This window comes from Halomonas sp. LC1, from assembly GCF_030247125.1.
GTDB lineage: Bacteria > Pseudomonadota > Gammaproteobacteria > Pseudomonadales > Halomonadaceae > Vreelandella.
In genome coordinates, this window is record NZ_JASSPG010000009.1 from 115,344 (window position 1) to 173,014 (window position 57,671).

Sequence of the window (57,671 nt, forward strand, 5' to 3'; positions counted from 1 at the left end):
ATCCAGAAATCCCCCCAGCACTACCGCTTGGATGGTTCCGACACCTTACGATTTGAATTTCCAATGGAATCGGTCGAACAGCGTTTCGAAAAGATTGAAGCGCTGTTGACGACCCTCAATCAAAAAGTAGCGGCGGCGTGAACCTTGGGGCAAACTTATACCTAAGCAGCACACATCGGCAACGCATCGCTGCCCATTACCATGCGTACCAGCAGTGCATACATTGATTAGGATCGACCATGAACATTCGTAACAACATTACCCGTTGGGGCCCCACTAGCCTGGCAGTATTGCTAGCAGCGAGCCTTGTGGGCCCCGTCTATGCACAGCCATCGGCCGAACAGGCCGAGACTGCGGTGGCGATCACCGATGATGCCGCCGCTAGTGCCGAGCAGGTTGCCAATGCCCAGGAACAGCTGCCCCGCGGCCACTTCCGTCTACCCGAACAGGGCGACATTATCGGCGAGAACTACACTGTCACTGTCGAAAATCCAGAAGACACGCTGATCGACATTGCCCGTCGCCATAACATCGGCTACGAAGAGATTCGCATGGCGAATCCAGACGTCAGCCTGTGGGTACCGGGTGAAGGCACCGAGGTGGTGATTCCTGCGCACTACATTCTGCCCCCCGCCCCCCGCGAGGGCGTGGTGGTCAATCTCTCCGAGCTGCGTCTTTACTACTACCCGGCCGATAAACCCGGCATCGTCGAAACCTATCCGGTGAGCGTTGGGCGGGAAGAGTTCGCCACGCCCGTGGGCATCACGCGGACCACGGTCAAGGTCAAAGATCCCGCCTGGGCACCGCCCGCCTCGATGCGTCGTGAAGCTGCCGAGCGCGGCGAGCCCGCCCCCTCTATCGTTCCACCGGGGCCCGACAACCCGCTTGGCCGCCATGCCATCCTGCTGGCCATGCCGAGCTACTTGATTCACGGCACCAACCGTCCTGATGGCGTGGGTATGCGCGTCAGCCGCGGCTGCATTCGTATGTATCCTGAAGATATCGAATCACTCTACGAGCGCCTGCCTAGCGGCACTCAGGTCAACCTGATGGATGCGCCGTTCAAAGCGGGCTGGGCGGCTGACGGCACACTGTTCGTGCAGTCGTATCCGCAACTCGAAGAGAACGTCGGTGATTTCGAGCCATTGCTCAATGCCATCGAGCGCGTTAGCGAGCTTGCCGACGAACAAGCAGAGATCGACTACGAGCAGGTCAAGCGTGCGGTAGAAGCGCCGGATGGTCGTTTCGTAGCGCTGTACGGACCCCAGGCGCCTGCTCCCGAGCCGGAACCAGAACCGCAACCCACGCAACAGCTGGAAGGCATTTTGAAGGGCGTTGAGCTTTCCACTACCGTCCGCGTGGAAGGCGATGCCTGACAAGGCAAACGCCAGCCAACAAAAAACCCCGCCGAGGCGGGGTTTTTCACATCTACAGCAACCACCGAACATGTATCATGTTCGGTGGTCCAAGCAGAATTACTTCTGCATGGAACGCTGGAACATGCGGTTCATTTCTTCACGGTTCTGCTCAGACATCTGCAGAGCAGCTTGCGCGTCGCGCTGAGCTTGGTTTGCAGTGTTCAGAGCCTGTGAAGCCATGCTGCGAGCTTCTGCAGCGTCAGCTTGTGCAGATTCAGCAGTCATGCGAACTTCTTCCAGAGCGCTGGTAGAAGCACAGCCAGCCAGGATTGCCAGAGAAGCGGCAGCGGCAGTCATCTTCAGAGCAGTCTTCAGAGTCATAGTGTTCTCCTTGAGTCTTCCTTGGGTACTACGTTAAGGGTATGACAAAAAATAAGGCTAAAAGGTTAGCTTAAATTTGTCTACCTGCGGTGCAGGTTCGTTACAGCGACTTGTACCAGGGTTACGTACCAGGGCACGCAAGTCAAACGCTGTTTTATAATAGACCACAGCGGTTGTCTATAGCCACGTGTTCAAAACCTAGAACTTCCTTCAACAACACAAGCCTAGCGGATCACCACGCGAGTGCCAACATCAACTAGCTCGGCCACTCGCTCGATCTCTTCATTGGTCACTGCCACGCACCCTTGGGTCCAGTGGAAGTTGCCATGAATCTCCGGATCACCGCCGCCGATCCCGTGAATGCCAATGGCCCCGCCCAGCGCCGTATTTTGCGGGGGCGAGCCATAACGCCGATAGTGATCGAAGTAGGCCTCATAGTCCGCTTGGGAGTAGATACCGGCTTCAAGCGCCATACGCGCGTGAGGTGGCGTAGGATAATCGATACCGATGAAGATATGCCACTGGCTTTCGTAATTAAATCGGTTAATCCTGAATTCTCCCAGCGGCGTGACGTTATCTCCCCGTACGCGCTGGGTTTTGGCACCGCCACGCCCGAGTGAAATGGGGGCAAATCGCTCGACGAGAGCATTGCCTCGGAAGATGCTCAGCGTTGCCTCTTTGTCGTCGATCAGCACCCACAGCTCGTTGCTGTGGCGTGGCACCGGCGCCCGTGCGAGCAACGTGGCCACCAAGTCGGGTGGCGCGTAATCGTTCACAGCGCTGGTGGTCGCGGCGCTGGCCGCAACAGGCCAGCCCAGGGCCATCGCTAAAAATCGGCGGCGGTTCACAGGCATCATTATGGCTCTCAAAAAAACGGGCCAGCGGTGCTGACCGACAATGCGTTAATGACGGCTGTTATACCCCATAGACGCCGCCATTGTCAGCGTCTTAGTGAGCAATCTGCGTTGAGAACCGCCGCTATCTCTTCACGAAAGTCTAACGAAGAGACTGGCTCGCACGCCTCTATGCCGCCTAAAGATCGTCGAACTCTTGCATACTGGCGACGAGCTTGCGGGCTTCGGCGTTATGGCCCTGCGCTAGCGCGTTGAAAAACGTCTCCTCGGGCTCGATTTTGGCCCGCGACGCTCGATGTTCATAAAGGCTCTGCAGCTTACGGTGAGCCTCCACTGCCGTTTCGGTCAACTCATCGATGGAACCCGCCACGCTCTGCTCGGCAAGCGCATCCAGTTCGGGGGGCTGGGGAAAGTCGCCGGAATCATCGAACCAGGTATCCAACACTTCCCGGTGGTCGGTGCCGTCATGAAACAGCGCTTCTAGCCCCGTTTTCATTTTCAGCTCGCTATCCGCAAGATAGTTCAGCGCCATCGCTAGCCGCTCGTGTTCCGCTTGACTGGCGGCATCGCTGTACTGACGGGCCATGCGGGCGTGATAGCCTGCGGCCCACTCGATGAGATCCTTCACTTGGTTGTAGCGCATCCGTGTCTCCTCTGTCGTTGTCTTAACAACGTGGTGGCGAATCGGCACATTTCAACGTCTGGCATGACTATCCACGACGCGGCGCACGTCCACCCGCGACGGCTACCGTCTGGCTACCACTCCTCGCTCGTCTCACGCAGAGAGGCGATTTCTCGCTTGGCGGCGGCCAGGTTATCCATCAGCTGCTCCGCCAACGAACGCTGGCTGCCTACGGCAATCATGGCGGGGTTTTGCACGTTACGGCGTGCAGCACCTTCGTTGCTGTGCAGCTTGTCTAGCTGCCCCACCAGCCAATGAAGCCAGCTTTCGGGCTGGTGCATCGCATCCCGAAGACGCTGAAGCTCGGCCACGTCAGGGCCGTCACTGGCGAGCAACGCTCGCCAGTCATGGTTCGTCAACCGGGCGTGCTCGGTCACCTCTTTGAGCAGTGAACCCAGGGCCAGTTCGAACAGAGACAGCGCGCTCTCCTCGATGGCCATCTGCCGAGCGGGACTATGCTCGTCATCGCCCACCGGCAGGCCGACCAGCAGTTCGGCCTGATACAGTAATTGATTAGTACGGGAACGAGGGGTCACTTACGCTTATCCTCCACGTGCCATTTGCCACCTTCGAAGGTCGCTTTCCAGCCGGTTGCTTTACCCTCTTCATCGGTCATCACGTACTGCTCTTTGTTTTTACGCGAATAGCGAATTTGCGCTGGACGACCATCCGGATCTTCGCTCGGCGCTTTAAGAATAAAGTGATACTTCTCTGGTAGCTCATCGGCATGTGCCTTGAGCTCCTTGACCAACGGCGGACGCGTCTCACGATTTTTGGGGAACTTGCTCGCCGCTAGAAACAGACCGCTTGCCCCATCGCGCAGCACGTAGTGATCTTCCACCTTTTGGCAGGCCAGTTCAGGCATCGGGATCGGGTCCATCTTCGGCGGCGCGACCTCACCACTGCGCAACAGTTTGCGCGTATTTTTACACTCGCTGTTGGTACAGCCAAAGTACTTGCCGAAGCGACCCGATTTAAGCTGCATGTCGGCGCCGCACTTATCACACTCGATGAGCGGACCGTCGTAGCCTTTGATCTTGAACTTACCGCTTTCGATCTCATAGCCATCGCAATCTGGGCTGTTACCACAGATGTGCAGCTTACGGGTTTCATCGATCAGGTAGTTATCCATGGCCGTGCCGCATTTCGGGCAGCGACGCTTAGCGCGTAGCGCATCGGTTTCGGCCTCTTCGCCCGCGTCTTCCGCGACGGCTTCCTCACCAGGAATCAGGTCGATAGTGGTCTTGCAGCGCTCTTTGGGCGGCAAATTGTAGCCGCTGCACCCTAGGAAGACGCCGGTCGAGGCGGTACGGATCTGCATTTTTCGCCCACAGCTCGGGCAGTCGATATCCGTAGGCACCGGCTGGTTGGGGCGCATGCCCTCCTCGCTCTCGGCCTTCATCAACTCCATGCGGAACTCGTCGTAGAACGCATCGAGCAGCGCCTGCCAGTTACGTTCGCCTTCGGCCACTTCATCGAGGCTGTCTTCCATCCGCGCGGTAAAGGAGTAATCCATCAGGTCAGGGAAAGACTCTTTCAGCCGCTCGGTAACGATGTCACCGAGTTTCTCGGCGTAGAAGCGGCGGCTCTCCAGCTTTACATAGCCACGGTCTTGAATGGTCGAGATGATCGACGCGTACGTGGAAGGACGCCCAATGCCCTGCTTCTCTAGCTCTTTGACCAGGCTGGCTTCGGTATACCGCGCCGGCGGCTTGGTGAAGTGCTGTTGTGGGTCGAGGGCTTCAAGACGCATGCTCGTGCCGGTCGGCAGATCGGGCAGGCTCTGATCTTCGTTTTTGCCGGTGGGCTTCATCACCCGTGTATAACCGTCGAACTTCAGCACGCGGCCTTTGGCGCGCAGCTCGTAGCCATCCACTTCCACGCTGAGCGTGCTGGACAGGTATTCGGCAGGCGTCATCTGGCACGCAACGAATTGTCGCCAAATAAGCTCGTAAAGGCGTTCTGCGTCGCGCTCCATCCCAGAGAGGTCAGACGCTTTGCGTTCGACGCTTGAGGGGCGGATGGCCTCGTGGGCCTCCTGGGCACTCTCTTTGCTGCTGTAACGGTTGGGCGACTCGGGCAGATAGCGCGCCCCATACTCATCACCAATAAACGAACGAACGCTCTCCACCGCATCTTTCGAGAGGTTGGTGGAGTCGGTACGCATATAGGTGATGTAGCCCGCTTCGTAGAGACGCTGGGCCATGGTCATGGTTTTCTTCACCGAAAACCCTAACCGACCACTGGCCGCCTGCTGAAGCGTCGAGGTGATGAACGGCGCGGTGGGCTTGGAACTGGTCGGTTTGTCCTCTCGCGAGGTGATCGACAGCTTGGCTTTGCGCAGCTGCGCGATGCGCTCCATGGTCTCTTTTTCGGAGGTCGGGCGGAACGGCTTGCCATCCTGCCTTGCCAGAGCAAACCGCACTAGCTCACCGTCAGGAGAGACGAGATCCGCGTGGACATCCCAGAACTCTTCGGGAATGAACGCACGAATCTCGCGCTCGCGCTCGACGATCAGGCGAACTGCCACCGACTGTACGCGCCCGGCGGACAGCCCACGAGCGATTTTTGCCCACAATAAGGGGGAGAGCATGAAGCCCACGACGCGGTCGAGAAAGCGGCGTGCTTGCTGGGCCTCTACGCGGGGCAGGTTCAGCGCACCTGGGGCTTTGAAGGCGTCCTGAATGGCATTTTTGGTGATCTCATTGAATACCACGCGCTTGTAGCGGCTGTCGTCGCCCCCAATGGTCTCGCGAAGGTGCCACGCAATGGCTTCCCCTTCGCGGTCCAAATCCGTCGCAAGGTAGACGGCATCGGCTTTTTCGGCGAGCTTTTTGAGCTCGGCGACGACTTTCTCTTTACCGGGCAGCACCTCGTAGTGGGCTTCCCAGCCATTATCGGGGTCGATACCCATGCGCCGAATCAACTGGTCGTGGGCCTTGCGCTTTTTATATTCTGCCTTCTCTTCCGCCGACATCTTACGCGTTGCCGCGGCTTGGCGAGCGCGCTCCTTAGGGTCGGAGGCTGCCTTACCTGAGCCGCTGGTCGGCAGGTCACGGATGTGACCTACGCTCGACTTGACGATGAAATCGTTGCCGAGATACTTATTGATCGTCTTCGCTTTCGCAGGCGATTCGACGATGACCAGTGACTTGCCCATAGTGCTCCACTTTCCTATTGCCCAGGCGCTATCGCCCATGCTTTGAATACGTTACTGCCACCACGGTGACGTGGCGACCATGAGAAAAATGCGCCTACCCTACCCCAGCCCTTGATGAAGCGCCAGTAGCAACCTGATCAAGAGAAGCATGGCTTATGCTGCGCGACGTCAGTGAATGACACTCGCCAGGTGGGGTGCCTGTTTTTACCAAGGGGTAGCTAGACACTAGACTGCCGCTTGCCACTCGGCAACCCAAATAGCCGCCTCCTATAAAAAAACACCCCCACTCGGTGGTGGGGGCGTGGTTCTTTCAGGCAAACCCTTTATCGCTTGCGCGGGGTGCCTCGGCGCTGGCCTGCCGCGCGACGGGCGGGCGTTTTAGCGGCCGTGTCGCTGGCCTGGTTCGGCGCAGTGGCTGCGGGCGTCGCATCGCTGACGTCGGCGCTGCCCGCCGAAGCGTTCCCCGCCTTGGCTGCGGGGGCAGCCACGGCTTTGGGGCGCGCCTTGTCGAATAACGACGTTACCTGTGCGAACCGCTCGGCGGCATGCTCCGATAGCTCGCCACTGGCAGCAAACACGTGCTCGAGGTGCTTCAGATAGCCGTCGATACGCTCACTGCTTTGGCCTTTCAGCAGCGTCGGCAGCGAGGCCAGCGCCTGTTCACGGTCCAGTTTCAAAATGAAGAACTGCTCGCGCACAAGACGCTTGAATTCACTGAGAGACGTGCTCGGTTCAAGCTCCGCACGAGACGCGCGTAGCCGCTTGAAGTTACGCTCGTCAGTGGCCGGAGCGCCACCTAAGACATATATGACGGAGCGCATAACCGCTTCAGCCGGGCCACCTTGAGCAATCTTGTGACGCAGCTCGTTTTGTCGATTTTCGATAAAACGGCGATGCTCTGGCTCTGCGCCCGGGCGGCGGCGATGCACATGGGCATCGCCATACAAGCCGACAGCGGCTTGCAACAGCGGCTGGCCGTAAATATCCATGAACAGGCGTTCTGTCGTACTGTCGCGTAGGTCCCGCCACGCGTCCAGGCTCGCGACGATCTGATCCGACGCCATGGTCTCCAGCGCCTTGAACATATTGTGCTGTTCGACCGGCTGACGGTGGCGGCGAACGTAATCTGCCATGACGGGCAGCGGCACCGTGAGCGGGTTGCGATCGGACAGCAGCTTGTAGCCCAGGCGGATGGGGTGCATACGCCGGATCCAGCGGGCGGCCTCAGGGGTCATCACGGCTTGCAACCAGGGCTGCAGATACAGACGGTAGAGGCCCAGGTTGATTTCAGAGATCCGAGCCACCGTGGCAAAGCGGCGATCGTCCTCCGGCTTGTGCATAACCTCCTGGTCCAACTCTGCGAAATTGCGCGGTGAGAACTCCAACAGGTAGTCCCGCTCAATCAGCTCGGCATCCGTGCGCTCGCTGGCATGGGAGATGGTCGTTTCGTACAGCCCCGGTGGCATCACGTCGATGTAATCCATATTTGCCGTGAACTCGGAGTGCTCTTTGCGCGATACGCTGCCAGAGACGAAAATACCCAGGTGGCCGGTGGTATCGTGCAGGCAGTAGATGATTGTCTGCTCGTTGGCGACGATATCCTCCTCGCCTTCGTAGAGATCACGGATCCAGCCCAGGGCCTGAGGCGGCGGGGTAATGTCGTCACCACGGGAGCAGAACACCACCACTGGCGAGCGCACGTTGCGCAGATCGATGCGACGTCCATCCCGGGTGACCAGCTGCGCCGTCGAGAGGCGGTTGCCGACAAACAGATTATCGACAATGTACTGAATCTCTTCGCCGCCCAATACCACATGGCCGCCCCACCAGCGCTCGAACTCCAGGTAGCGCTTGGTTTCGGTATCCACGTTGGCATACAGATGGTACTGCTTTTTCCAATAGGTATTGGCGGGGTTAAGACGCTCGAAGTTCTGTACCAGCCAGGCACCATCGAACAGGCCGTTGCCGATATCACTGGTCAGCGCCGTGACCCAGCTACCGCCTGTCATACCACCGGTATAGCGCATAGGCGCTTTACCATGCTCGCCAGCCCAGTAAGAGAGCGGCGCACCGGCAATCAGAATCGGACCGAACACATCCGGTTCTAGCGCGGCGGCCATCATGATCTGCCAACCCGCCTGACAGTTACCAACCACCATGGGCTTCTCGGTGGTTTCTGGATGCAGTTCGATCACATGGCGTAAAAACGCCACTTCCGCCTCGACCACGTCCTCGACGGTTTGGCCGGGCTCGGGAAACGGCAAAAAGCCGATGAAGTAGCAGGGGTGCCCCGCTCTGAGAGCGACACCCAGCTCGCTATCGGGCTTGAACCCACCGATGCCCGGCCCATGGCCAGCGCGAGGATCGACGACGACGAAGGGCCGTTTACCCGGTTCGATGTGGGTATCATTGGGCGGCAGAACGCGCAGCAGCTCATAGTTCGTCGGGTTGGGCAGCGTACGCCCATCCATCAATACTTCTGTCTCAAACCCCAGCACATTGGGCTTGGTTTGCTCCATGTGCGCTAGGTATTGATTACCGCGTTCACGCATGACATCCCAGTAGAGGATGTTACGCTCGACACTGTCGCGCCAGTAATTCATGGCGGCACGTCCGAACCCGAAGGGGTCCATCATGCTTGCAAGGGCGTCACCGCTCGATGTCGACGTCAGTAGAGGGTTTGCGAGAAAGTTCATAGGGTCTCCCGTTGGGTTGGTGCCTGGCACCAAGCCCGAAGCCATGATGCTGCAATGCAATATAGTTTAGGCCACTCCTTGCCTAACGTCGATGATTACCAGCCGCTTTTACGATGGGCCTCTCATGAATGCCGCCACTGTCGTATTTATATACCGCCAAGCTTTCAAGGCGGTAGCGTTGAATCAGTGATAGCATTTCGCCAATGAGGCCACGCTTGCAGCCGCATCGGCACTGCCAGCGATCGCGCATCGCATGATCGAGAAAGTTTACCCGAGGTGGTTATGTCATCCCCTACACTGCTCAACCGCTTAACGTTCCGCCAGCTACAAGTGTTCCAAGCGGTTTATCGTCAGCGCTCTTACTCCCGAGCAGCCGAGCAGTTAGGTTTGACCCAACCCGCCGTGAGCGCGCAGATCCGCCAGCTCGAGCAAGCCTTGGGCCAGCCGCTGTTCAAGTACGCAGGCAAAACGCTTCACGCGCTCCCTGCCGCGGATACGCTCGCTCTCTCGACGCGGGAAATCTTTGGCCAGCTCTCTCGACTGCAGATGAGTCTGTCGGATATTAACGGCAAAATCAGCGGCAAGTTGAACATCGCAGCGGTCTCCTCCGCGCAATACGTCGTGCCCTACCTGCTGGCAAAATTTCGTGCCCGCTACCCGGACGTGCAGCTGCGTCTTAAGGTCTGCAATCGTAGCCAAGCCCTCGAGCGGCTGGCCGAGCAGCAGGACGATGTCGTCATCATGGCCATGGTGCCGGAAGACGACAATCTGGTGGTCATGCCGATTCTCGAAAACGAATTGGTAGCGGTAGTATGGCCCGAGCACCCGCTGCTGCGCATGACACAGCCAACGCTGGCGGATTTCGCGCGCCACTTCGTACTAATGCGAGAGCCGGGGTCGGGGGTGCGCAGTGCCTTTGAGCAGCTAGCCGTGGATCAAGAAGTGGGGCTGGCACACCGTATCGAGCTGGGCACTAACGAGGCGATCAAACAAGGCGTCATGGCGCACTTGGGCGTCGCTGTGCTACCCCGTTTGGCCGTGCAGCGCGAACTGGAGCAAGGCTTGCTGGCGACGCTGGCACTGCCGCACTTTCCAATCCGTCGCGCCTGGTGCACGGTCTATCGCCGGGATTACTTTCCCACCCCGGTGGCCGAGCTTTTTCTGCGCTTCGTCCGTGAGCATTTGAGCGAGTTCCAGCGCCACTTTCAGGCCCCCGGCAGTCCGCTCCCCAGCCATGGCGTTTCTTGTCTGCCCGCCCTCTCGCTGGCGCATGATGAGTAGTGGTTGGCGGTGTCTTGTTGATTGCCAGATATGTTACATTATCTACAACCTACGTATCAGTTAGCGTTACTCAGGGCATGGCAAGCAGTTGCCGAGCGACCCCGTTAGACAAACCTCGTTTGCAGCGTACGTCGCGTGATGGTTCCCTTTGCCAGCCGCACAGTAGAGAGGCTCTCTCCTATGAGCAACACCCCTTCCCAGCGCGTGCCCAGCGGCGAAAAATTCCGTAACGAACACGGCATGACGGTGATTAAAGATGGCATGAAGCAGCGCAAAGCGCAGGCCGAAGCCCCCTCACTCGAGCGCAAGCCCAAGTGGCTGCGCGCGCAAATCCCCGGCGGCGAGCGTTTCGAAGCCGTTAAGAAGAACGTGGCCACCCACCGATTGAGCACCGTGTGCGCCGAGTCCCACTGCCCCAACATGGGCGAGTGCTGGAGCAATGGCACCGCCACCATCATGCTGATGGGGTCCGTGTGTACGCGAGCCTGCCGCTTCTGCGCGGTGGACACCGGCAACCCAAAAGGCTGGCTGGACCACGAAGAGCCGGAAAACACCGCAAAATCCGTGGAACTGATGGGCCTGCGTTACATCGTGCTGACGTCCGTCGACCGTGATGATCTCGATGACGGCGGTGCCACTCACTACGCCAACTGCATCCGCGCCATCAAGGCACGTACGCCCGAGGTAGTCGTGGAAGCCCTCACGCCGGATTTCGACGGCGACAAAGCTGCCATCGAGCGCGTGGTAGATTCTGGCCTCGAAGTATTTGCGCAAAACGTCGAGACCGTAGAGCGGCTGACCAGCAAAGTGCGCGACCCGCGCGCTGGCTACCGCAAAACGCTGGACGTATTGGCCCACGCCAAACAGTACCGTCCCGACATCATCACCAAAACCAGCTTGATGCTGGGGCTGGGTGAAACGGACGAAGAGATCCTGCAGACCTTTGATGATTTGCGCGACATTGGCGTGGACATCGTGACATTAGGCCAATACCTTCGCCCCACCAAAAACCACTTAGCGGTCGAGCGCTGGGTCAGCCCGGAAGAGTTTGAACGCTACCGGGTACTGGGCCTGGAAAAAGGCTTTATGGAAGTGCCGTCTGGTCCGCTGGTACGCTCTAGCTACCGAGCAGACCGCGTGTTCGAAAAGAACAACCTTGGCCTTGCCGCGCCAGCAGCCGTACCGGGCCAAGAGCCCGACAGCAATCGCATTCCTGCCTTCAACGTCGGCTAGCCTGCTAAAACGCCTGCATGGGCCTCCATGCAGGCGTCTCTCTTTCGCAAGACACTCCTACCGAAAAACACCGCCCCTGCGTACTACGACGGGCTCACCAAGGTGCGCTTCAGTCGCGCTGCCAGGGCGTAGGCTAACTGCTCGCCAACGTCTTTGTCGGACGAAAGCTCGGCTACATCGGCAAGGCGGGTCACCTGCATCCCCGCATAACCACAGGGATTGATACGCGCAAACGGCGACAGATCGCCGTCGACGTTCAGCGCGACGCCGTGATAGCTGGCCCCACGACGAATACGCAGGCCGAGCGAGGCAATTTTGGCCTCCCCCAGCGCCGTGTCCACATAGACCCCCGGTGCATCGGGCTTGGCCCAACCGCGTACACCGTGCGCTTCTAGTACATCGATCACGGCATTCTCGAGCGCCGTGACCAAATCGCGCACGCCGATCTTGCCCCGCCGCACATCCAGCAGCGGGTAGAGCACTACTTGGCCCGGACCGTGATAGGTCACTTGCCCGCCCCGGTCGGTCTTCACCACCGGGATATCGCCCGGCATCAACAGGTGTTCCGGCTTGCCAGCTTGCCCCTGGGTAAACACGGGATCATGCTCGACCAGCCAAAATTGATCCACCGTGTGTTCGTCGCGTGTATCGGTGAGTTCCCGCATGGCTTCCCATACCGGCAGATACGGGCGATGGCCGAGGCGATGCAGCGCAATCGGGGCGTCGTGGTTCATGATTACACCACCATGTGCACGCGGCCAGTGGCTTTCAGGTCGTCGAACAGTTGACTTAACTGCTGCTCACCCGTCGCCACGATCGTCACCCGCACGGACTGGAAACGTCCATTACGACTGTCCACGACTTCCAGCGTGGTTTCATCGAAGTCCGGGGCGTGACGCACGATGACCTGACAAACGGCGGCTGGGAAATCGTCAGCGGCATCGCCGACGACCTTTAACGGGTAATCACAGGGAAACGTGATTTTCGGTGGCTCTTTGGCCGCGGGCTGGCGTAAATCACGGAGCCCTTGCTTGGCACCTTTTTTCATAACTGGCCTTTTGGAAATAAGTGAATCGTTGAGCTAATCCCAATAAATAAGGCCCAGCCCCTCACAATACAAGGTGTATTGCGTCGAGGCTGGGCCCGCCACCGGCAATTTAGCTGGTGAAATTGCTGATCAAGTTACTGAAGAAGCGCTGCACTTGATCGAACAGACGCTTGAACAACCCGCCCTCTTCGATATTTTCCAGCGCGACCAGCTGGCGCTCACCCACCATCTCTTCGCCCAGGTAAACTTCCAGGGTGCCGACGTCATCACCCACGGCCACGGGTGCGTGAATGTCCGCATCCAGGTTCAGGCGAGCGCGCAGCTCCTCGTTACGATTCCGGGGCAGCGTCATGAAGACTTCTTCATCCACGCCCACACGCAGTTCGTTGATGTCACCGCCCCATACGCGTGGCGTTGCCAGCACGGCACCACGCTCATACAGTTTCATGGTTTCGTAGAAGCGAAAGCCGTAGCTCAGCAGCTTTTGCGACTCCTGGGCTCGCGCTTCATCGGAATTGGTGCCCATCACGACAGAGATCAGGCGCATGCCATCCCGCTGTGCCGAAGAGACCAGACAGTAGCCTGCCTCGGTGGTCCAGCCGGTTTTCAAGCCGTCCACGGACGGGTCGCGCCACAGCAGGCGGTTGCGGTTCGGCTGATCGATTCCCCCGAACGAGAAATTGCGCTGAGAGTAAATCGCGTAATGTTCGGGATAGTCGTTGATGATATGGCGAGACAGGCGTGCCATGTCATGGGCAGTCGAGTAGTGGTTCTCATGGGGCAAGCCGGTGGCATTCATGAAATTAGTGTCATTCATGCCAAGCCGGGTGGCGTGCTGATTCATCAGGTCGGCAAACGGCGCTTCACCGCCCGCTAGGTGCTCTGCCATGGCCACGCTGGCATCGTTACCCGAGACGATGATGATGCCGTGTAGCAGGTTATCCACCGATACGCGGTCACCCACTTCAATGAACATCTTGGAGCCGCCGGTGCGCCAGGCATTTTCACTGATGTTGACCATGTCGGTCAGATTGATGGTGCCACGGTCCAGCTCGCGCTCAACCAGATAGGCCGTCATCAGTTTGGTCAAGCTCGCCGGCGGTAGACGCTCATCAGAGTTATGCTCTGCCAGAATACGCCCGCTGTTTGCATCCATCAAAATCCACGAACTCGCGGCAAGCTGCGGCGGCGCGGGAATGATCGTTTGCGGCTGAGGAATCACCTGCGCCATTGCAGGGGATATGACAGCCGTCATGGCCGCGAAGAGGCAGAGCTTGGCGGTACGGCGGATTGACATCAATACATTCATCACACACTTCTCACTGACAAAGAATATGGCGGCGCATAGCACGCCACTTGGGCACATGTTGAGAGCTATTATCTCACGACAAATACTTGAGGAAAGCCTGCACGACGGAGTTCTTCGCGGGCCTGTGTCTCTTGCTGGGGGCTCACTGGCCCCACCTGTACGCGGTGAACATCGGCATCGCTTTTCACGCGAACGCCATGGGGAAGCTCACCCGAGAGCCGCTGTTGAAGCTGTTGTGCCCCTTCGGCACTGCCTAACGCGGCAATCTGTAAATAGATGGCATCGCCACTGCCTGGCTCGGGTGCTGCCGCTGCAGCGGGACGAGCCGACGGCGCAGGCGTCCGCGCGGCAACGGCAAGCGCCGCCGGTGCCGTTTGAGAGGGCGTAGCGCTACCACCACGACCACGCTCCGCCAGCCACTGGGCGGGGTCGATCGCTTCGACGCGGACAGGCCCCGTCCCGTTATCGAGAATACCCAGACGAGCCGCCGCCGCATAGGAGAGATCGATTTCACGGTCGCTATGGAACGGACCACGATCATTGACGCGAACGATCACGGAACGACCGTTGTTCAAACTCGTTACTCTGGCAAAGGTCGGCAGCGGCAGCGAACGGTGCGCTGCTGACATTTTGTACATGTCGTAGATCTCACCGTTGGACGTGGCGTAGCCGTGGAATTTTTCACCGTACCAGGAGGCCGTTCCCTGGCGCGCGTAGCCGCGCGAATCGGGGAGCACGTGATAGGTTTCGCCCCACACTTCGTAGGTCGACCGGTTGCCCGCCCGAGAAGGGGCTTCGATACGCGGTTCGGCATCGGGCACGGTACTCACGTCTGGCGGGGCTACCGGGTAAGCGTCGCCGGTCATGGCGTAGCGCTCACCGCTGGCGGGAGCGGGAGTAGCGGGCGCCGGGCTTGCGCCCCCAGCTTCCCCCGCCACCCGCTGCGGAGAGGAAGAACTGGCGCAGCCGCTGACCAAGGCCGCCACCAGCAGCGAGCCGCTCAAAAGTCGCACATCGATTCGCAGTTTAATCATGCTCAGCCTCGGCTTGCTGCTTGATGGTCTCTGCCAACTCGGCTACCGCCATGGCGTAGAGGTGGCTGTGGTTATAGCGAGTAATGACGTAGAAGTTGGTCTCGCCTAGTCGATAGCGCTCCTGCCCATCGGCATACTCTAGCACCAATGGGATCACCGGCGTGTCGGGCGATAGGGACGCCTCCGTCACGACGCCTTGCTCGGCGGCTTCGGCAGCCGTGGTATCCGGGCGCACCGTTTGGTTAAAGCGAAGTGCGTCGGGGCGCGTCTCAGGCCCTTTGGCCTCATGATAAATCGCCCCTCCCCGTTGCCAACCGTGCTCAGCAAAGTAGTTGGCGACACTGCCAATCGCATCCACGGGGTTATTCCACAAGTCGCGTTTGTCGTCACCATCAAAATCGACGGCATACGCCTGATAGCTGGTAGGAATGAACTGGGGATAGCCCATGGCACCGGCGTAGGAACCGTAGAGCGAGCTTGGCTCTACCTCTTGCTGGTAGGCAATCGTCAAGAATGCGGCGAGTTCGCCACGAAAGAAATCCCCCCTCGCCGGGTGATGGAAGGCCAGCGTGGCGAGGGAATCCAGCACCTTATGGCGCCCTTTATGGCGACCATAGTAGGTCTCCACGCCGATGATGGCGGTAATGACCTCCAACGGCACGCCGTAGTCGGCCTCGGCACGCGCCAATGCGTCGGCATGCGTCTGCATGAACGCGGCCCCTTCGACGATACGCTGCTCGGTCAGAAAGATATCGCGATACTCGAACCAGCGCAGCCGACGCTCTGCCGCCCCCGCCATGGCGTCCAGCACCTCTTGGCGATAGCTTGCCTGAGTCAGCGCTTGCTCGAGCCACTCCTTTGGCACTCCCTGCTCAGTCAGCTCCTCGACCAACGGCTGGGTCTGCGGGTGTTGCCGAGGGTCGAAACTGACTGCTTCCTCTGCAAATGCCGCAGGGACCGAACACGCTACTAGCATGGCAATGGCATAGCCACCCGCTTGACTTCGCGCCCTGTTCATTGACTCACCACTCCTGTGAATTCGTACCGCCACGGTTGATGTCGTTAACGTGGCAGTAACCGCCGATGGGCGTGTATGGACATGAGAATACCGAACCCCGCTAACAAGGTCACGCTGGAGGTGCCGCCATAACTGACCAGCGGCAGCGGTACGCCCACCACGGGCAGAATACCGCTCACCATGCCCACATTGACAAAGACATAGATAAAAAACGTCAGAATGATACTACCTGCAAACAGACGCCCAAACGTGTCCTGAGACGATGCCGCCAGCCACAGCCCGCGCCCCACAATCATCACGTACAGTGCCAGCAGTACCAGCATGCCGACTAGACCAAACTCTTCGCCCAGCACGGCAATGATGAAATCGGTATGCCGCTCCGGCAAAAACTCGAGCTGGGATTGGGTGCCTTCCAACCACCCCTTCCCCCACAACCCGCCACTGCCGATGGCCGTGGTGGACTGAATGATGTTCCACCCGGAACCGAGCGGGTCGCTATCGGGGTCCAAAAACGTCAGCACCCGCTGCCGCTGATAGTTGTGCATGTTCATCCACAGTACCGGCAGGCCCGCCGCGCCCAGCGCAGCCACTAACCCAATCAATTTCCAGGACAGCCCGGCAAGCAGCACCACGATCAACGCCGCACTGGCCACCAACAGCGACGTGCCAAGGTCAGGCTGAATCGCCGTGAGCACGACCGGCACGCCGATGATCACCGCACACACGACGATATCGCGAAGCCGAGGAGGCAACTGGCAGCGGTTCAAGTAGGCCGCCACCATCAGCGGCACGCCCAACTTCATCATTTCAGAGGGCTGAAAACGGATGACGCCTGGAATTTCCAGCCAGCGCTTGGCGCCCATGCCAACATCACCGGCAATTTCCACGGCCAATAACATGGCGAGCCCCACGCCGTATGCCAGCGGTGCCCAGCGTAAAAACGTCGACGGGGAGAACTGCGCAATGATGACCATACCCGCAAGGGCGACACCAAAGCGCATCGCCTGAGCGATGACGGTATCGAGTCGCTGCCCCGAAGCGCTGTAGAGCACCAGAAGGCCGCCCCCCATGAGCACCAGCAGCATGCCGAGCAACCATGGGTCGAGATGGATGCGTTCCCAGATACTTTTACGCCGAGCGATACCGCTATCGGGCGGACGCGTCGGGTAGCGCCGCAGGGAACGGGTAATCAGTTGCCAAGGCATCGCTAGTTACCCTCCACGTTGGCAGTATCTTCTTCGAGCACCTCTTTGACGTCATCGACCTCGGGGGCATCCTCTTCGAGTAGCCACGCATCGGTCATCGCCCGCGCCAAATGCGCGGCATGGGTACTCCCGCCCCCTGCGTTCTCGACGATGACCGACACTGCAATCTGCGGATCGTCGATGGGAGCGAAGGCCATGAACAGGGCGTGATCGCGCAGTCGCTCTTCCAGCTCTTCGGCGTTATAGCGCTGGTCCTGCCCCAGGGAAAACACCTGGGCCGTTCCCGACTTGCCCCCCATACGGTACTCCAAACCCACGCCGGTTCGGCGTGCGGTGCCTTCGCTACCGCTGAGCACTTTCTCCATACCGCTATACACTCGATCCCACCAGTTATCGTTGGCAAGCTCGATATCGGGCAGCGTATCGGGAAGCTCCTCGGGCATGGGCTCATCGCCAATGCGCAGGGCCAGGCGCGGCTTCACCCAGTGCCCGCGGTTGGCCAGCGCCGCAGTGGCGCTGGCCAGTTGAAGCGGTGTGACCTGCCAATACCCCTGGCCGATACCCACCGACAGCGTTTCGCCGGGGTACCACGGCTGGTTGAAGCGTGCTCTTTTCCAGTCCCGCGAGGGCATCAGTCCCGTGCTCTCCCCTTGCACGTCGTGAGCCACGCGCTGACCAAAACCAAAGTTGGTCATCTGCTCGTGAAGCTTATCGATGCCCAGGTCGTGCGCCAGCGTGTAGTAGTAGGTGTTGTTAGAGACCGCAATGGAGCGCTCCATATCCACCCGACCGTGCCCCCAGCGTAGCCAGTTGCGGTAACGGCGCGAGTCGTTGGGCAGTTGATAGTAACCAGGGTCGTTGATGGTGCTGTCGGGGGTGATCACGCCCTCCACTAACCCCGCCAATGCCAAGAACGGCTTGATGGTCGACCCCGGCGGGTAGTGGCCGCGAATGGCCCGGTTGAACAGCGGCAGGTCGATGTCTTCCTGCAGCGCCCGATAAGAGGCCACATCGATGCCGGTAACGAACTGGTTGCTGTCGAACCCGGGGGTCGACACCATGGCCAAAATCTCACCGGTATCGGGCACGATGGCCACGATGGAACCACGCCGACCGTCCAACAGCTCGTAGGCGAGCATTTGTAAGGAGCGATCGAGGGTCAGTGTCAGGTTGGCGCCAGGCACTGGATCGGTACGGCCAAGCTCGCGCAGCACGCGGCCACGCGCGTTGGTTTCGACCTTGCGCAGCCCCGCTTCGCCGTGTAGCTCGGTCTCGTAGAAACGCTCGACGCCGGTTTTACCAATGAAGTGGGTGCCGGCATAGCGGCCTGGATCGAGCTCCTGCAGCTCGTCAGCATTGATACGCCCAACGTATCCCAACGCATGGGCCATGACTTCTGAATCGGGGTAATAGCGCAGCAGCTGCGCTTCTACTTCGACACCGGGAAGACGGTGGCGATTGACGGCCAGCCGAGCGATCTGCTCTTCGCTCAGGTCGCTCATCAGTAGCGCAGGCTGGAAGGGTCGCTGGCGCTGGCGGGAACGCACCTGAAATGCCTCGATCTCTTCGTCGGGCAGTTCGAGAAGATCCACCAGCAGAGCGAGAGTGTCGTCTAGGTCGTCGACCCGCTCACGCACTAGAGTCAGATTGTAGGTGGGGCGATTTTCCGCCAGCAGCACGCCGTTACGGTCATAAATGAGCCCGCGATTGGGTGGCAAAGGCTCGACTCGCACGCGGTTCTTTTCAGAGCGGGTGCTGTAGAGGTCGTGCTGCACGATTTGCAGATAGCCTAGCCGACTGACCAACAGGCTGGTGAGCACTACCACCACCAACACGGCAAGCAGCGCCCGGACACGGAAAATACGCAGCTCTTGCTCGGGATTTTTTAGCGTGTCACGGCGCTGGGGCATGGCAACAGATGACTCTCACAAACAATAAAAGCGGCGGCCCCAGTGGGGAGTAAACGCAACCTAGGTTCCAGCGGCGCGTAGCGCCTATCGGTGATAGGGATGTCCCACCAAGAGTGTCCAGGCACGATAAAGCTGCTCTGCCAGCATGATTCGAACGAGCGGATGAGGCAACGTCAGGGGCGAGAGGGACCACGCTTTGTCCGCCATGGCAGACAGCGAAGGTTCCAAACCGTCGGGGCCACCGACGAGCAGTACGACATCTCGCCCTTCCATGCGCCAAGCATCTGCTTCTTGAGCGAGCTGCTCGGTGGTCCAAGGCTTCCCTTTGACTTCCAGTGCAACGACGATTTCATCCCCCCGCAGCTTTTCGCGGATACGCTGCGCCTCTTGCGCACGCGCTTTGGCGATATCGGCATTTTTGCCGCGCTGACCCAATGGGATCTCTTCGACCTCTAAGGTGAAATCCCGAGGAAGCCGCTTGCGGTAGGTCTCAACGCCCTGCTCTACCCACGCTGGCATTTTGGTACCCACCGCTAACAGCCGAATCCTCATGACATCGTGGCTCGCTCTTCGAACTGTTTGAGCGATTCGCCGATGGCGCCAGCATCGCTGGGCAAGTCGGCCCAAAGACGCTCGAGATCATACAGCGCACGGGCTTCAGGCAGCATGATATGCACGACGATGTCGTCCAAATCGACCAAGACCCAATCGGCATTGTCACCGCCTTCTACGCCACGAGGATGAAGACCGGACGCTTTGGCTTTTTCGACCACGTTCTGCGCCAGGGCAGCCACGTGACGGGTAGAAGTGCCGCTGGCGATGAGCATCAGGTCGGTCACTTCGGTGAGTTTCGCAACGTCGAGTTGCGTGATATCGCGTGCTTTCAGCTCTTCTAGCGCGTCAATCGCTAGGTTTTTCAGTGTATCGATGTGCATGACTCCTAAAGGCAACCCCTTGTGGTGATAGAGAGTATCGTGACTAACGTTGGACTTTTACGTGGCATCAGCCTGCAAGCGGGCCATTGTAACGGCTTCTTTCACGACTGCCAGCGCTATTCATCGGATTGATAAAGACGCTCGTGAAAAATCGCCTGCTCCACCGCCTCAGGCACCAGATAACGCACGCTTTTTCCCTCTTTCAACCGTTGGCGTATGTAAGTGGCCGAAATCGCCATCAGCGACGGCAGTTCTAGCCGTAAAACGCCGCCACGCGTGCGCGCCATCAATTCGCTGACACTACTGACTTCACGATCGCCGACCAGTTCCGTCAGCGCCGACGGCCACGGCGATTGATAGCCTGGACGCGCAATGACCACCAAATGCGCCAATGAAAATACCTGCTCTGGGCGATCCCAGTGCGCCAGGCGTAAAAAGGCGTCGTAGCCAATCACCATGACCAGCGGCACCGCATCGCCATACTGTTGGCGAAGCTCGGCCAGGGTATCGACACTGTAGGAGGGGCCATCTCGGTGAAGCTCACGATCATCCGCCACGATCCCTGGGGCGTCGCCGATGCCCGCTTGCAAGAGCGCCAAACGTTGGGCTGGCGACACTTGAGGGGTATCGCGCAGGGGCGGTTGCGGCGCAGGCACCATGTGCAGCGTATCCAGGCCTAGCGCCTCTCGCACTTCCAGCGCGCTGCGCAAGTGGCCATGATGAACCGGGTCGAACGTTCCTCCCATCATGCCCACCCGCAGAGGCTGCGGGTGGTGTGGCGTCTCACTCATTGCCTAACCTGACCATCGCCGAACACGATGTATTTCTGTGTCGTCAGTCCTTCCAGCCCTACCGGCCCCCGAGCATGAAGCTTGTCGGTAGAAATACCGATTTCGGCCCCCAGACCGTATTCGAAGCCATCGGCAAAGCGAGTAGAGGCATTCACGATCACCGAGCTCGAATCCACTTCTGCCATGAAGCGTCTTGCCAGGGAGTAGTCCTGCGTCACGATAGCGTCGGTATGGTGCGAGCCGTAGCGCTCGATATGTTCGATGGCTTCCTCGATGCCGTCCACCACCTTGATCGCCAAGATGGGGGCCAGGTACTCTGCCTGCCAATCCGCGTCGGTGGCTTCGAGCGCCTGGGGCAGCAGCGCACGGGTGCGCTCACAGCCACGCAGTTCGACCTCGTGTTCGGCATACGCGCGGGCGAGTTCAGGTAGCAGGATATCCGCCACCGGCGCGTCCACCAACAGCGTCTCCATGGTGTTGCACGTGCCGTAGCGATGGGTTTTGGCATTGACCGCAATCGCCAGTGCCTTGGCGGGGTCCGCCGTCGTATCGATGTAGACATGACACACGCCGTCCAAATGCTTGATGACCGGCACCTTGGCATCGCGGGAAATACGTTCGATCAGCGACTTGCCGCCACGGGGAATGATCACGTCGATATAGGCCGGCATGCTGATCATCTCGCCGACGGCCGCACGGTCCGTGGTCGCCACGACTTGCACGCTGCCTGCGGGTAGCCCTGCATCGGCCAACCCTGCTTGTAGGCAGCGGCTCAGCGCTGCGTTGGAAGCGCTTGCCTCGGAGCCGCCACGCAGCACACAGGCATTGCCCGATTTCAGGCAGAGGCTGGCCGCTTCGATGGTCACGTTAGGGCGCGACTCGTAAATGATACCGATCACCCCCAACGGCACCCGCATTTTCCCCACCTGAATACCGCTGGGCCGATAGCTCATCCCATCAATCTCGCCGACCGGGTCTGGTAAGGCCGCCACTTGACGCAGGCCCTCGATCATCGCGTCGATGCGCTGGTCATTGAGCGCCAAACGATCCAGCAGCGCGTTATCCAGTCCATTCTCCCGTCCACGCTGCATGTCTTGAGCATTGGCCTGTAAAATATCGCTGCGCGCCGCATCGACACGTTTGGCCATGGCGGCCAGTGCTTGATTCTTGACGTGCGTATCAGCGCGACGCAGGGCGCTGGCGGCGGCTCGGGCGCTTTGTCCTAGCTGTTGCATGTACGCGGGTACATCCCCGGCTGCCAGATGGTGTTGGGCGTCTTGTTGGAATGTATCTGAACCGCGCATGCGATCTCCCTATGTCGTGAGCGTTGCCAATGAAGTGAGGCGTGTCGTATTGCCAATGAACATTATACTGAGTGATTCCAAGGACGAGGCCAAGCAATGCGTTATGCTACGGGCCACTGGGCCATTCGCCATCAGGTAGATAGTAAGCCACCATGCAAAGCAAATACAAAATCAGCCTATTGAGGGCCAACTTGCTCGCCGCAGCCGTCGCCTTATCTCTCTGGACGCCCAGCGACGCGCCGGCGGCCGCCGTTTTGATGTGGCTCTCTGTCGGCTGGCTATTGATGACTGCCCTCATTCTCGACTTTAGCCATCGCCGCTCCCGGGGCCTGCCCTGGCAAATGCTGGCCGGTACACTGCTGTTAGGCCTGATAGCGACCGCCCCCGAACGTCATGCGCTACTCATTTGGGCGTGGGGGGCCGTCTTCATGCTGCCGCAGCATCGATGGGCTGCCGTGTTCAACGGCTGCGCGGCGTTTGCCAGCTGCCTTGTGCTGGCGCCGCTCATGCCACTCCCCGCCTGGCTGCTGATGACACTCTCCCTGACCGTTTTGATGGTGTTAGCCATGTCGCGTACCCACCAACTGCTGGCGATCAACGGCGCCATTCGCCAACGGCTGCGCCTGATCCCGGGTTTGAATCTTTGGGCAGGCGAGCAGCTACTGCGCGATTTGATGCGCGAACAGACACGCTCTGAACGGGAAGCCATCTACGCCGAGGTGTTGCTCTTTCGGGTAAGACGGCATCAGCTTTGGCAGGTAGCGCAAAAGCTGTGCGAACTCACCTACGACTTCGAGAACGTCTACCGCCTCAACGGCACGACCCTAGCTACGCTGATGCTTTCCAAAACGCCCAGTGAAGCCGCTAGCCGCCGCACGCTGCTGCTGGCAGCGCTACCGGATAGCGTGCTCACGCAGCACAAGCCGCTCATGGACATTGAGCTGGCATCGTTGACCCTCGAAGAACTCAGCCGCTTTCCGACCTCCCCGTTACGCGAGGCTGCATGAACACGCTCATCTCGTCTAAGCGCCTAATGACGTCAACCTATGGTGCGAGCATCGTCATGATGGCGGCCTATACGCTGTGGCTCTATGCCATGGGCAGCTATCGTGAATTGCTGGTGCCGCTATTCGTGTCGATATTGCTGTTGGTGTGTCTATTGATGCATTTGGCCCAGGGCACACAGCCCGCGCTCCCCCGCACGCTGTTACTGATCAGCACGTATGTCGTGGTATTGAGCGCCGTGCATGCCCACCCTGACACGGCCTCTCTTTGGCTGGGCCTGCCCCTTGCGGCAACGTTTTTACTGCTTCCTTTATGGAGTGCGCTAGCGGTCAACACGGTGTGCTTGGTAGCGTGGGGATGGCTGGCGCCTTTCGACGCGGCGCCGCTCTCGTTGGGCGTGGTGGTATTGGTGCTACTGCTTGCGCTGCCTCCTTGGGAACACGCCCGACGCCGAGCGCTACTGCGTGCTACGGACCCTAACGACAGCGACTGCAATGCTTACCACATCGATACGCTGAAAGAGCGCCTGAACAATGAGTTCCAACGCGCCGCCATGCTGAATAAGCGCTTGGCCGTTTTGGTGCTGCACCTTCCCCAGTTGGACATGGCAGAAGAGCAGTTTGGCCAGCGTGCCCAAACGGCGCTATTGGGGGCGCTGTGCCAAGAGGTCAATAGCCGCTGCCGCGACCACGACCTGCTAGGACGCGCGGGGAACGCCACCTTCTGGCTGGTGCTGCCCGACACCAGTGAGAGTGGCGCCCTGCTCGTGCGTGAGCGACTGCAGCGAGCCTTGTCCCGCTGCGTATTGGTCGAGACCGGTCAGTTGGAAGCGCGCATTGCTACCTGCCTGCCGCTGCGCAAAGAGAGTTTCGAGCGTTACGTACAGCGCCTGGAAGCGCGTGCCGACGCGATGGCTAACGGTTGACTTTCTACCCACGGATGCGTCTTTGCCGATGACCGAGTCGTTACTCTCCCTATCGCCCTCTCCAGAGATTTTAGTACTTCTGGTGCTAGGCATCGCGTTTATCGAGTCTCTCGCGCTGGTGGGGCTGCTGGTTCCCGGCGTTGTGCTGATGACAGCAGCCGCCTCCATGGCAGGGCATCAGATGATTGCCCTGCCATGGCTGCTCGGCGCGGCGTTCGTGGGCGCCGTTCTGGGCGATGGCGTGAGCTACTGGCTGGGCGCACGCCACCGCGATCACGTGGTATCACGCTGGCCTCTATCGCAACATCCCGAGTGGCTGGGTCGGGGCGCGCGCTTTTTCGAGCGCTACGGGGTCTACTCCGTGTTCATTGGCCGTTTCGTCGGTCCGGTACGACCGATCATTCCGCTCGTTGCGGGCATGATGCACATGCCCGCACGCACGTTCTTGCTGGCCAACGTCGCCTCGGCGCTACTCTGGGCGCCCGCCTACCTGCTGCCGGGCTATTTGCTGGGCCACACTTGGCAGCGGCGTCTCGACCTGCCTGCCAACGTGGAGATGGCCTTGCTCGTGATGGCCGCCAGCGTCGTGGGGTTGGCCGTCGTCTTCTCCTGGGGGCGCGCCCAGGTAGGACGGCACGGACGCGTGTATTATGCCGTAGCGCGTTTGGCTCGACGCGTGCCCGTCATGCGCCGCCCCTGGCTGGCCATGAGCCGTAGCGGCGAGGTGCCCTTGGCATCGCTGTTTTTATCGCTCCTCGCACTGACGCTGACCTGTGCCTGGACACTGCTGGTGGTACAGCATCCCGAACCGCTGATGATCGATCTTCAAGCGCAGCGGCTTTTTTCATGGCTAAGCGCCGACTGGCTAACCGAAACGAGCCTGCTTCTTGCTCAAATAGGCGATAAAGCGGGCATCGCCGCTCTGTCACTTCCCTGGGTCGTTTGGCTGACGTGGATCAAGCGGTGGGACGTGCTCGCGCACGGCGCAGCGGCCATGGGAGGCATCGGTGCGCTCAACACGCTGGGTAAGGCCGTTTTCGCCAGGCCCAGGCCCGAGACGCCGGAGTACCTCACGGGGTCGTTCTCCTACCCCAGCGCTCATACTTCGACGTGGGTCGTCATCGTTGGACTGCTCGCTGCCTTCGTGGCCTCGCGACTGCCTCGACAGCGACGTATGTGGGTGTATTGGTTGGCCATGGCCACGGCGCTGCCCATGGCGCTCTCACGCTTGGCCATAGGGGTTCACTGGCTGAGTGACCTCATCGGCGGCGCATTGCTGGGGTTAGTGGTCTGCGCGATGATTCAAATTAACTGGCAGCGCCGATACCGGGCACCGCTACCGCCACTCCCCTGGGCTGCGCTGCTGCTAGGGTCGCTGTTATGCGTGGGTACCCGCGTCGTGTTTTTCTCGCCCGTGTGATGGCGTGCCGCTTAGCCCAGCGCGAGCCACAGGCCGACACCTATCATCAACGTTCCGGCAATACGGTTTAGTAGCCTGACGTTCCCGCTTTTGCCCAGCAGCTTACGCAGCGTCTTACCGCCGGTCGCGTACACCAGCATACTGGCAAATTCGATGGTAAGAATGACTGCGATCAACATACTGAGCTGCGGCGCTAGCGGCTTGCTGCCGTCTAAAAACGGAGGCAGCAGCACCATGAAAAATGCCCACCCTTTCGGATTGGCGACTGCCGTGACCAGCCCTTGCATCGCCAATTGAAGCCGACCGGCTGCCGGGCCGGTATCCAGCTCACTGGGAATGGCCATCCGCCCGCGGGAGCGCCACATCATGATACCCAGATAAGCCAAATAGGCGCCGCCCACCCATTTGAAGGCGACGAACAGCTCTGGCTGACGTAACATCAGCGCGGCCACGCCCGCCCCTGCGGCGGCAGCCACGAACCCGACGCCAATCAGCTCTCCGATCATCATCCACAGCGTGCGTTTGACGCCTTGCGTCATCCCCAACACCATGGCCAGGGTCATACACATCCCTGGCGTTAACGAGACGAAAAGAAACGTAGGTACGAAGACCGAGAGCGTCGCCCATGACATCATGGCTCACCGTCCTTGTTTTGTGCATCGCGAGAGGTCGCGGTGGCGTGGGATTCTTCGCCCCAGCGCGGCATCAGGGTATGCGCAATCCCCAGCTGGTTGAGAATGCGGGCTACGATGAAGTCGATCAAATCTTCCAGGCGCTGCGGGCGGTGATAAAACCCCGGCGCGGCGGGGAGGATCACCACGCCCAGGCGGCTCAGCGCCAGCATGTGCTCTAAATGGATCGGTGAGAACGGACTTTCTCGGGGCACCATCACCAGCGTGCGGCGCTCTTTGATGGCGACGTCCGCCGCGCGCTCGATCAAATTATTGCTCGCGCCGGTGGCCACTGCCGAAAGCGTGCCCGTCGAACAGGGGCAAACGACCATCGCCGACGGAGCCCCCGACCCAGACGCCACTGGCGCCATCCAGTCCTCACGGCCAAAGCAGCGAATCTGCCCAGGCTGCGCACCGCTTCTTTCGGTCAGCGCCTCGACCAAACGCTGCGGCTGCGCCGGAAGGGAGACGTCGGTTTCCGTCGCAATCACCATATGCGCCGCCTTGGAAATCATCACCCACACTTCGTGCCCGGCGTCCACCAGCACGTCGATCAATCTCAAGCCATACTGCGCGCCAGAGGCACCGGTGAGGGCTACGGTTACCGGTGGTTTAAACGTCGTCGTCACTTCGCCTGCTCCCGCTTGGTTAATGCGTCCAGTAATCGCTCATGCACGCCGTCGAAGCCACCGTTCGACATCACCACGATACGGTCGAGGGGTGACGCCTGTGTGACCACAGCCTCGACCAGAGCGTCGATGTCATCAAACAGCGCGGCCCGCTCCCCTTGGGCCTTTACGAGCGACTCCATCGACCAGGCCACGCCGCTGGGCTGAAACCAGAACACGGCATCCGCCTCGGCGACGCTCTCGCTCAAACGCTCCCGCAGAGCGCCCAAGCGCATGGTGTTGGAGCGGGGCTCGATCACCGCCAGCAAACGTCCTTTGGTGGTAGCGGCGCGCAGGCCTTGCAGCGTGGCGGCAATGGCCGTGGGGTGATGGGCAAAATCATCGATGACCTGGATGCCGTTGACCTCTCCTCGAACCTCCTGGCGACGCCGTGGCGTTTGAAAGCGCGCCAGCGCCGCACAGGCACGCGCCAAATTCACCCCGCAAAGGCGTGCCGCGGCCAGGGCGGCCAGGGCGTTGCGGGCATTATGTTCGCCCGTAAGCGACCACTCCACGACGCCATCCTCTTCGCCCTGCTCACCTAAATGCAACACCTGAAAACGGCTGGCATCGGGACGCTCCAGTCGCAGCTGCCACTGGCTGCCGTGGTCGGTGCCAAAACGGATTACGGGAGACCAGGTCCCCATCGACAGCACCCGTTCCAAGGCGGGCTGCTGATCGGCCAGCAGCAGATGCCCTTGGCTGGGCACGATACGTACCAGATGGTGAAACTGACGTTCGATGGCAGCGAGGTCAGGAAAGATATCGGCATGATCGAATTCAAGGTTGTTCATCACCGCAACGTTTGGCCGGTAGTGAACGAATTTTGAGCGCTTATCGAAGAAGGCCGTATCGTACTCATCGGCCTCTACTATGAAAGGCGCATCGGGAGCCCCCAGCCGAGCGGACACGCCGAAGTTGCGCGGTACGCCGCCAATCAGGAAACCGGGCGATAGTCCGGCGCTTTCCAGCAGCCACGCCAAAAGGCTTGCGGTGGTGGTCTTTCCATGAGTACCGGCCACCGCAATCACGTGGCGCCCTGGCAGCACGTAATCCGCTAGCCACTGCGCCCCCGAGGTATAGCGCTGGCCACGATTGAGCAGTGCCTCTACCTCTGGATTTCCACGTGAGAGCGCATTGCCGACGATCACCACGTCGAAGGCCTCCGAGAGATTTTCCTCGCGATAGCCCTCCATTAACGTGATGCCCGCCTCGGCAAGCTGGGTGCTCATTGGCGGGTACACATTGGCATCGGAGCCGCTCACCTCATGGCCCAACTCCCGTGCGAGAAGTGCAAGGCTCCCCATAAAGGTGCCACAGATACCAATTATGTGTAGACGCATGGGCCGAGCGCTCCCTTCCTAACCATTTCAAACGATTGAACTTACTAGACACATCAATCAACGAGCGCTGAGATTAGCACGCCAAGCGGTGTTGCTCACCTCGTTCGCGGGAAGAGAGGGCGTGCAGGGTAGAGAAAGTGACAATGGAGGCGATTTATTGCAGGATGCGCCCACCCTTTCTTCACTATTTCCATTACCAGACCCTGCGCGGTGATCCGCAACCCAGGAGAGGAGTCCATCATGCGTCTATTGATTCGTTACTTTTTTAGAGGTGTTCGCGTTCTGCTGGCCCCGGTCATGCTGATCTCCGAGAAGCTCTCGACGCCCGCCTCCGTTACGCGCACGCCTGAAGAGCAGGCCGAGGTGGATGCCGCCTGCCAGAAACTCGCGCTCTACCAGTTTCGGACATGCCCCTTCTGCATCAAAGTGCGCAAAGAGATGGCACGACTGGGGCTCAATATCGAACGTCGAGATGCCCAGCTAGACCCCGACCACAAACAGGCCCTATTGGAGGGCGGCGGTAAGGTCAAAGTCCCCTGCCTGAAAATTGAGCATGATGACGGCCAAGCGACATGGCTCTATGAATCGGATGAGATCAACCGCTGGCTGCAGCAGCGCTTTGGCGCTCACTAACGGCCTTTAAAACTCCACCCTTTGCGCAACCAGCTCGAAGTGGACGTGAATATCGATGCCCTCCGACGTGTTGGGGGGCGTATTCGCGTCGCGTTGCAGTGCCAGCACGCCTTGAATCTCGCCTTTTAAATGTAGCTCGCGTCCCTGCTGCTCACCGTGGTTCAACGTCACGTCGACACTGCCCCCTTCCGAGGTATAGAGAGGTGGCATAGCCGTATGACCGATGAGCTGCATGACCTTGGCCGCGACGAGCTCGTCACCCTCCAACACGAAGCTCAGTACCAGCGCCTCTTGGGCATCCCACTCCAACGGGTCGATGAAGCCGGTAACCTCGACTTGGCGCTGATCGCCGACTTCCATGAACGTCGCATTGGAGTCGTCCCCCTGTCGTAATACGAACCAAGCATGCTCCTCACCGTCCAACGTTCCGACTATGTTCGCCGTTTCGTCAGCGCCTGCCAGCAGCGAGCCGCAGGTTAATGCACTGGCGAGCAGCCAGCCAACTCCTTGTTTGAACATCGTCTACTACGCCTTATGTGATCGGTTTGAGGCTAGCCTAACCCACCGCTGACACGCATCGACTTTTGTCTAATCCTATTGCTTCCAACGTGCGCCGTTAGCCCCATCATTTAGCAGATGAATGATGCCAGTCATTATTTCGATTGTATGACGCTATCACCTCTCTCTATGTTGTCAGCATAGCTTACGAGCTGACCGTGTCTGTTTTGCTGGTTCGTGACGCGCCTGCGACTCGCCCAGTAAAGCGAACAATAAACAACATGCATGGGAACAAAGATGACGCTCAAGAAGACACTACTGGCCTCCGTGATTGGTGCGACCGTAGCAGCAACTGCCATGTTGCCGATGACGGCTAGCGCTGAAACCCTGCGTATCGGTTATTCTGCCGACCCTGAAACCCTGGACCTGCATGAGCAGCTCTCGGGCGGCGTGCTGCGCTTTTCGCACCTTGCTTTCGATCCGCTGGTACGCTGGACCAAAGACTTCCAGTTCGAGCCGCGCCTGGCAACCGAGTGGGAGCAGGTCGACGACACCACCATGCGCATGACCCTGCGTGAAGGCGTGACCTTTCACTCGGGCAACCCTTTCACAGCAAAAGATGTCGTGTGGACCATTGAGCGTCTGAAAGAGAGCCCGGACTACCGCGCCATTTTTGACCCGGTGGCCAGCGCAGAAGCCATCGACGACTACACCGTCGAAATCACCACGTCTGAGCCCTACCCGCTGCTGTTGAACCTCGCCACCTACATTTTCCCGATGGATAGCGAGTTCTACACAGGCGAAACCGAAGAGGGTAACGACAAAGCCGAGATCGTCAAAGCCGGTAACTCGTTTGCTTCACGTAACGTATCAGGCACCGGCCCGTTCATCGTGACCGACCGCCGCCAGGGTGTCCGCGTCGACTTCAAACGTTTTGAAGACTATTGGGACACCGAAAGCGAAGGCAACGTTTCTGAAATCATCCTAACGCCGATTGCCGAAAACGCCTCACGCGTGGCGGCCCTGCTGTCTGGCGGCGTGGACTTCATCGATGCCGTTCCGCCCAACGACTTGGATCGTGTGCGTGACGCTGACGGTGTGGAATTGGTCGAAGTGCCCGGCACCCGTATCATCGGCTTCCAGCTCAACGAAGAGCGCGTTGAAGCCTTCCAGGATGCTCGCGTTCGTCAAGCCGTTGACCTGGCCATCAATCAGGAAGGCATCGCCGACCGTTTAATGCGCGGCTTCGCCACACCGGCTGGCCAGTTCTCTCCGGAAGGTTACTCTGGCCACAACCCGGATCTCGTTCCTCGCTACGACCTGGAGCGCGCCCAAGCACTCATGGCCGAAGCGGGCTACGAAGAGGGCTTCACCGTCGACATGATCGCGCCGAACAACCGCTACGTGAACGATGCGCAAATCGCCCAGGCGGTGGCCAACATGCTGGCACGCATCAACATCACGGTGAATCTGCGCACTATGCCGCTGGCCCAGTACTGGCCTGAGTACGACACCCGTCAGTCCGACATCGCCATGATCGGCTGGCACGCGGATACCGAAGATACCGCCAACTTCTTCCAGTACCTCTCGTTCTGTATCGATGAGGAGAGCGGTGCTGGCCAGTACAACTACGGCAGCTACTGCAACGAAGAGATCGACGCGCTGGTGACGGAAGCCGATGGCGAAACCGATCTCGAGAAACGTAACGAGATGCTGCGTGAAGCCGAAGCCATGCTGTATGAAGACGTAGGCTTCGTCATGCTGCACTGGCAAAACCTTGCCTACGCCGCAGCGGAAGGCGTTGACGTTGAACCAGTCGTTAGCGCACTGGACTTCCCCTACCTGGGTGACTTGGTGATCGAGCGCTAAGCCCCACGCAGAACCGATAACCCGCAAGGATGCTTCGCTCTCCAGTCATGCTGGAGGGCGAAGCGTTTTCTTTGGGCCGCCACGGCCCTGATGCGGCGCTTCTCTGATTAACCTACATAGGTGGCGTACGCCATGATTGCTTTTTTAATCAAGCGGCTGATGCACGCAATATTGGTGATGTTTGTCATCAGTGTACTGGCCTTCGCCATCCAGGATAACCTGGGTGACCCTGTACAGCAGATGGTCGGACAGTCGGTCCCTGAAAGTGAACGCGAAGCCATTCGTGAACGGCTGGGGCTCAACGACCCCTTCCTGGTTCAATACGTGCGCTTTGCCAAAAATGCCGTTCAAGGGGATTTTGGCGACTCCTATTTCTACCGCGAACCGGCGCTGGAAGTGATTGCTCGGCACCTGCCCGCTACCCTTGAGCTGGTTTTTGCCGCCACGCTGATAATCGTGCTGCTGTCGGTGCCCATTGGCGTTTATAGCGCGATCAAACCGCGCTCGCCCATCTCCCGATTTTTCATGGGCGCATCGATCATCGGCATTTCGATCCCGGTCTTCTTGACCGCCATCGTGTTGATTCAAATTTTTTCGATTGGCATCACCGTCTCGCTGTTCCCCGAAAGCACGGCTTGGGGCGCTTGGCTCAACGGCCTGCTCTCGACCGAGGGCAATATGCCGTCTTTTGGCCGTGGCTATGATTTGGTGCACGTCGTGGGCCACTGGGATACCAACCTAGTGACCTGGGACGGCTTGAAGCACTTGGTGCTGCCCGCCGTGTCGCTGGCGTCGATCATGCTGCCGCTGTTCATACGTTTGATTCGCGCAGAAATGATGGAAGTGCTGCAGTCCGAGTACGTGAAGTATGCCCGCGCCAAAGGGATCTCCATGCGTCGGGTCTATTTCGTGCACGCGCTGAAAAACACCATGCTGCCGGTGATTACCGTGGGCGGCGTGCAAATCGGTACTATGGTGGCCTACACCATTTTGACCGAAACCGTATTCCAATGGCCGGGCATGGGGCTGATGTTCCTTGACGCCATCAACCGTGCCGACATTCCGCTGATTGTTACCTACCTGATGATTGTCGGCGTCATTTTCGTGGTTACGAATACCATCGTGGATCTGATCTACGGCTTCGTGAACCCCACTGTAAAACTGACAGGTAAGCCCGCATGACCACGTCTACCACGTCCACTGCCCCAAGCCGCTGGGAGCGCATGCGCGACTCCTTCTTGTGGTACAGCTTCAAACGCGACCGCACGGCGCAACTCTGTTTGGCGGTCTTCATCTGCCTCGTCATTGCGGCTTTTTCAGCACCGCTTTTAGCGCCGACCGACCCTTATGACCTGGCGCAAATCGACATTCTCGCCTCCGAGCTGCCGCCCTTTTGGATCGATGGCGCCGACGAGATGTATACGCTGGGCACCGACGCACAGGGGCGCGACCTTTTGTCGATCATTCTCTACGGTACGCGGGTATCGCTGCTGATCGGTTTTGGCGCAGTGGCACTACAAGCCCTCTTGGGGGTGACCTTCGGCCTGATGGCCGGCTACCTGGGTGGCCGTGTCGATGCATTCCTGATGCGCCTGGCCGACATCCAGCTCTCGTTCTCGACGCTGATGGTGGCCATCGTCGTGGGTGCCGTGGTGAAAGCCACACTGGGCAGCGCGTTCTACAGCCAGTACGCCGTTCTGATGCTGATATTGATCATCGGCCTTGCTGAATGGCCCCAGTATGCTCGTACCGTGCGCGCCTCGGTACTGGCCGAGAAAAACAAAGAGTACGTGGATGCCGCCCGCGTCATGGGCCTGCGGAGTAAACGCATCATGTTCCGCCATGTGCTGCCGAACACGCTTTCACCGATCTTCGTTATCTCCACGGTGCAAATTGCCAACGCCATCATCTCCGAAGCGGCGCTGTCGTTTTTGGGTCTGGGTATGCCGGAAACGCATCCCTCGCTGGGTTCGCTGATCAAAGCAGGCTTTGACTATATTCAATCAGGCTCTTGGTGGATCACGTTGATCCCCGGTGCGGTGCTGGTAGTGCTGGTGCTGTCAATCAATCTTCTGGGCGACTGGCTGCGCGATGTCATGAACCCACGACTCTACAAAGGCTGAGGACACCATGGCACTTCTTGAAGTTTCTCAACTCGATGTCCGCTTTGCCCTGCGCCAGGGCGAAGTGCGCGCCCTGCGCGACGTGAATTTCACCCTGGAGCGCGGCGAGCGCTTGGGTATTGTAGGCGAATCTGGCGCGGGTAAATCCGTCGCCGCTTTCTCACTGCTGAATTTGATCGCCAAGCCCGGCTTTATTGCCGGGGGTAGCATTAAATTTGAAGGGAAAGAACTCAACAGCATGTCGGAGCGTGGCCTGCGCAAAGTGCGCGGCAACCGCATTTCGATGATCTTTCAAGATCCGATGATGACGCTGAACCCAGTGCTCTCCATCGGCGAACAGATGGTGGAGTGCTTAAAGGCGCATCGGCGTATTTCGACCAAAGAAGCGCGTGCCATCGCCCTGGATAAGCTGCGCCAAGTGCAGATCCCCTCTCCGGAAAAGCGTTTGGATCAGTACCCCCACGAGCTTTCCGGCGGGATGCGCCAGCGCATCATCATCGCCATCGCTCTACTGCTCGACCCGGACATCATCATTGCCGACGAGCCTACCACGGCGCTAGACGTGACGATCCAGGCCGAAATCATGGCGCTGCTGCTGGAGCTGTGTGAGCAGCACAACGTGGGCTTGATTTTGATTACCCACGACCTAGGTGTGGTGAGCCAAGTGACCCAGCGTATGCTGGTCATGTACGCAGGCCGCGTCATCGAGCAAGGCCCCACGCGGGAAATCATCAACGACCCGCAGCACCCCTACACGCAAGGTTTGATCAACGCACTGCCGCAGATGGCAACGCCTGGGGAAAAGCTCAATCAGATTCGTGGTAGCATGCCGTCGCTCTCTAACCTGCCCAGCGGCTGTGCGTTTCACCCCCGCTGCGACTTTATTAACCGTGCCGACGGTCAGCCTCGGCCTGCATGCACCCAGCAAGTCCCCGATTTCGTTGATTCTGGAAACTGTCGCGTGGCCTGTCACATGGTAGCGGAAATGCTGGAAGATCGCCGCTTGAAGGAGGAAAGCCTATGAACGCCCAGGCGGAAACGATAGCGACCATGCCAACCCAAAACGAAGAGAGTAGCGAGTCACTGCTACAAATTCGCGGTCTCAAAAAGCGCTTCTCACTCTCCGGTGATTTTCTGGAACAGCTACGTTTTAAAGGCGGCAAGCTGGTTCGCCATCAGGAGTATGTCCACGCCATTAACGGCGTGAACCTGGACATCAAACGCGGCGAAGCGCTCTGCGTGGTGGGTGAATCTGGCTGCGGCAAATCCACCGTGGCGCGAACGGTCATGGGGCTAATTTCACCTTCAGAAGGTGAGATTCGTTACGACGGCCAGCGCATCGACAATCTTAGCTCAAAGCAGCTCTTGCCCTACCGCAAGCGCATGCAGATGATCTTCCAGAATCCTTACGCGTCGCTAAACCCGCGGATGACAATTCAGCAAACCCTGGAAGAGCCGCTGCGCCTGCACCACCCCGACTGGAACCGCCAGCAAATCCTCGACAAAGTCGAAGACGTGATGCGCTCGGTGGGCATCGACCCGGACTGGGGTAAGCGCTTTGGACACGAGTTCTCCGGCGGACAGCGCCAGCGTATTGCGATTGCTCGCGCGCTCGCCGTCGACCCCGAATTTATCGTGGCCGACGAGCCCATTTCAGCGCTGGACGTATCGATCCAGGCGCAGGTGCTCAATCTTTTGATGGATGCTCAGCGAGATCGTCACCTGACCTATCTGTTCATTACCCACGATTTGGCGGTGGTCGAGCATTTTGGGACGCGGGTGGCGGTGATGTATTTGGGTACGGTATGTGAGGTGGCGACGACGGCAACGCTGTTTGCCAAGCCCCGCCACCCCTATACTCAGGCGCTGCTGTCAGCGATCCCCCGCCTGGAAGATGACCGCCCACAGCATATTCGTCTATCAGGGGAAGTGCCGACGCCGGTCAACCTACCTAGCGGCTGCGTTTTTCATGGCCGCTGCCCCCATGCCAACGCCCGCTGCAAACAGGAAATTCCTGCCCTGAAAACCCAGGATGACGGCACCCGCGTGGCGTGTCACGCTGTTGAGGAAGGCCGCCTATGAGCGCGGCCCTCTCAACCGCTATACGCTTGGCCGCTTTGCGAGGTAAGGCATGGAAATTCGCTGGCTAGAAGACTTCATCGCCCTGGCCAGAACGCGACACTTCTCCCGCGCCGCCGACGAACAGCACGTCACACAGCCCACCTTCTCCCGGCGCATTAAGCTGCTGGAAGAGGAGATGGGCGTTACGCTGATCAATCGGCAAACGCTACCGCTATCGCTAACGCCTGCGGGAGAAGAGTTTTTGACGCTATGCGAACAGGTTACCGACCGGGTTCGCTTAACACGCGACCGCGTTCGTGAAATCAGCGCCGGGCAGCAGCGGCGCATCATGGTGGCCGCACCGCAAAGTCTGCTGGCGCACTTTCTGCCGGAATGGCTCGCCAGCACCGGCTGGCAGGCGCGTATTCAACCGTATTTGCGCGCCACGGGCTGGGTGGCCAGCGACTACTTTCAAGCGCTTGCCCGGGCAGAGTGCGACTTGGCGATTTGTTACTGGCCCGTTGGGCGCTGCGATTTGGATATCGATACCAGCGCCTGTACGTATCGGGTGATCGGCCATGAGCGGCTGATCCCCGTAACCGGGCTGACGCGGGATGGCACTGCCTGCGCTTTGCTACCCGGCTCACGCCAGCAGCCAGTGCCGTGGTTGGCGTATCCCAAGCGAGGGCTGTTAGGCTCGGCGGTCAAAGCGCACCTGGCGCGACTCCCCCAAAGTACGTACCTAACGGCGCAAAGTGAGAACCTCTATGCAGCGGGCATCAAAGAACTGGTGCTGCTGGGCTACGGCATGAGCTGGCTACCCGAGCGCAACGTCGCGGCAGAGCTCGCCAGCGGCGCTCTGGTGAGAGCGGGTGACAGCCGCTGGGACGTCCCCATGGAACTGCGACTTTATCGTCACCAAAGCCAACACCACGCCGAACTCGATAGCCTGTGGAGCGAACTCACCCCGCCCCGACCTTGAAAGGATGCCTTTTATGTCAGCAACCCTACACCAACAGCAGCGCGAGCATATCGCGTCGCTACAGCGCGCTTACCAGCAGTGCATGGCGGCTCATCAGCTGGATAGCGTGGCGATTTATAGCGGCCACGCACGCAACCACTTTGCCGACGATCACGCCACCAGCTTTCAGTCTTACGGTCACTTCATCCACTGGGTCGGTCTAGCAGATGTTCAGCATAGCTGGCTGGTGATTCAACCGGATCAACGCCCTCAGCTCTATCTTTACGCGCCCGCCGACTTTTGGCACTTGCCGACACAGCTACCTGAAGAGCCGTGGGTCGCTGAGTTCGATGTGCACCTATGCGGCGATAAAATCACCCCACCGCTGTCAGGCCGAGCGGCTATCCTTGGCGATGTGACGGCGCTTGAAAGTGCCGCGCAGCTCGCTAACGTGGCCACGTTGCAACCTGAAGCGTTAGTTCGCGAGCTAGATGAGCTGCGGATGACGAAATCTGCTTATGAAATTGCCTGCCTGCGTGAGGCGAACCGGCTAGCGGTAGCAGGTCATCAGGCGGCTAACGCGGCTTTTATTGGTGCAGCCGCCGAGCTGGATGTGCAGCTCGCCTATTTGGGGGCCAGCCGACAGCGAGAATCGGACGTGCCCTACCAAAACATTATCGGGCTGAATGAGCATGCCGGGGTCCTACACTATCAGCGCTATGATCTGTCAGCCCCCAAGCAGCGTTATAGCCTGCTGGTAGATGCGGGCAAACGCTTTCGGGGTTACTGCGCCGATATTACTCGCACCTATGCAGGCCCAGATGCCCCCACCGAATTCGGCGCTTTAATCAGCGCCATGCACAGCCTCAAAGATACGCTGATTGCACACATCGCCCCTGGCGTCGATTTCGTTGCACTGCATGAAAAAATGCACCAAGGCTTGGCTGATATCTTGGTCGCACACGGGCTGTATACCGGCAGCGCAGAAAGCGCCGTGGAAGCAGGTATTACGAGAGCCTTTTGCCCCCACGGGCTAGGGCACTCGTTGGGTATTCAGGTACATGATGTGGCCGGGTTGATGCAGCCAGACGGCACGCCATCACCAGCGCCTCAAGCTCACCCTGCCCTGCGACTCACCCGGACACTGCAACCCGGCATGGTCGTCACCATCGAGCCAGGACTCTATTTCATTCCCATGCTGCTCGCCCCGCTGCGTAAGCAGACCCACCCCATCGACTGGACGCTGGTCGACCGTCTTGCCGTTTGCGGCGGCATTCGCATCGAGGACAATATTTTGGTGACGGATAGCGGCTCAGATAACTTAACACTGTAACGATTGGCCAACAAAAAAACGCCCGGCTCACGTCAGTGAGCCGGGCGTGTACCTAACAAGCCTTGATTAGAAGCGGTAAGTGATACCGCCGCCGATGGTCACAGGCTCGATATCGACTTCACCAATGGTGGCGCCAGCCGCGTTGATGTCAGCGCTCACGTCAGCGTAGCTAACGTAGCCGTTCAGCATGACGTTATCCGTCACTGCCAGATCCACACCCGCTTGGCCAATCGCGCCATAGCTCTCATCGATGCTCAAGCTAGCTGGCTCGCTAGAGAAGCTGGTGTAGTTCAAGCCGAGGCCTACGTAAGGCTGGACTTTGGAATCCAACCCACCCATCGGGTAGTAGTTCACCAGCAGGTTCACCGGCAGACGATCTACGCTACCTGCGCTACCGCCGGGCGTGGTGTTCAGATCATGCTCGAATTTTTCCGAGCTGTTGAGCTCAACGCCAAATTTGTCACTAAACAGGTAGCCCGCACCGTAAGTGAAACCACGTGCGCTTTGTACGTTGAGGTCTGCGCCACCAACGTTGCCATTACCTGAGCCCGTGTCCGTTTGGGCAACACCGCCGCGAACAAAGACATCGCCCGCTTCATAAGCCATAGCGGCTTGGCTCGCCATGAAAGCGCTGGCTGAAACGATAGCGGCGGTGATCAATTTCATTTTGCTCATCAGGGTCATCCTCTTGCATCTTGCTTGGGATTGGTGCTGGTCGACACCAGCTAACCTATACAATATATAGTATACGAACACTGTTTCCAAATTTCCTGTGAAATTTTATTATAGGTTTTCTGACTCTGATAGCTTTTATTAACCAACGGCCCCGACAAGCAGGCATAAAAAAAGTCCCCCGAAGGGGACCCAGGTGGAGCACGCCAGCTCACTCGGTAGGTTGCCAGGCATCGCCTTAGCAACGTCGCAAAGAAGGGAGAGCATCGAGTGTCGTCACGCAAGCGACCTAAATGACTCTGTTCATTTGCTGCCTACCGTTTATATAGCGAGCCGCATGCCAATAAATATATTTCTATTTAAATACATAGAGTTATAAAAAATAAACCGTGTTCGAAAGACGCGCATCGCTTGCCAGTCGGCAAAAGCGCACCAGCAGTGCGCAATTGTTGCTGCGTTGCTCCATAACGAATCATGCCAGCGCCGTCGACGGATAGCGCTACTGGCACACCTGGTTGCGGCCCCCGCGTTTGGCGCGGTAAAGCGCCTCATCCGCCAATACCAGTAAACGATCCCGATCTTGATCTGACGCATCGAGGCTGCACACCATGCCCGAAGAGAGCGTACAGGCAAACTCTTGATCACCCTGGTTGAAGCGTAGCCGAGAGAAGTATTCACGGATGTCTTCTAAACGCTTGCGACCATCCTCTGCGCTGCAGTGAGGCAACACCACCAAAAACTCCTCGCCACCGTAGCGACCGATCATGTCCGTTTGCCGCAGGCGCTGACGGAGCAGCGTCGCCACCGAGGCAATGACGACATCCCCCGTGGCATGTCCATAGGTATCGTTGACCGACTTGAAGTGGTCGATATCCACCATCGCCACGACCACCGAGTAGTTCTGGCGATAGCCACGGCTGATTTCATTGATGGCAGCGCTTTTGATACTGGCGTGCTTGAGTAGCCCCGTCAGACTATCTTTATTGAGCAGTGCCGAGAGCGTACGGGAACGCGCCACTCGCACGCGAATCGACGCCACCAGTTGCGCGGCGAGGATAGGTTTGGTGAGGAAGTCGTCGGCCCCGTGACTAAGCGCATCCACCTGTTTGCCCAGATCCATTTCGGCCGATAAAAATACAATGGGCAGGCTGCTCCACTCGTCATACTGGCGAACCACTGAGGCCAAATCGGGGCCGTCGTAATCCGGCATGTGTACATCCATCAGCAACAGCTCGGGTCTAAACGATGTCAGTTGATCGATGATATGGCGTGGATTATCCAGAATCCGCACTTCCATCCCAGCGGCCTCCAGCACGAGCTGGTAATACGCAGCCAGCTGCTGGTCGTCGTCCACGACGAGAATACGTGCGGGGGGCGACTGGCGCTCTTGAAGCAGCTGTTCGAGGCGGTTCACCAATTGCGGAATGTTCAGCGGCTTCAAAAAATAGCCTTGTGCACTTAACTGAGCCGCCCGCATACGCGCATCGAAGCTGTCGCAGTCGCTGATGAATAGCAGCGGGCACGAGAGCGCTTGCAGCGGCGCCAAGTGTCCAACGCCGGCCATGGCATCCACGATCAAAATATCAGGAGACTCATCGGCAATCTGCTGACACGCTTCCGGCACAGAGGTAAACAGACGCACCTCGTAACTGAAATTCGTCAACTGTTCGCGAATGTGTTTACCGAGTTTGTCGTCCTCTTCGATCAGCCAAATCTTGGCGGTCGTGCCGCTGACTTCTTGAGGGGCGTCGATGGCCGGTGCCTGCTGGAGGCTTGGTACCAGCTCTACTTGCATGGACTGAAGCTGGCCACTCACTACGTTGACCAGCTGAAGGTCGATCTCTTGATCGCTCTCTTCCAACCAGCGTTTCAGCCCGCCTTCCAATATGCGCGCCTGGCTACCGATCGTATCGAAACCAAACGTACCCGCCGACCCTGCCAGTTTGTGCAGCCGTCGGTATACATCGGTCAGCGTTTCCCGAGGCGCTTGCGCTTCATCGTCGAGCACCTCTCCAACGGGGGTCATGAGCTGGGCACGCAACGTCTGTTGAAGACGCGTGAGCACACTGCACAACGAGGCGAGTTCGGTCTGTAAGTTTTGCTGATACGTTTGCTTTAACAGTGCCAGCTTGTGTTCTAAGGATTGTTGATCACGATTTACCACACGCCTGCTCCCAAAGAGTGCGAACTTGATTAGCCAGCGTCATGGGATCAAACGGTTTGGCAATCACACTTTCGGCACCCAGTGCAATGAGTTGGTCCACCTCGTGGGGCTGCACTTTAGCGGTCATAAACGCAACGGGCACTTTCTCAAGGCTCGGCAGTTTACGCAGCGCAGCTAAGGTGGATGGCCCGTCCATGCCGGGCATCATCACATCGAGAAGAATCATGTCCGGCGCATAGGCCACCGCTTCTTCCAACGCCTGCTCCCCCGAGGAGCATACCTTGACATTAAAACCACCGACGACTTCCAGCGCAAGCGCCGCTACCGTTTGGATATCCGGGTCATCTTCCACATACAAAATACGCTCTAAACTGCTCATCCGTTATCCACCATCTGCGCCAGTTGGGTTCGTTGTTGAATGGCCTCGAGCAATTGTGCCGGGCTTATGCGCGATTTTAAAAAAACCGTCTCAACTCGATGTTGATCTGTCTCACTGATTGGCTGTCCCGAGAGAATGATGATGCGTGCGCGGGGCTGGGCTTCTCGAATCTGCTCCAATAAATCCCAGCCCTGGCCGTCGGGCAGCCCTATATCCAAAATGATGGCATCGTAACGACGATAGGTTAACAACCGGCGCGCCATAGCCACGCTCACCGCATGGTCGCACTCCGCATGTTCGTTCAGCATGGTACGAATCACCGCATGCAGGTCGGGATCATCTTCGATGTGCAGTAGCGTTGGGCGCTCTTGATGGACCTGGATTTGCTCGCCCAGTAGTGCTAACAAATGCTGAGCTTGAATGGGCTTCGCTAACCAAGCGATGTCTTCGAGGTGCCCTTCTAAAGCCACTCTGCCCCGCTCTACGCTGCCCGTCACGACCAGCACTGGCGTATGCTTCGAGGCATGCTGCTCGCGTAGGGCATGAATCACATCGAACCCACTCATGTCTGGCAGGCCGATATCGACGGTGATGGCGTCGTAGCGCTGCTCGGCCAGTTTTTCTAACGCCATGGCACCATTCAGCGCGGAGTCCACCTCGAAGCCTGCCTGAGACAACGTTTCAAACAGCACCCGGACGACGGAGGGATCGTCCTCGATCACCAACACCCGACCAACCTCAGCGCCACTGCCCAATGGGCCGCTGACCGTATCGGACGGATGGAGCGGGAGCGAGAACCAGAAGCAACTTCCCTTGCCCTTTTCGCTGGTAAAGCCCATCGAGCCTTCCATGTGCTCCACCAGTTCACGGGTGATCGCCAATCCTAGCCCCGTGCCGCCTTTCGCTCGGGAGTCGGAAGCGTCTACCTGGGCAAACTTGCTGAAAATGTGCGCTTTGAAATGCTCGGGGATGCCCGGCCCAGCGTCTTTGACGCTCACCGTGATGACATGGGCCTGCTTCTCGACACTAATTTGAACATCCCCGCCCTCCGGTGAAAATTTCACCGCATTGGAGAGTAAATTTGCCATGACCTGCTGAAGGCGCTGGCCATCTACGCGCACCTGAGCCTCTGGATAGGGGTTATCCAGCTTTAACGTGACTTGACGCTCGTGTCGGTAGTGGCGATTTTCTTCGATGGCGCTCTCCAACAGCCGCTGTAACGGCTGCCACTGCATGTCGAAGGCCAGTTTACCGGCAGCGATTTTTTCGATATCCAGCAGGTCGTTGATCAAGTGCGTCAGCCGCTGGCTGTTTTTGTGTGCAATGTTGACCATACGCATGACGGTATCCGGCACACTGCCCAGCGCGCCTGCAGACACCATCCCTAGCGCGCCCGAAATGGAAGTGAGCGGCGTACGAAGTTCGTGGCTCACGGTCGCCACGAACTCGTTTTTCATCTGCTCTACCCGCTTCGATTCAGAGATGTCTTCGGCAATACCCAGGTAGCCAGTGATATGGCCTTGTTGGTCTTTGATCGCCGTGACCACCAGCTTGATGGGCACTCGCTCCCCTGAACGGGTCACATAAAACCACTCTTTGGCATCACGCTTGTCCAGGGCAGCGCGGTGCGTGAACACTTCGAAGGGCGTCAACGTGTAGCCGACGCTCTGGTTGAGATCGATGAGCCGCTGTTCGACTTCGTCGGCATCGTGGAACAACATGGGCGTTTGACTACCCACGACCTCGCTCGCCTGATACCCCAACAGGTCTTCAGCGCCTTTGTTGAAGAGCTTGATCACTCCTTGGGTATCGGTGGCGATAATGGCGAAGTCCACCGCAGAATCGAGCACTGAGCTCAACAAGTCATTGCTGCTGGCCAGCGCTTTAGTGCGTTGATCGACCTCACGCTCTAAATTGCTTTGCGTATGACGCAGCCGTTTGAACGCATCGCTGAGCTCGGCGCTCATCGCGCCCAATAGATCGGATAACTGCTGGAACTCTACGATACGGCTGCTAGGCAGGGTGGGCGTCTTGCCGTTTGCGATACTGTCACTTAGCGTACGACCTTTTTTGCCAAGACGGGTCAGCGGCTGGGTGATCGTTCGACTCAACAGCTCGGCCGCTAAAATACCGAAGATCAATACCCCTGCTAACATAGCAAACAGGACGATGCGGTAGGCTTCCATGGCGCTGACGGTAGGGAGTGCCGGTGTTTCAAGTACGACCTGGTCGACGCCTGCCACGCCGAGCGCAGGCAGCTTGATCGTGTAAAGGCCTTGTGAAAAACGCACCGCTGGATTGTCTAAATTGCCGGGCAACCACATTGTGATGCGCTCGCCCACATCAATGAGCTCATCGCCAGGCGCCAGCGTCAAGGAGTTGAGGTTTCCCACCTGCGCCAGTAGCTCACCGTCTGCGTCTAGAAGACCGATGTTGACGTCATTGCCCGCACGTACCCGGCCAATATGGTACATGTAGCGCTGATCGGCTTCAGGTTCGGACAGGCGCCCCACCAACTCGTTACCCAAATTATTGAGGTTTTGTTTGACGAAGTTCTCTTGGCCTTGGCGCATGGCGTGGCCTTCATAAAGAATCAGCGGAATACCCGCCATCAGCGTGACCGATAGGAGAGAACAAAATAGTAGATGTTTGAGCGTTAACAGTGCGCCTGCCGTCGGTAGCCACGTTTTTTTGGACAACCCACAAAAGATGATGATGGCGCTGGCGATAACCGCATTAAAGACACCGTTAATGGCTTGTTTCAAATACACCAGCAGGGTCAGCTCTTGTCCCCATCCCAGCCAATAAGGGAATAACAAGAAGTCGATCGGTGCGGCCACTGCAATCCAGTAAATCAGAGCGGCAATGATCAGGTTTTTGACTTTATGGTGATAGAGCCAAGAGACCACTAATGCCTCTAACACGAACACCATGACGGTGACCGGATTTTCCCAAAAGACGTAGGTATAAAGCCCCGCTGCCACGCCTACCAATACAGCAGGCCACATGCCTAACCAAGCAATGGCCAACATGACGGCCACCGACCCGAAGACGAAATAGACGTTAAACAGTACCGATAACTGCAGCATGTTGCCCGCCACGCCCGCCACGAACAACAGCGCGAACAGCAGGCCTGCATACCAGGGAGAACCCGCGGGTAAGATGTTTCGTTCAGTGCGCATCATGAGGGCGCTCCTCCGCGTAAGGGAACGTCACATAAAACGTGCTGCCCTCTCCTTCGGTAGACTGAAACCCAATGGTGCCACCCATTTGTTCGGTAATCGCTTTACTGATAGAAAGTCCCAACCCCGTTCCTCCTTTAACGCGTCGATCACTGGCATCTGCTTGCGAAAATTTTTGGAATATCCTGGCTCTAAACTCTTCGGGTATACCGCAGCCGCTATCTTTTATATTGATACGTACATCTTTATCACACTCGTCGCAGAAAATAACGACGTCACCGTTCAAACGAGAAAATTTAGCGGCATTTGAGAGCAAGTTGGCCATAACCTGCTGGAAGCGTAGTGCATCGACGTTGATAAAGCGCTCTTTAGATAGCGCCTCTAAACGCAAAGTAACGCCGTACTGTTCCGCATAAGGCTGGTTTTCTTGAAGCGCCGCGTTAAGTAACACGCCTAACTCTCTGGGATGACAAATGAAATTTAGCTGCCCCGCCAAAAGTTTTTCAACGTCCAGCAAATCATTGATCAATAACGCCAGTCGCTCGCCATTTTTCAGCGCCATGGAGAGCATTTTATGAGTGCTCTCTGGCAGCTCTCCCGTCGCCCCGCCCAGTACCAACTTCAACCCGCCGGTAATGGCCGTCAGCGGCGTACGGAGTTCATGACTCACCGTCGAGACGAACTCGCTTTTTAGCGCATCGACACGCTGACGCTCTAGCACCGAGCCAATCCACCGGCTCAGTAGCTTGATGAAGAGGATGTCGGTTTCCGCAAAGGGCTGCTGACGAGAGGCGGCAGAGGAGAAGCTCACCGTGCCGAACAGCTGGTCACCTAATTGGATAGCGCTTCCAATATACGCTTCGAGCCCAAAGGTCTCGTAACATGGATGATGTCTGAGATCGCTCAATGCCGCATTATGCACGGCAAGAAAACCATTGTTCTTTAGCGTCATATCGCAGTAGGTGTTAGCCAAAGGCAGGCATTGCCCAGCTCCCATCGTGGCATCCTGCGGTGCCGTCACGGAGACGACCTCAAAAATTCCTTTGTAGATGCGGCTGATGATGCCAATGTCCAGCTGTAAGTAGCGACAGCCCAAGGCCAACGCTTCCTGAAACTGTTGCTCAAGGCTCAAATGATTGGACGTGCTGATTTCGTTGAGCGCAGCCAACGCTTCAGCCAGTAAGCGCTGACGGGCTTCATCGTGAGCCAGTTGGCGCTTCACCTCGTTCACGCTGACAAGCTCATTCTCAAGCCCAGCTCGGTTGATCTCGTCTTCTGCGCACGCTGCCAAATCGTAAAGCGCTTGGCGCTCTTGTGGGCTCAACCGGCGCGGCTCGGAGTGGATGATGCACAGGGTGCCCACGGGAAAACCGTCGGCGGTGGCCAGTGGAACACCCGCGTAGAAACGAATACCGCGTCGGGCAGTCACCAACACGTTGGTGTCAAAGCGAGGATCCAGACTGGCATCTTCGATTTCAAAAATGCCTTTCCCTTGAATGGCGTGAGCGCAAAACGACTCTTCCCGGCAGGTTTGCGTCAGCGAAAATCCTTGTCGTGACTTGAACCACTGACGCTCCTCATCGACTAACGACACCAGGGCAATGTCCACGTTGAAAAGGCGTGTGGCCAGCCGGGTAATCCGGTCGAAGCGCTCTTCAGGTGGGGTATCCAAAATAGCTAAGCTATGTAACGCCATTAGCCGCGCTTGCTCACTCTCCACCATGGCAAAAACCTCAAGGGTATCTAACCGCCAATTTTATCCATCGGGCATAGCGCCGCTAAGCTCGTTTAGTTAATGTCAATGTATGCATTATTGTGGCGGCTGTCGTTAGCTGTATCGTTATTTCACATTTGCCTTGGCGGCACGGCTGTAAACACCCTTTTCACACTGGAACAAAACGCATGACAAAACCCCATACCTACTACGTCACGGGTGGCGCGCAAGGCATCGGACTGGGCATCGCCCATCTGCTGCTGGCCGAAGGCCATCGCGTCGCCATTACCGACATCGATGAAGAAGCCCTAGACGCCGCTGCGAAAAGGCTGCCTAACCCGTCGCAAATGCTCACGCTCACGGCAGACGTTAGCGATGAAGCCCAGGTGGCGGCCAGCCTCGAAAAAACCGCCAGCCACTTTGGCCAACTCAACGGCATCGTGCATAACGCAGGCATTGCCGACCCCTTCCATGGCCCGGTGGAGCAGCTCTCGCTAGCGACATGGCAGGCCTACTTAAACACTAACCTCACCGGCGCCTTTTTGTGCGCCAAGCATGGGGCTGCTTATCTACGCCCGCACGGCGGCAGTATGGTGCTGATGGCCTCGTCACGCGCCATCCAATCTGAGCCGGATACCGAAGCCTACGCCGCTAGTAAAGGTGGCATTGTCGCGTTGACCCACGCGCTAGCGGTCAGCCTAGGCCCGGATATTCGCGTCAACGCCGTTAGCCCTGGCTGGATCGAGGTCGGCGACTGGCAAAAACCCAGCCGCCAGCAGCCGGTGGAGCACCGTGATATTGACCGCGAACAGCACCCGGCGGGGCGCGTGGGCACTCCCGAAGATATTGCCGCGCTCACCCGCTTTCTGCTCTCCAAAGAATCCGGCTTTATCACCGGGCAGAACTTTGTCGCCGACGGCGGGATGACGCGCAAAATGATCTATGCCGAGTAGCGGCACCGCCCATCAAAAAGATCCCATTAAAAAAGGCCATCCGCGGATGGCCTTTCGCTTTTCAAAAACGTACCGCTAAGGCGTGACGATAATCTTCACCTGCGCCTTATCGCTCAACAGGGCTTCGAAGCCCTCCTCCACGATTTCCGCCAGCGGAATGCGTTGAGTGACCATATCCTCGGCGCGGAAGTAGCCCCGCTGCATCAGTGCCATCACCGCCGGGTACACATGACGGTAGGCAATAATGCCTTTCATGGTGCGCTCTTTGATGACGAGGTCATTGGGCTGAAAACTGGCCTCTCCCTCCCAAATACTCACCACCACCACTTCGCCGCCCTCGTGCGTGCTATGCAGCGCTTGGTTGAGCACGGCGGGAATGCCGGTCACTTCGAAGGCCACGTCCACCCCGCCGCCGCTCAAGGCGTGCAGTTTCTCCACCGCGTCCTCTTGCTGTGGGTCGACGACCATGGCTCCCAGCGCTTCGGCTTTTGCCTTACGGGACGGCGCGACTTCCACCGCATAAATCTGTGCAGCCCCGGCGGCTTTGAGCGCTTCGATGGTCATTAAACCAATCGGCCCCGCACCAAACACCACGGCGCTATCCCCGGCTTTGAGGCTGCTCTGGCGCACCGCATGCAGCGCGACCGCTGCAGGCTCGACCAGCGCCCCCTGCTCGTAGCTGAGGTCATCCGGCAGTTTGTGCACCATATGCTCACCCATCACGGTGAACTCCGAAAATCCGCCGCCACCGCCGGAGAGGCCGTGAAAGCCGAGCAGCGGCGTCAGGTTGTAGCGCTCCATCTGGTAAGCGCCATCCTTGTTAGGTGAAAGTATCGGCTCAATGGCCACACGGTCGCCTACTTTCACCCGCGTCACTTTCTCACCAACCTCCACCACTTCGCCCGCAAACTCATGGCCCATAATGATCGGTGCCTGTTCGCCGCTAATGGGGTGCGGTTTGCCTACCGGAATAAAAATCGGCCCGGCGGCATATTCGTGTAAATCGCTGCCGCAAATACCACAGGCGGCGACTTTTACTTTCACCGCATGGGGGTCGTTGATCGTCGGCACCGGCACGTGTTCAACGCGCAGATCTTTAGCGGCATACCACACTGCGGCCTGCATCTGTGGCTGATTCGTCGACTGACTCATAAGTATCCCTTCCTGTTAAGACGCATAGCTTTTAAGACACATGGTGAACCGGCTGCAGGCCATAGACAGGCGTTTCCAGCCCTTCCATACGAGCCTTTAACTGCAGCGCCAAATAGTGCGAGTAGTGCCGAGACTGATGCAGGTTGCCGCCATGGAACCACAGCGCTTCCTGCTGGGTGGGCTTCCACATATTGCGCAGCTCGCCCTCCCAAGGGCCGGGGTCTTTGGTTGTATCGGAGCCCAAGCCCCAACATTTGCCTACTTTATCCGCCACTTCTTGAGAGATCAGCCGCGCCGCCCAGCCGTTCATGGAGCCATAGCCAGTGGCGTAGACGATTAAATCAGCGTCCAGCTCGCTGCCGTCAGTGAGCGTGATGGAGTGGGGATTAATACGCTCGATGCCAACACCGCTGCGCAGCTTAATATCGCCATTGGCGACCAGATCGCAGGCCCCAACATCGATGTAGTAACCTGAGCCACGGCGCAGGTACTTCAAAAACAGGCCAGACTCATCGTCACCGAAATCGAGCATAAATCCCGCGTCTTCTAGCTTTTGGTAAAACTCGGCGTCGCGCTTTTTAATCGCCTCAAACGCCGGACGCTGGAAATCGGGCAACACCTTATAAGGAATCGAGGCAAACAGCAGGTCGGCTTTTTCGTGGGTCAACCCGCCAGCTACCGCCTCTTCCGAGTAGAGCGGCCCCAGCACTTCTTCCATCAATGAGTCCGACTTGACGATATGGGTCGAGGAGCGCTGGAGCATGGTGACATCGGCATCGTGCTCCCAGAGCGCGGCGGCAATATCGTGAGCCGAGTTATTCGAGCCCACGATCACGCACTTTTTGCCCGCGTAAGCATCCGGCCCTGGGTGCTGGCTGGAGTGCTGCTGCTCGCCCTCGAAGCTCTCCGCACCTGCAAACTTGGGTACGTTAGGCATACCGGACATCCCGGTAGCCATCACCAGCTGCTTCGGGCGCAGCGTGATCTCTTCGCCGTTGCGCTTCACGTTCACGATCCACTCGCCTGCGGCTTCATCGAAGCGTGCATTGTCGCAGGTCGTGGAACTCCAATAATTGAGCTCCATCACCTTTGTGTACATTTCCAGCCAATCGCCCACTTTGTCTTTCGGGGCAAACACCGGCCAGTTCTCCGGGAAGGGAATATAAGGCAGGTGGTCATACCATACCGGGTCGTGCAGGCAGAGGGATTTATAGCGCTTGCGCCAGGAGTCCCCCGCGCGCTCATTGCGCTCAATGATGATGGTGGGCACGCCCATCTGCTTTAGCCGCGCCCCCAGGCCAATACCGCCTTGGCCACCGCCAATGATCACGCAGTAAGGCTGGCGCGTGTAACCAAGCTCCGCTTCTTCCCGCTCGCGGGCTTCCAGCCAGGTTTCACGCTGTTTATTGGCACCATGCTCGGCCCCTTTAGGGCGATGGTGGTTGCGAGGTTCAGGGAAATCATCCAGCGCCTGCATGGTGGTCAGCAGTGTCCAACACTTGCCGCTCTTCAACCGCAGGTAGCCTTTGCCAGTGGCAATGGCCGTTTTGAAGGTGAACCACGCCTCGACGGTATCGCCGTTTTCGCTGGCCTCCCCGTCAAGCTGCCACTGGGTGGGCTGAGTATTGGCCAGCGTAGCATCAAGCATGGCCTGGATTTCCTCCTTGCCTTCGCAGGTTTTTAGATTCCAGGTAAACGCCAGAAAGTCGCGCCAGTAGCATTCGTCGTTGAATAGCGTCAGCACGCGCTGACTATCGCGGGCCTGCAGCGCTTCATCAAAATCATGAAGCCATGCGTTGACGGTGCTGGTAGCGCTGGATGGGGTACTTACCTCTGTGTGAGTCATCGCGGGTACTCCAATGTCGTTGTTATTGTTGAACTGTCGATAAGACACTCAACCCTAAGCACCCGCCGTGCCAAATGCGCCAAAGAGTCAATAAGCGATTGAAAAATAACAGCAACTCAGCATTCACACACCGCTATAAAACAGCGCAAACCGCGTACACCTGTCACGTCGTGTGTACGGCTAACGTTACAGGTGTAACGCACGACTAACGGCGTAATACACCTTCGTTGACACCCTCTACAAAGCGCATAGGCTGGAAGTACAACAATAATCGTGTGTGGATTCGCCATGCCAACGCCATCACTACCACCGACACGCTTGGCCTCTGTGCAGCGCCAGCATATCGAGCACATCTTCCAGCTCGGTGAAGGGCTGGATGCACCGCAGCTTCCTGCACAGGCCACCATCCGCCGCTCCTGGCTGCGCTGCCTCAATGAGTACCAACTCGACCCCACGCAGCCGCGCCCTGCCCGGGTGGTGCCCCAGCAAACCTTGATCGAGCACCGGGAATCCGTTGATGAGCTGCTGCACGTTGCCCGCGCCGGGGTCGATCAGCTCTATGAACAAATCGCCCAGCTCGGCTACGTGCTGCTACTCACCGACCATCGCGGCATTACCGTCGAGTTTCGCGGCAACCCCAACCAAGACCAGCAGCTACGCAAAGCGGGCCTCTATTTAGGTGCCGACTGGGACGAGCGCTTCGCGGGCACCTGTGCGGTCGGCACCTGCCTGCACGACCGCCAAGCGATCATTTGCCACCGCCAGGAGCACTTCGACGCCACGCATATTTCGCTCACCTGCACCGCCGCCCCCATCGCCGACCCGCAGGGCAACGTGATGGCCGTGCTGGATATCTCTGCGCTGCAATCGCCCACTCAGCATGAGAGCCAGAACTTCAGCCTCTCGCTGGTGACGCTCTACGCCCGCATGATCGAAGACGCCTACTTTCTGCAGCGCTACCGCGACTGCCTGATGGTGCGCTTAGATACCTCGCGGGAGTTTGTGCACGTGAACGGGCGTGGGCTTATCGCGATAGAAGAGAACGGCCAGGTGATTGCCGCCAATGCCGTCGGCCGCGAACTGATCAGTGCGCACCAACAGCGCTGGCCGCCGTGGTCTGCTCAACACTCACCGATGCTCAGCGAACTGTTTGAGTGCGAAATTGCCGATGTGCTGAGTATCAACAGCGCGACCAACGACCAGCTCAGGGCGTTTCGCGCCCGCGCCAGCAACGCCATCTACTTTATTAGCCTGCTGGAGCCGCGCAGGCCGCGCATCGCGCCACTCGGTAATCCCGCCTCCTCGCTGCCAACACCGCTAGAACGGTTGGGGGCCGACGACCCCGCCATACGCAAAGTGCAAAAGCTGGCAGAACGGCTGCGTAACGAAGCCAGTGTCAACGTGCTGATCAGCGGTGAAACCGGTACCGGCAAAGAAGTGGTCGCCCGTGCGCTGCACGATAGCGGCAACCGTGCCAAAGGCCCCTTTATTGCGGTGAACTGTGCGGCGATTCCCGAAGCGCTGATCGAAAGCGAGCTGTTCGGCTACGAACCCGGCGCGTTTACCGGCGGGCGGGCAAAAGGTATGCGTGGGCTGATCCCCCAGGCCCACGGCGGCACGCTGTTTTTAGATGAGATCGGCGATATGCCGCTGGCCCTGCAAACCCGCCTGCTGCGGGTGCTGGCCGAGCGGGAAGTGATGCCGCTAGGGGCAAACAAACCCGAAAAGGTTGATATCCGGGTGATTACCGCTACCCACCGCCACATCGATACCATGATTGCGCAGGGCGAGTTTCGTGAAGACCTCTACTACCGCTTGAACGGTGCCCAACTGCGCTTACCATCGCTGCGCGAACGCGCCGACAAGCGCTACGTGATTCGCCAAGTATTCAGCGATGTGGTGAGCGAACGCGGCGGAAGCTCCGCCCCTCGGCTGCGGGCCGACGCCATCAGCGCCCTACTCGCCTACGCCTGGCCCGGCAATATTCGTCAGCTAAAAAACGCGCTAGCATTTGCACTCGCTACCGCCGAGAGCGATGAAATCACCGTTTACGACTTACCCGAACAATGCCTTAGCCAACGCATTACTCGTACACCTGCGATAACCGCGCCTGAAAGCCAGGCCACTGATTGCCACCTTGTGACACGGCTACAGCAACACCACTGGAACATTAGCGCCGTGGCACGCGAGCTGGGGGTTTCACGGCCAACGGTGTATCGGCAAATGCAGCGCCAAGGCATCGTACCGCCGAATAAAGCCTGAGAGCGGACGGCGCTTGGCCTGGGCGGCCAGCCTCACGTACACTTGTTTGAATCTAATATTCACCACGCTTCCAATAAGCCGAGGCCCACTATGGCGTTTGATTCCACTTCTTCGTATATCGCAACCAATGCGCTTAAACAGGCGGTGAATGCTGCCGTGGTGCTTGAGCGCCCGCTGCTGATCAAAGGCGAGCCAGGCACCGGCAAAACCTTATTAGCAGAAGAGCTGGCAGAATCCCTCGGCACCAAGCTGATCACTTGGCACATCAAATCCAGCACCAAAGCCGCTCAAGGGCTGTATGAGTACGATGCGGTGAGCCGGCTGCGCGATTCACAGCTAGGTGTAGAAGGTGTTGAGAACGTCGCTAACTACATCAAGCCCGGCAAACTGTGGGAAGCGTTTACCGCTGATGAGCGAGTGGTCCTGCTGATCGATGAAATCGACAAGGCGGATATCGAATTCCCCAACGACCTGCTCCAAGAGCTGGACCGTATGGAGTTCCACGTCTACGAAACCGGTGAAACCATCCGCGCCGAGAAGCGCCCCATCATCGTCATCACCTCCAACAACGAAAAAGAGCTGCCGGATGCCTTTCTGCGCCGCTGCTTTTTCCACTATATCGAGTTCCCCGACCGCGAAACCATGCAGGCGATTGTGGATGTTCACTTCCCGAACATTGCCCCAAAACTGGTCAGCGAAGCATTGGAGGTTTTCTTTGACCTGCGCAGCGCTCCAGGGCTGAAGAAAAAGCCCTCAACCTCAGAGCTGGTCGACTGGCTCAAGCTGCTGATGGCCGACGAGCTGGCGCAAGAAGCGCTCTACCATCGCGACCCCGCCAAAGCGCTGCCGCCCATGGCCGGTGCGCTGGTCAAAAACGAGCAGGATACCCACCTGCTTGAACGCCTGGCCTTTATGATGCGTCGCCAGAAGAACAGCGGGCGCTAAGCCATGTTTATCGGCTTATTTGGAACCCTCAAGCGCGCGGGCGTACCTGTTTCACTGCGGGAGCTGCTAGATCTTCATGCCGTGGTCGAGCGGGGCGTGGTGTTTGCCGATATGGAGGCGTTTTATCAGGTGGCGCGTACGGTGATGGTCAAAGATGAGCGCCACTTTGACCGCTTCGATCGCGCCTTTGCCGCTTGGTTTAAGGGCCTTGAGGACATGGACGCCGCCATCGAAGCGCTGATTCCCGATGAGTGGCTGCGCCGCGAGTTCGAAAAACAGCTCACCGATGAAGAAAAGGCCAAAATCGAGTCTCTCGGTGGCTTAGAGGAACTCATTGAGACCTTTAAGAAACGCCTGGAGGAGCAGAAAGAGCGCCACGCGGGCGGCAATAAGTGGATTGGTACCGGCGGCACCAGCCCGTTTGGGGCTTACGGCTACAACCCAGAAGGCATTCGCATCGGGCAGGATGGCTCCCGCCACCGCCGCGCTACCAAGGTGTGGGATGAGCGGCGCTTTCGGGATTACGATGACTCGCTGGAGCTGGGCACCCGCAATATCAAAATGGCCCTGCGGCGACTGCGCAAATTCGCCCGCCAAGGGGCGTTAGAAGAGTTCGACGTGGATAGCACCATCCGCGAAACCGCCCGCGATGCCGGACTGCTCAATATCCAGATGCGCCCAGAACGCCACAATGCCGTCAAAGTGCTGCTCTTTCTGGACGTAGGCGGCTCCATGGATGACCACATTCGCGTCTGTGAAGAGCTATTCTCGGCGGCCCGCTCCGAGTTTAAGCACCTAGAGCATTTCTACTTTCATAATTGCCTGTATGAAGGCGTATGGAAAAACAACCAACGCCGTGGCAACGAACGCATTCCCACCATGGATGTGCTGCACACTTACGGCGCCGATTACCAGGTGGTGATTGTAGGTGACGCCGCCATGTCCCCTTACGAGGTCACGCATCGCGGCGGCAGCGTCGAGCACTTTAACGACGAAGCCGGCGGTGTGTGGCTAAAACGCTTGGCCGACAAATTCCCCCGTTTGGCTTGGCTAAACCCGATGCCTCCCAGGGCGTGGGAATATACTTACTCGACCACGCTCATCCGTGAACTCATCGATGACCGTATGTACCCGATGACGCTGGAAGGGCTGGAAACCGCTATGCGCGAATTGGCGAAGTAGCGTTGGCCTAGACAGCAACAGTAGCAACAACAGCAGCAAAAACGGCGCACCCAGTGGGTGCGCCGTTGCGCATGTTGCAACGCCTAAATGGCTATGCCATGCGCGTCATAATGCTGTGGTTAGTCAGCCTGCGGTGCAATACCGCCATCGCGATATGGCCTACTACCAGTGCTAACAGCGCCCAACCCAACTCGCCATGTAACAAGCCGCCCAAGTTAGTCATCCACTCGATGCGCTCGCCACCGCCCGCCATCAGATGAATGCCCAACACGTCCAGCGCACGGCCCGAGCCGTACTGGCGAATCAGTGCAATCGCGGGCACGGCGATCATCAACCCGTACAGCGCTAAGTGGCCAAACTTCGCCATCACGCTCACCGCTGGCGGACGCCGTGACGCATTCATCAGCGCCCAAACAGCGCGAATCACAACGAGTGCCATTAGGACAACACCCACTTGGCTATGGGTACCCCAAAGAAAGCCTTCAATCGCCGTATCTTCTAAAAACACTCTGGCGGCTGCGCTACAAAATTGCCACACAAACAGCAGCGCCATTCCCCAATGCAATGACCGACTCACCAATCCATAACGCATAGAGCTGTCCATCACTGTTAGCGCCATCTACTGTTCCTCTTAACCAACGTTGAACGATGGCACTATTTTACCCAGCACCGCTCACCGGATCATGACAACAGCATGGAAGTTGGTTGCAAAAAATGGAACGTCGCGTTGCCTTAAAGCGTCGCAGGCACGTTATTGATCCCGGTTAAAAATGCCTCTTTAGCCTGAGCAAACGCAGCCGCATCGTGTTTAAAGCGACGCAAAATCAGCGCTTCATCCAGTGCTAACGTGGGCGATAGCGCCTCAAGGCTCTTGGCAGGATGGCGCGCCGACAGCCCAATATGCTGGCCATTATCCGCTGCTAACCAGCGTTTAAAGCCGCACTGCTGATAGAACGTTTTCTCTTTTTCATTCTGAACATCAATGCGCAGCGGTGCTTTGAGGCTTAGCTCACTGAGTAAACGAGCTTTAGCGCCCTCTGCAAACTCACAGGCATGGGTCACGGTCATGCCCTGGCCCACTTCATCAAGCACTAGCAGGGCTAGCGCCAGCGGCTTGCCCGCACCGTCTACGCCCGCCAAAAGGCGTGCGCCTTCTTGGGCAAACAGCACATTTTTAGTACCGGTAAACACCACCAGCGGCGTTAGACCTGTCTGCTGGCCATACACCTCAGCACATAGCTTGGCCAAACACGCATCACGCGGCTCACTCTGACTTACATGGACTACCTTCATAACGCTCTCTCGTTGCGTTCGATCACCCCGCCACTTCCCTACCTGACAACAAGCACTGGCGAGCTATAAAAGCCCGCCAGCGTAGAGCAAAGCGCGTGATGACACCAGTCTGGTGATTCATTGAACCCTAATGCCCTGAGGCAGTCGCAGTAGAGGCAAGGCATTTTTTTATTGCCAAGGAGCGCACATGACACAGTTCATCAACGACCCTACCCTGCCAAAACCCAGTTTTCCGGGTAGCCATATGGTAGTTGACGACCACTATATGTTCATTTCTGGCCTGACGGTGGCCGATCTTTCCAACGGGGAAGCGGCGCGGGGCGATGTTAAAGAGGAGACCCGCCTAGTGATGCGCGAACTCGCGCGCATGCTAGAGCAAGAAGGTGGCAGCCTTGCGGACGTGGTTCGCGTGGATGTTCACCTCACTGACCTAAAACAGATCAATGCGCTAGACAGCATCTACGCCGAATTTTTTGAGCCAGGGCGCTACCCAGCGCGAACTTGTACTGAATCACCCCACATTTGCGGTGGCAGTTCGGTAGAAATTACCTTGATGGCGAAACGTCCATCGAAAGACACTGCAGCGGAATAGCCTCCGTTAAGATTTGACTAACGCCAGGATCGCGTCAATATCCAGATGTTCTTCGAGCGTATCGGCCAAGCGCTCCAAGGCTTGTTCGCGGTGGGCGTTGTAATCGACGCTGCCTGCCTTGGCTAGCCCAAGCTTGGTGAGTAACGCTTGGCAGGCTTCTGGATGATCGAATAAGCCGTGTAGGTAAGTGCCCATCACTTGGCCGTCCTCGCTGATGGCCCCATCCAAGTGGGTGCCTACATCGAAGAGTGGCCTGCTCAGGGCGGGGCCTTCGCTAACGCCGTTATGAATCTCGTACCCCTCAACCGTCGCTTCTTCGCCTATTAGCACGCCGCTCACGTTGCGTAGCTGTTTGCCCGCTACCATACGAGTGGTGAGCGGTAATAGCCCCAACCCGGCGATTTTTCCGGGGGCACCTTCCAGCCCGCCGGGGTCATCCACCCACTCCCCCAGCATTTGAAAGCCGCCGCAAATGCCCAGCACTTTGCCGCCGTAGCGCAGGTGGCGGGTAATCGCCGCGTCCCAGCCCTGGCGCTTTAACCAGGCTAAGTCGCTGGCGGTGCTTTTACTGCCAGGAAGTACGATGACATCAGCAGGGGGAATGGGCTGGTCGGGGCCGATAAAGCTAAGCGATACCTGTGGATGCAGGCGCAGCGGATCGAAATCGGTGTGGTTACTGATGCGCGGCAGTGCGGGCACGATGACCTTGAGCGTTTGGCTCGCTTTTTCAGCCTGCACGGTGCCGATGCTATCTTCGGCATCCAGCAGCAGACCTTGAAGATACGGCAGCGTGCCCAGCACCGGCTTTTGGGTGCGCGCTTCCAACCACTCTAGCCCTGGTTCTAGCAGCGCAATATCGCCCCGAAAACGGTTGATGATAAAGCCTTTGGTGCGGGCCTGTTCGCTGTCACTCAGTAGCGCCAGCGTGCCAACCAATTGAGCAAACACGCCGCCGCGGTCAATATCGCCCACCAGCAGTACCGGACAGTCAGCGGCTTCGGCAAAGCCCATGTTGGCAATATCCCCTTTGCGCAGGTTGATTTCCGCCGGGCTGCCTGCGCCTTCGGCAATAATCACATCATAGCGCTGCTCTAACGCTTGCCACGCTGCCATCACGCTCTCTTGGGCGGTGCGTTTGAAGGCGTGGTAGTCCAGCGCGTCCATATGGCCGTACACCTTGCCACGCAGAATCACCTGGGCACCCCGGTCGGTTTCTGGCTTTAGCAGTACCGGGTTCATATCGCTATGGGGAGTAACGCCCGCCGCCTGAGCTTGTAGCGCGGTGGAGCGGCCAATCTCGCCGCCATCGCTGGTCACCGCACTGTTTAGCGCCATGTTTTGCGGTTTGAACGGGGCCACCGAGATACCCCGGCGCTTGAGAACACGGCAAAGCCCCGCCACCACGGTACTTTTGCCCGCATCCGAGGTGGTGCCTTGAATCATCAGTGTGGTCATCGCAAATCAATTACCAAGCGTAGGTGTAGTTCACCATGGCCGCTGAGTCGCTCAGTGCGTCAGCATCGTGGCCCGGCTCTCGGGTATGCAGCAGGTTGAACTGCCACTGGCTGCGCTCACTGGCCGCAAACCCATAGCCCAGTTCGATATCGAGCTGACGACCCGACGGCT

General features: G+C 58.4%; 52 protein-coding genes (2 of these 52 cut by a window edge). 20 read left to right on the forward strand and 32 right to left on the reverse strand.

The genetic code is table 11. The features are described from left to right. Both mfd and QIT27_RS15320 read left to right on the forward strand, forming a co-directional pair. Positions 1 to 141 carry the 3' end of a transcription-repair coupling factor gene (gene mfd, locus QIT27_RS15315; protein ID WP_285264293.1) on the forward strand. 3,309 nt of this gene lie to the left of the window's left edge, so 141 of the gene's 3,450 nt are visible here — the last part of the coding sequence; the start codon falls outside the window, past its left edge; it ends in the stop codon at positions 139 to 141. 98 nt (positions 142 to 239) lie between these two features. Further along, positions 240 to 1,376, forward strand: a complete 1,137-nt coding sequence (locus QIT27_RS15320; protein WP_285264294.1) for a L,D-transpeptidase family protein — start codon at positions 240 to 242, stop codon at positions 1,374 to 1,376. 99 nt (positions 1,377 to 1,475) lie between these two features. Here QIT27_RS15320 and QIT27_RS15325 read toward each other — a convergent pair whose 3' ends face one another. The 6 genes from QIT27_RS15325 to QIT27_RS15350 all read right to left on the reverse strand — a co-directional run bounded on the left by QIT27_RS15325 (position 1,476) and on the right by QIT27_RS15350 (position 9,131). Further along, a complete protein-coding gene (locus QIT27_RS15325) occupies positions 1,476 to 1,739 on the reverse strand; it encodes an Lpp/OprI family alanine-zipper lipoprotein (RefSeq protein ID WP_016914087.1) in 264 nt (87 codons plus the stop codon). A gap of 224 nt (positions 1,740 to 1,963) precedes the next feature. Further along, on the reverse strand, positions 1,964 to 2,596 hold the full coding sequence (locus QIT27_RS15330) for a L,D-transpeptidase family protein (RefSeq protein ID WP_159341919.1): 633 nt from the start codon (positions 2,594 to 2,596) through the stop codon (positions 1,964 to 1,966). Positions 2,597 to 2,771: 175 nt separating this feature from the next. Further along, positions 2,772 to 3,236, reverse strand: a complete 465-nt coding sequence (locus QIT27_RS15335; RefSeq protein WP_159341918.1) for a 2-hydroxyacyl-CoA dehydratase — start codon at positions 3,234 to 3,236, stop codon at positions 2,772 to 2,774. Between the two features lie 113 nt (positions 3,237 to 3,349). After that, positions 3,350 to 3,811 carry a DUF6586 family protein gene (locus QIT27_RS15340; RefSeq protein WP_285264295.1) on the reverse strand — a complete coding sequence of 154 codons (462 nt, stop codon included), beginning with the start codon at positions 3,809 to 3,811 and terminating at the stop codon, positions 3,350 to 3,352. After that, entirely contained in the window at positions 3,808 to 6,435 is a 2,628-nt protein-coding gene (topA, locus tag QIT27_RS15345; protein ID WP_159341916.1) for a type I DNA topoisomerase, read from the reverse strand. Before topA ends, QIT27_RS15340 begins: the two co-directional genes overlap by 4 nt. A gap of 323 nt (positions 6,436 to 6,758) precedes the next feature. After that, entirely contained in the window at positions 6,759 to 9,131 is a 2,373-nt protein-coding gene (locus QIT27_RS15350) for a DUF3141 domain-containing protein (protein ID WP_285264296.1), read from the reverse strand. Positions 9,132 to 9,413: 282 nt separating this feature from the next. Between QIT27_RS15350 and QIT27_RS15355 the strand changes: the two genes are divergently transcribed. Continuing rightward, a complete protein-coding gene (locus tag QIT27_RS15355) occupies positions 9,414 to 10,412 on the forward strand; it encodes a LysR family transcriptional regulator (RefSeq protein WP_285264297.1) in 999 nt (332 codons plus the stop codon). Positions 10,413 to 10,592: 180 nt separating this feature from the next. Further along, complete coding sequence (gene lipA / locus QIT27_RS15360; protein WP_159341913.1) at positions 10,593 to 11,645, forward strand: lipoyl synthase; 1,053 nt, start codon at positions 10,593 to 10,595, stop codon at positions 11,643 to 11,645. Between the two features lie 83 nt (positions 11,646 to 11,728). Here lipA and lipB read toward each other — a convergent pair whose 3' ends face one another. The 11 genes from lipB to QIT27_RS15415 all read right to left on the reverse strand — a co-directional run bounded on the left by lipB (position 11,729) and on the right by QIT27_RS15415 (position 22,199). Next, complete coding sequence (gene lipB / locus QIT27_RS15365) at positions 11,729 to 12,379, reverse strand: lipoyl(octanoyl) transferase LipB (protein WP_285264298.1); 651 nt, start codon at positions 12,377 to 12,379, stop codon at positions 11,729 to 11,731. Positions 12,380 to 12,381: 2 nt separating this feature from the next. Then, positions 12,382 to 12,693: an HP0495 family protein gene (locus tag QIT27_RS15370; RefSeq protein ID WP_285264299.1), complete on the reverse strand. Its 312-nt coding sequence runs from the start codon at positions 12,691 to 12,693 to the stop codon at positions 12,382 to 12,384. 109 nt (positions 12,694 to 12,802) lie between these two features. Next, the gene (locus QIT27_RS15375) at positions 12,803 to 14,002 is read right to left on the reverse strand and encodes a D-alanyl-D-alanine carboxypeptidase family protein (protein ID WP_159341910.1); all 1,200 of its coding nucleotides are present in this window, start codon (positions 14,000 to 14,002) and stop codon (positions 12,803 to 12,805) included. Between the two features lie 68 nt (positions 14,003 to 14,070). Further along, a complete protein-coding gene (locus tag QIT27_RS15380; RefSeq protein ID WP_285264300.1) occupies positions 14,071 to 15,036 on the reverse strand; it encodes a septal ring lytic transglycosylase RlpA family protein in 966 nt (321 codons plus the stop codon). After that, a complete protein-coding gene (gene mltB, locus QIT27_RS15385; RefSeq protein ID WP_285264301.1) occupies positions 15,029 to 16,054 on the reverse strand; it encodes a lytic murein transglycosylase B in 1,026 nt (341 codons plus the stop codon). The genes QIT27_RS15380 and mltB overlap by 8 nt, the downstream gene beginning before the upstream one ends. A 44-nt stretch (positions 16,055 to 16,098) precedes the next feature. Then, the gene (gene rodA / locus QIT27_RS15390) at positions 16,099 to 17,259 is read right to left on the reverse strand and encodes a rod shape-determining protein RodA (RefSeq protein ID WP_159341907.1); all 1,161 of its coding nucleotides are present in this window, start codon (positions 17,257 to 17,259) and stop codon (positions 16,099 to 16,101) included. A gap of 2 nt (positions 17,260 to 17,261) precedes the next feature. Next, positions 17,262 to 19,169 (reverse strand): penicillin-binding protein 2, encoded by a 1,908-nt coding sequence (gene mrdA / locus QIT27_RS15395; protein WP_253018867.1) that lies wholly within the window; start codon positions 19,167 to 19,169, stop codon positions 17,262 to 17,264. A gap of 84 nt (positions 19,170 to 19,253) precedes the next feature. Beyond that, a complete protein-coding gene (gene rlmH, locus QIT27_RS15400) occupies positions 19,254 to 19,721 on the reverse strand; it encodes a 23S rRNA (pseudouridine(1915)-N(3))-methyltransferase RlmH (protein WP_285264302.1) in 468 nt (155 codons plus the stop codon). Continuing rightward, entirely contained in the window at positions 19,718 to 20,104 is a 387-nt protein-coding gene (gene rsfS, locus QIT27_RS15405; RefSeq protein WP_159341904.1) for a ribosome silencing factor, read from the reverse strand. The genes rlmH and rsfS overlap by 4 nt, the downstream gene beginning before the upstream one ends. Positions 20,105 to 20,220: 116 nt before the next feature. Next, positions 20,221 to 20,895 (reverse strand): nicotinate-nucleotide adenylyltransferase, encoded by a 675-nt coding sequence (nadD, locus tag QIT27_RS15410; protein WP_285264303.1) that lies wholly within the window; start codon positions 20,893 to 20,895, stop codon positions 20,221 to 20,223. Beyond that, positions 20,892 to 22,199, reverse strand: a complete 1,308-nt coding sequence (locus QIT27_RS15415; protein ID WP_285264304.1) for a glutamate-5-semialdehyde dehydrogenase — start codon at positions 22,197 to 22,199, stop codon at positions 20,892 to 20,894. The genes nadD and QIT27_RS15415 overlap by 4 nt, the downstream gene beginning before the upstream one ends. A 152-nt stretch (positions 22,200 to 22,351) precedes the next feature. On the opposite strand from QIT27_RS15415, the gene QIT27_RS15420 reads away from it, so the two are divergent. From QIT27_RS15420 to QIT27_RS15430, 3 genes are read left to right on the forward strand one after another with little or no spacing between them, the layout of a single operon-like run. After that, the gene (locus QIT27_RS15420; protein WP_253018871.1) at positions 22,352 to 23,206 is read left to right on the forward strand and encodes a hypothetical protein; all 855 of its coding nucleotides are present in this window, start codon (positions 22,352 to 22,354) and stop codon (positions 23,204 to 23,206) included. Between the two features lie 26 nt (positions 23,207 to 23,232). Continuing rightward, complete coding sequence (locus QIT27_RS15425) at positions 23,233 to 24,129, forward strand: diguanylate cyclase domain-containing protein (protein ID WP_253018872.1); 897 nt, start codon at positions 23,233 to 23,235, stop codon at positions 24,127 to 24,129. A 22-nt stretch (positions 24,130 to 24,151) separates the two neighbouring features. Continuing rightward, the gene (locus QIT27_RS15430) at positions 24,152 to 25,549 is read left to right on the forward strand and encodes a bifunctional DedA family/phosphatase PAP2 family protein (RefSeq protein WP_285264342.1); all 1,398 of its coding nucleotides are present in this window, start codon (positions 24,152 to 24,154) and stop codon (positions 25,547 to 25,549) included. Positions 25,550 to 25,560: 11 nt separating this feature from the next. Here QIT27_RS15430 and QIT27_RS15435 read toward each other — a convergent pair whose 3' ends face one another. The 3 genes from QIT27_RS15435 to mpl are packed head-to-tail and all read right to left on the reverse strand — an operon-like array spanning position 25,561 to position 28,231. Beyond that, the gene (locus tag QIT27_RS15435; protein WP_285264305.1) at positions 25,561 to 26,184 is read right to left on the reverse strand and encodes a LysE family translocator; all 624 of its coding nucleotides are present in this window, start codon (positions 26,182 to 26,184) and stop codon (positions 25,561 to 25,563) included. Then, entirely contained in the window at positions 26,181 to 26,849 is a 669-nt protein-coding gene (locus QIT27_RS15440) for a flavin prenyltransferase UbiX (protein WP_253018874.1), read from the reverse strand. The genes QIT27_RS15435 and QIT27_RS15440 overlap by 4 nt, the downstream gene beginning before the upstream one ends. Beyond that, a complete protein-coding gene (mpl, locus tag QIT27_RS15445; RefSeq protein ID WP_285264306.1) occupies positions 26,846 to 28,231 on the reverse strand; it encodes a UDP-N-acetylmuramate:L-alanyl-gamma-D-glutamyl-meso-diaminopimelate ligase in 1,386 nt (461 codons plus the stop codon). Before mpl ends, QIT27_RS15440 begins: the two co-directional genes overlap by 4 nt. Before the next feature lie 240 nt (positions 28,232 to 28,471). On the opposite strand from mpl, the gene QIT27_RS15450 reads away from it, so the two are divergent. After that, positions 28,472 to 28,864: a glutaredoxin family protein gene (locus QIT27_RS15450; RefSeq protein WP_253018876.1), complete on the forward strand. Its 393-nt coding sequence runs from the start codon at positions 28,472 to 28,474 to the stop codon at positions 28,862 to 28,864. A 6-nt stretch (positions 28,865 to 28,870) separates the two neighbouring features. Here the strand turns inward: QIT27_RS15450 and QIT27_RS15455 are convergent, their stop codons facing one another. Beyond that, positions 28,871 to 29,383, reverse strand: coding sequence for a hypothetical protein (locus QIT27_RS15455; RefSeq protein WP_285264307.1), 513 nt, complete (start codon positions 29,381 to 29,383; stop codon positions 28,871 to 28,873). Positions 29,384 to 29,659: 276 nt separating this feature from the next. Between QIT27_RS15455 and QIT27_RS15460 the strand changes: the two genes are divergently transcribed. The 7 genes from QIT27_RS15460 (at position 29,660) to pepQ (ending at position 37,709) form a co-directional block, all read left to right on the forward strand. Beyond that, on the forward strand, positions 29,660 to 31,231 hold the full coding sequence (locus QIT27_RS15460) for an ABC transporter substrate-binding protein (protein ID WP_253018878.1): 1,572 nt from the start codon (positions 29,660 to 29,662) through the stop codon (positions 31,229 to 31,231). A 132-nt stretch (positions 31,232 to 31,363) separates the two neighbouring features. Next, a complete protein-coding gene (locus tag QIT27_RS15465; protein ID WP_285264308.1) occupies positions 31,364 to 32,413 on the forward strand; it encodes an ABC transporter permease in 1,050 nt (349 codons plus the stop codon). Beyond that, a complete protein-coding gene (locus tag QIT27_RS15470) occupies positions 32,410 to 33,354 on the forward strand; it encodes an ABC transporter permease (protein ID WP_253018879.1) in 945 nt (314 codons plus the stop codon). The genes QIT27_RS15465 and QIT27_RS15470 overlap by 4 nt, the downstream gene beginning before the upstream one ends. 7 nt (positions 33,355 to 33,361) lie before the next feature. Next, complete coding sequence (locus QIT27_RS15475; RefSeq protein ID WP_285264309.1) at positions 33,362 to 34,378, forward strand: ABC transporter ATP-binding protein; 1,017 nt, start codon at positions 33,362 to 33,364, stop codon at positions 34,376 to 34,378. Beyond that, a complete protein-coding gene (locus QIT27_RS15480; RefSeq protein ID WP_285264310.1) occupies positions 34,375 to 35,436 on the forward strand; it encodes an ABC transporter ATP-binding protein in 1,062 nt (353 codons plus the stop codon). Before QIT27_RS15475 ends, QIT27_RS15480 begins: the two co-directional genes overlap by 4 nt. 49 nt (positions 35,437 to 35,485) lie before the next feature. Then, positions 35,486 to 36,397, forward strand: a complete 912-nt coding sequence (locus QIT27_RS15485) for a LysR family transcriptional regulator (protein WP_285264311.1) — start codon at positions 35,486 to 35,488, stop codon at positions 36,395 to 36,397. 13 nt (positions 36,398 to 36,410) lie between these two features. Beyond that, positions 36,411 to 37,709 carry a Xaa-Pro dipeptidase gene (gene pepQ, locus QIT27_RS15490; RefSeq protein ID WP_285264312.1) on the forward strand — a complete coding sequence of 433 codons (1,299 nt, stop codon included), beginning with the start codon at positions 36,411 to 36,413 and terminating at the stop codon, positions 37,707 to 37,709. A gap of 66 nt (positions 37,710 to 37,775) precedes the next feature. Here pepQ and QIT27_RS15495 read toward each other — a convergent pair whose 3' ends face one another. From QIT27_RS15495 to QIT27_RS15515, 5 genes are all read right to left on the reverse strand, one after another. Continuing rightward, the gene (locus QIT27_RS15495) at positions 37,776 to 38,384 is read right to left on the reverse strand and encodes an OmpW/AlkL family protein (protein ID WP_253018884.1); all 609 of its coding nucleotides are present in this window, start codon (positions 38,382 to 38,384) and stop codon (positions 37,776 to 37,778) included. A 496-nt stretch (positions 38,385 to 38,880) separates the two neighbouring features. Next, entirely contained in the window at positions 38,881 to 40,545 is a 1,665-nt protein-coding gene (locus tag QIT27_RS15500; RefSeq protein WP_285264313.1) for a diguanylate cyclase, read from the reverse strand. Next, the gene (locus tag QIT27_RS15505) at positions 40,532 to 40,924 is read right to left on the reverse strand and encodes a response regulator (RefSeq protein ID WP_253018886.1); all 393 of its coding nucleotides are present in this window, start codon (positions 40,922 to 40,924) and stop codon (positions 40,532 to 40,534) included. Before QIT27_RS15505 ends, QIT27_RS15500 begins: the two co-directional genes overlap by 14 nt. Further along, entirely contained in the window at positions 40,921 to 44,109 is a 3,189-nt protein-coding gene (locus tag QIT27_RS15510) for a response regulator (protein ID WP_285264314.1), read from the reverse strand. The genes QIT27_RS15505 and QIT27_RS15510 overlap by 4 nt, the downstream gene beginning before the upstream one ends. Beyond that, positions 44,096 to 45,829: a GAF domain-containing sensor histidine kinase gene (locus QIT27_RS15515; RefSeq protein WP_285264315.1), complete on the reverse strand. Its 1,734-nt coding sequence runs from the start codon at positions 45,827 to 45,829 to the stop codon at positions 44,096 to 44,098. The genes QIT27_RS15510 and QIT27_RS15515 overlap by 14 nt, the downstream gene beginning before the upstream one ends. Before the next feature lie 179 nt (positions 45,830 to 46,008). Here QIT27_RS15515 and QIT27_RS15520 point away from each other — a divergent pair, with 179 nt between their 5' ends. Then, positions 46,009 to 46,773: an SDR family oxidoreductase gene (locus QIT27_RS15520; protein ID WP_285264316.1), complete on the forward strand. Its 765-nt coding sequence runs from the start codon at positions 46,009 to 46,011 to the stop codon at positions 46,771 to 46,773. Positions 46,774 to 46,848: 75 nt separating this feature from the next. On the opposite strand, the gene QIT27_RS15525 is transcribed toward QIT27_RS15520, so the two are convergent. Further along, positions 46,849 to 47,925 (reverse strand): 2,3-butanediol dehydrogenase, encoded by a 1,077-nt coding sequence (locus tag QIT27_RS15525; RefSeq protein WP_285264317.1) that lies wholly within the window; start codon positions 47,923 to 47,925, stop codon positions 46,849 to 46,851. A gap of 31 nt (positions 47,926 to 47,956) precedes the next feature. Continuing rightward, a complete protein-coding gene (locus QIT27_RS15530) occupies positions 47,957 to 49,771 on the reverse strand; it encodes an NAD(P)/FAD-dependent oxidoreductase (RefSeq protein ID WP_285264318.1) in 1,815 nt (604 codons plus the stop codon). 288 nt (positions 49,772 to 50,059) lie between these two features. Between QIT27_RS15530 and QIT27_RS15535 the strand changes: the two genes are divergently transcribed. From QIT27_RS15535 to QIT27_RS15545, 3 genes are all read left to right on the forward strand, one after another. Then, the gene (locus tag QIT27_RS15535; protein WP_285264319.1) at positions 50,060 to 52,033 is read left to right on the forward strand and encodes a sigma-54-dependent Fis family transcriptional regulator; all 1,974 of its coding nucleotides are present in this window, start codon (positions 50,060 to 50,062) and stop codon (positions 52,031 to 52,033) included. Between the two features lie 90 nt (positions 52,034 to 52,123). Next, positions 52,124 to 52,978 (forward strand): AAA family ATPase, encoded by an 855-nt coding sequence (locus QIT27_RS15540; RefSeq protein ID WP_044630414.1) that lies wholly within the window; start codon positions 52,124 to 52,126, stop codon positions 52,976 to 52,978. Positions 52,979 to 52,981: 3 nt separating this feature from the next. Then, positions 52,982 to 54,160, forward strand: a complete 1,179-nt coding sequence (locus tag QIT27_RS15545; RefSeq protein ID WP_285264320.1) for a vWA domain-containing protein — start codon at positions 52,982 to 52,984, stop codon at positions 54,158 to 54,160. Positions 54,161 to 54,251: 91 nt separating this feature from the next. Here QIT27_RS15545 and QIT27_RS15550 read toward each other — a convergent pair whose 3' ends face one another. Next, positions 54,252 to 54,779 carry a cytochrome b gene (locus QIT27_RS15550; RefSeq protein WP_285264321.1) on the reverse strand — a complete coding sequence of 176 codons (528 nt, stop codon included), beginning with the start codon at positions 54,777 to 54,779 and terminating at the stop codon, positions 54,252 to 54,254. 113 nt (positions 54,780 to 54,892) lie between these two features. After that, entirely contained in the window at positions 54,893 to 55,453 is a 561-nt protein-coding gene (locus QIT27_RS15555; protein ID WP_285264322.1) for a hypothetical protein, read from the reverse strand. Between the two features lie 187 nt (positions 55,454 to 55,640). Between QIT27_RS15555 and QIT27_RS15560 the strand changes: the two genes are divergently transcribed. Then, positions 55,641 to 56,045: a RidA family protein gene (locus QIT27_RS15560; RefSeq protein ID WP_054641791.1), complete on the forward strand. Its 405-nt coding sequence runs from the start codon at positions 55,641 to 55,643 to the stop codon at positions 56,043 to 56,045. A gap of 6 nt (positions 56,046 to 56,051) precedes the next feature. Here QIT27_RS15560 and QIT27_RS15565 read toward each other — a convergent pair whose 3' ends face one another. Then, positions 56,052 to 57,500 (reverse strand): cobyric acid synthase, encoded by a 1,449-nt coding sequence (locus QIT27_RS15565; protein WP_285264323.1) that lies wholly within the window; start codon positions 57,498 to 57,500, stop codon positions 56,052 to 56,054. A 10-nt stretch (positions 57,501 to 57,510) separates the two neighbouring features. Then, positions 57,511 to 57,671 carry the 3' end of a S8 family serine peptidase gene (locus QIT27_RS15570; protein ID WP_285264324.1) on the reverse strand. 2,032 nt of this gene lie beyond the right edge of the window, so only the last 161 of its 2,193 coding nucleotides appear in the window; its start codon lies beyond the right edge, outside the window; its stop codon occupies positions 57,511 to 57,513.

Coding starts and splice junctions, on each gene's coding strand:
- QIT27_RS15320 (WP_285264294.1), top strand. CDS start 240: ATGAACATTCGTAACAACATTACCCGTTGGGGCCCCACTAGCCTGGCA.
- QIT27_RS15325 (WP_016914087.1), bottom strand. CDS start 1,739: ATGACTCTGAAGACTGCTCTGAAGATGACTGCCGCTGCCGCTTCTCTG.
- QIT27_RS15330 (WP_159341919.1), bottom strand. CDS start 2,596: ATGATGCCTGTGAACCGCCGCCGATTTTTAGCGATGGCCCTGGGCTGG.
- QIT27_RS15335 (WP_159341918.1), bottom strand. CDS start 3,236: ATGCGCTACAACCAAGTGAAGGATCTCATCGAGTGGGCCGCAGGCTAT.
- topA (WP_159341916.1), bottom strand. CDS start 6,435: ATGGGCAAGTCACTGGTCATCGTCGAATCGCCTGCGAAAGCGAAGACG.
- QIT27_RS15350 (WP_285264296.1), bottom strand. CDS start 9,131: ATGAACTTTCTCGCAAACCCTCTACTGACGTCGACATCGAGCGGTGAC.
- QIT27_RS15355 (WP_285264297.1), top strand. CDS start 9,414: ATGTCATCCCCTACACTGCTCAACCGCTTAACGTTCCGCCAGCTACAA.
- lipA (WP_159341913.1), top strand. CDS start 10,593: ATGAGCAACACCCCTTCCCAGCGCGTGCCCAGCGGCGAAAAATTCCGT.
- lipB (WP_285264298.1), bottom strand. CDS start 12,379: ATGAACCACGACGCCCCGATTGCGCTGCATCGCCTCGGCCATCGCCCG.
- QIT27_RS15370 (WP_285264299.1), bottom strand. CDS start 12,693: ATGAAAAAAGGTGCCAAGCAAGGGCTCCGTGATTTACGCCAGCCCGCG.
- QIT27_RS15375 (WP_159341910.1), bottom strand. CDS start 14,002: ATGAATGTATTGATGTCAATCCGCCGTACCGCCAAGCTCTGCCTCTTC.
- QIT27_RS15380 (WP_285264300.1), bottom strand. CDS start 15,036: ATGATTAAACTGCGAATCGATGTGCGACTTTTGAGCGGCTCGCTGCTG.
- mltB (WP_285264301.1), bottom strand. CDS start 16,054: ATGAACAGGGCGCGAAGTCAAGCGGGTGGCTATGCCATTGCCATGCTA.
- rodA (WP_159341907.1), bottom strand. CDS start 17,259: ATGCCTTGGCAACTGATTACCCGTTCCCTGCGGCGCTACCCGACGCGT.
- mrdA (WP_253018867.1), bottom strand. CDS start 19,169: ATGCCCCAGCGCCGTGACACGCTAAAAAATCCCGAGCAAGAGCTGCGT.
- rlmH (WP_285264302.1), bottom strand. CDS start 19,721: ATGAGGATTCGGCTGTTAGCGGTGGGTACCAAAATGCCAGCGTGGGTA.
- rsfS (WP_159341904.1), bottom strand. CDS start 20,104: ATGCACATCGATACACTGAAAAACCTAGCGATTGACGCGCTAGAAGAG.
- nadD (WP_285264303.1), bottom strand. CDS start 20,895: ATGAGTGAGACGCCACACCACCCGCAGCCTCTGCGGGTGGGCATGATG.
- QIT27_RS15415 (WP_285264304.1), bottom strand. CDS start 22,199: ATGCGCGGTTCAGATACATTCCAACAAGACGCCCAACACCATCTGGCA.
- QIT27_RS15420 (WP_253018871.1), top strand. CDS start 22,352: ATGCAAAGCAAATACAAAATCAGCCTATTGAGGGCCAACTTGCTCGCC.
- QIT27_RS15425 (WP_253018872.1), top strand. CDS start 23,233: ATGACGTCAACCTATGGTGCGAGCATCGTCATGATGGCGGCCTATACG.
- QIT27_RS15435 (WP_285264305.1), bottom strand. CDS start 26,184: ATGATGTCATGGGCGACGCTCTCGGTCTTCGTACCTACGTTTCTTTTC.
- mpl (WP_285264306.1), bottom strand. CDS start 28,231: ATGCGTCTACACATAATTGGTATCTGTGGCACCTTTATGGGGAGCCTT.
- QIT27_RS15450 (WP_253018876.1), top strand. CDS start 28,472: ATGCGTCTATTGATTCGTTACTTTTTTAGAGGTGTTCGCGTTCTGCTG.
- QIT27_RS15455 (WP_285264307.1), bottom strand. CDS start 29,383: ATGTTCAAACAAGGAGTTGGCTGGCTGCTCGCCAGTGCATTAACCTGC.
- QIT27_RS15460 (WP_253018878.1), top strand. CDS start 29,660: ATGACGCTCAAGAAGACACTACTGGCCTCCGTGATTGGTGCGACCGTA.
- QIT27_RS15465 (WP_285264308.1), top strand. CDS start 31,364: ATGATTGCTTTTTTAATCAAGCGGCTGATGCACGCAATATTGGTGATG.
- QIT27_RS15470 (WP_253018879.1), top strand. CDS start 32,410: ATGACCACGTCTACCACGTCCACTGCCCCAAGCCGCTGGGAGCGCATG.
- QIT27_RS15475 (WP_285264309.1), top strand. CDS start 33,362: ATGGCACTTCTTGAAGTTTCTCAACTCGATGTCCGCTTTGCCCTGCGC.
- QIT27_RS15480 (WP_285264310.1), top strand. CDS start 34,375: ATGAACGCCCAGGCGGAAACGATAGCGACCATGCCAACCCAAAACGAA.
- QIT27_RS15485 (WP_285264311.1), top strand. CDS start 35,486: ATGGAAATTCGCTGGCTAGAAGACTTCATCGCCCTGGCCAGAACGCGA.
- pepQ (WP_285264312.1), top strand. CDS start 36,411: ATGTCAGCAACCCTACACCAACAGCAGCGCGAGCATATCGCGTCGCTA.
- QIT27_RS15495 (WP_253018884.1), bottom strand. CDS start 38,384: ATGAGCAAAATGAAATTGATCACCGCCGCTATCGTTTCAGCCAGCGCT.
- QIT27_RS15505 (WP_253018886.1), bottom strand. CDS start 40,924: ATGAGCAGTTTAGAGCGTATTTTGTATGTGGAAGATGACCCGGATATC.
- QIT27_RS15510 (WP_285264314.1), bottom strand. CDS start 44,109: ATGATGCGCACTGAACGAAACATCTTACCCGCGGGTTCTCCCTGGTAT.
- QIT27_RS15515 (WP_285264315.1), bottom strand. CDS start 45,829: ATGGTGGAGAGTGAGCAAGCGCGGCTAATGGCGTTACATAGCTTAGCT.
- QIT27_RS15520 (WP_285264316.1), top strand. CDS start 46,009: ATGACAAAACCCCATACCTACTACGTCACGGGTGGCGCGCAAGGCATC.
- QIT27_RS15525 (WP_285264317.1), bottom strand. CDS start 47,925: ATGAGTCAGTCGACGAATCAGCCACAGATGCAGGCCGCAGTGTGGTAT.
- QIT27_RS15530 (WP_285264318.1), bottom strand. CDS start 49,771: ATGACTCACACAGAGGTAAGTACCCCATCCAGCGCTACCAGCACCGTC.
- QIT27_RS15535 (WP_285264319.1), top strand. CDS start 50,060: ATGCCAACGCCATCACTACCACCGACACGCTTGGCCTCTGTGCAGCGC.
- QIT27_RS15540 (WP_044630414.1), top strand. CDS start 52,124: ATGGCGTTTGATTCCACTTCTTCGTATATCGCAACCAATGCGCTTAAA.
- QIT27_RS15545 (WP_285264320.1), top strand. CDS start 52,982: ATGTTTATCGGCTTATTTGGAACCCTCAAGCGCGCGGGCGTACCTGTT.
- QIT27_RS15550 (WP_285264321.1), bottom strand. CDS start 54,779: ATGGCGCTAACAGTGATGGACAGCTCTATGCGTTATGGATTGGTGAGT.
- QIT27_RS15555 (WP_285264322.1), bottom strand. CDS start 55,453: ATGAAGGTAGTCCATGTAAGTCAGAGTGAGCCGCGTGATGCGTGTTTG.
- QIT27_RS15560 (WP_054641791.1), top strand. CDS start 55,641: ATGACACAGTTCATCAACGACCCTACCCTGCCAAAACCCAGTTTTCCG.
- QIT27_RS15565 (WP_285264323.1), bottom strand. CDS start 57,500: ATGACCACACTGATGATTCAAGGCACCACCTCGGATGCGGGCAAAAGT.